61 protein-coding genes (2 of these 61 running past the window's edge) are annotated in these 57,671 nt (G+C 32.5%); 30 read left to right on the forward strand and 31 right to left on the reverse strand.

Annotated elements, in window-relative coordinates; translation table 11 throughout:
- Together H0I26_RS19030 and H0I26_RS19035 are read left to right on the forward strand one after the other, a co-directional pair.
- Positions 1–380: the final stretch of a hypothetical protein gene (locus H0I26_RS19030; protein WP_218700411.1), read on the forward strand. 1,996 nt of this gene lie to the left of the window's left edge; 380 of the gene's 2,376 nt are visible here — the last part of the coding sequence; its start codon lies beyond the left edge, outside the window; the stop codon is at positions 378–380.
- Between the two features lie 34 nt (positions 381–414).
- Positions 415–1,185, forward strand: a complete 771-nt coding sequence (locus H0I26_RS19035) for a hypothetical protein (RefSeq protein ID WP_218700412.1) — start codon at positions 415–417, stop codon at positions 1,183–1,185.
- Positions 1,186–1,264: 79 nt separating this feature from the next.
- Here H0I26_RS19035 and H0I26_RS19040 read toward each other — a convergent pair whose 3' ends face one another.
- From H0I26_RS19040 to H0I26_RS19110, 15 genes are all read right to left on the reverse strand, one after another.
- On the reverse strand, positions 1,265–1,696 hold the full coding sequence (locus H0I26_RS19040; RefSeq protein WP_218700413.1) for a hypothetical protein: 432 nt from the start codon (positions 1,694–1,696) through the stop codon (positions 1,265–1,267).
- 20 nt (positions 1,697–1,716) lie between these two features.
- The gene (locus tag H0I26_RS19045; RefSeq protein WP_317618235.1) at positions 1,717–2,271 is read right to left on the reverse strand and encodes an endonuclease V; all 555 of its coding nucleotides are present in this window, start codon (positions 2,269–2,271) and stop codon (positions 1,717–1,719) included.
- Entirely contained in the window at positions 2,262–3,050 is a 789-nt protein-coding gene (locus tag H0I26_RS19050) for an alpha-ketoglutarate-dependent dioxygenase AlkB (protein WP_218700415.1), read from the reverse strand. The genes H0I26_RS19045 and H0I26_RS19050 overlap by 10 nt, the downstream gene beginning before the upstream one ends.
- Before the next feature lie 17 nt (positions 3,051–3,067).
- Positions 3,068–4,285, reverse strand: a complete 1,218-nt coding sequence (locus H0I26_RS19055) for a hypothetical protein (RefSeq protein WP_256935211.1) — start codon at positions 4,283–4,285, stop codon at positions 3,068–3,070.
- A gap of 2 nt (positions 4,286–4,287) precedes the next feature.
- Entirely contained in the window at positions 4,288–4,746 is a 459-nt protein-coding gene (locus H0I26_RS19060; RefSeq protein WP_101020557.1) for a hypothetical protein, read from the reverse strand.
- A gap of 85 nt (positions 4,747–4,831) precedes the next feature.
- Positions 4,832–5,260, reverse strand: coding sequence for a hypothetical protein (locus tag H0I26_RS19065; RefSeq protein ID WP_218700416.1), 429 nt, complete (start codon positions 5,258–5,260; stop codon positions 4,832–4,834).
- Between the two features lie 107 nt (positions 5,261–5,367).
- Positions 5,368–6,024 (reverse strand): suppressor of fused domain protein, encoded by a 657-nt coding sequence (locus H0I26_RS19070; protein WP_218700417.1) that lies wholly within the window; start codon positions 6,022–6,024, stop codon positions 5,368–5,370.
- Between the two features lie 41 nt (positions 6,025–6,065).
- A complete protein-coding gene (locus tag H0I26_RS19075) occupies positions 6,066–6,671 on the reverse strand; it encodes an SMI1/KNR4 family protein (protein WP_218700418.1) in 606 nt (201 codons plus the stop codon).
- Positions 6,672–6,683: 12 nt separating this feature from the next.
- The gene (locus H0I26_RS19080) at positions 6,684–7,103 is read right to left on the reverse strand and encodes a hypothetical protein (RefSeq protein ID WP_218700419.1); all 420 of its coding nucleotides are present in this window, start codon (positions 7,101–7,103) and stop codon (positions 6,684–6,686) included.
- Between the two features lie 20 nt (positions 7,104–7,123).
- Entirely contained in the window at positions 7,124–7,882 is a 759-nt protein-coding gene (locus H0I26_RS19085; RefSeq protein WP_101020567.1) for a DUF2314 domain-containing protein, read from the reverse strand.
- Between the two features lie 20 nt (positions 7,883–7,902).
- Positions 7,903–8,424 carry a hypothetical protein gene (locus tag H0I26_RS19090; protein WP_218700420.1) on the reverse strand — a complete coding sequence of 174 codons (522 nt, stop codon included), beginning with the start codon at positions 8,422–8,424 and terminating at the stop codon, positions 7,903–7,905.
- A gap of 16 nt (positions 8,425–8,440) precedes the next feature.
- The gene (locus H0I26_RS19095) at positions 8,441–9,148 is read right to left on the reverse strand and encodes a DUF1963 domain-containing protein (protein WP_101021047.1); all 708 of its coding nucleotides are present in this window, start codon (positions 9,146–9,148) and stop codon (positions 8,441–8,443) included.
- Between the two features lie 453 nt (positions 9,149–9,601).
- Positions 9,602–10,759 (reverse strand): DUF4831 family protein, encoded by a 1,158-nt coding sequence (locus H0I26_RS19100; RefSeq protein ID WP_218700421.1) that lies wholly within the window; start codon positions 10,757–10,759, stop codon positions 9,602–9,604.
- A 73-nt stretch (positions 10,760–10,832) separates the two neighbouring features.
- Entirely contained in the window at positions 10,833–11,474 is a 642-nt protein-coding gene (locus H0I26_RS19105; RefSeq protein ID WP_218700422.1) for a hypothetical protein, read from the reverse strand.
- Positions 11,475–11,677: 203 nt separating this feature from the next.
- The gene (locus tag H0I26_RS19110; protein WP_218700423.1) at positions 11,678–12,583 is read right to left on the reverse strand and encodes a DUF6892 domain-containing protein; all 906 of its coding nucleotides are present in this window, start codon (positions 12,581–12,583) and stop codon (positions 11,678–11,680) included.
- Positions 12,584–12,766: 183 nt separating this feature from the next.
- Here H0I26_RS19110 and H0I26_RS19115 point away from each other — a divergent pair, with 183 nt between their 5' ends.
- From H0I26_RS19115 to H0I26_RS19145, 7 genes are all read left to right on the forward strand, one after another.
- On the forward strand, positions 12,767–13,117 hold the full coding sequence (locus tag H0I26_RS19115; protein WP_101021048.1) for a hypothetical protein: 351 nt from the start codon (positions 12,767–12,769) through the stop codon (positions 13,115–13,117).
- 2 nt (positions 13,118–13,119) lie between these two features.
- Positions 13,120–13,983 carry a hypothetical protein gene (locus H0I26_RS19120; protein WP_218700424.1) on the forward strand — a complete coding sequence of 288 codons (864 nt, stop codon included), beginning with the start codon at positions 13,120–13,122 and terminating at the stop codon, positions 13,981–13,983.
- Positions 13,984–15,120 carry an adenylosuccinate synthetase gene (locus tag H0I26_RS19125; protein WP_218700425.1) on the forward strand — a complete coding sequence of 379 codons (1,137 nt, stop codon included), beginning with the start codon at positions 13,984–13,986 and terminating at the stop codon, positions 15,118–15,120.
- Positions 15,121–15,240: 120 nt separating this feature from the next.
- Complete coding sequence (locus H0I26_RS19130) at positions 15,241–16,305, forward strand: SMI1/KNR4 family protein (RefSeq protein ID WP_218700426.1); 1,065 nt, start codon at positions 15,241–15,243, stop codon at positions 16,303–16,305.
- 52 nt (positions 16,306–16,357) lie between these two features.
- The gene (locus tag H0I26_RS19135) at positions 16,358–18,847 is read left to right on the forward strand and encodes a hypothetical protein (RefSeq protein WP_218700427.1); all 2,490 of its coding nucleotides are present in this window, start codon (positions 16,358–16,360) and stop codon (positions 18,845–18,847) included.
- 3 nt (positions 18,848–18,850) lie between these two features.
- The gene (locus tag H0I26_RS19140) at positions 18,851–19,510 is read left to right on the forward strand and encodes a DUF1266 domain-containing protein (RefSeq protein WP_101020587.1); all 660 of its coding nucleotides are present in this window, start codon (positions 18,851–18,853) and stop codon (positions 19,508–19,510) included.
- Positions 19,507–21,753, forward strand: coding sequence for a hypothetical protein (locus H0I26_RS19145; protein ID WP_218700428.1), 2,247 nt, complete (start codon positions 19,507–19,509; stop codon positions 21,751–21,753). The genes H0I26_RS19140 and H0I26_RS19145 overlap by 4 nt, the downstream gene beginning before the upstream one ends.
- 120 nt (positions 21,754–21,873) lie before the next feature.
- Here H0I26_RS19145 and H0I26_RS19150 read toward each other — a convergent pair whose 3' ends face one another.
- From H0I26_RS19150 to H0I26_RS19165, 4 genes are all read right to left on the reverse strand, one after another.
- Positions 21,874–22,566, reverse strand: a complete 693-nt coding sequence (locus tag H0I26_RS19150; RefSeq protein WP_218700429.1) for a uracil-DNA glycosylase family protein — start codon at positions 22,564–22,566, stop codon at positions 21,874–21,876.
- A gap of 179 nt (positions 22,567–22,745) precedes the next feature.
- Positions 22,746–23,153 (reverse strand): type VI secretion system tube protein TssD, encoded by a 408-nt coding sequence (gene tssD, locus H0I26_RS19155; protein ID WP_218700430.1) that lies wholly within the window; start codon positions 23,151–23,153, stop codon positions 22,746–22,748.
- Positions 23,154–23,178: 25 nt separating this feature from the next.
- Positions 23,179–23,868, reverse strand: a complete 690-nt coding sequence (locus H0I26_RS19160) for a hypothetical protein (protein WP_218700431.1) — start codon at positions 23,866–23,868, stop codon at positions 23,179–23,181.
- A gap of 135 nt (positions 23,869–24,003) precedes the next feature.
- Positions 24,004–24,882, reverse strand: a complete 879-nt coding sequence (locus H0I26_RS19165) for a phosphodiester glycosidase family protein (protein ID WP_218700432.1) — start codon at positions 24,880–24,882, stop codon at positions 24,004–24,006.
- A 246-nt stretch (positions 24,883–25,128) separates the two neighbouring features.
- Here H0I26_RS19165 and H0I26_RS19170 point away from each other — a divergent pair, with 246 nt between their 5' ends.
- Positions 25,129–25,266 carry a 30S ribosomal protein THX gene (locus H0I26_RS19170; RefSeq protein ID WP_101020602.1) on the forward strand — a complete coding sequence of 46 codons (138 nt, stop codon included), beginning with the start codon at positions 25,129–25,131 and terminating at the stop codon, positions 25,264–25,266.
- Here the strand turns inward: H0I26_RS19170 and H0I26_RS19175 are convergent.
- The 4 genes from H0I26_RS19175 to H0I26_RS19190 form a co-directional block, all read right to left on the reverse strand.
- Complete coding sequence (locus tag H0I26_RS19175) at positions 25,256–25,594, reverse strand: hypothetical protein (RefSeq protein ID WP_101020604.1); 339 nt, start codon at positions 25,592–25,594, stop codon at positions 25,256–25,258. The two genes, H0I26_RS19170 and H0I26_RS19175, sit on opposite strands and share 11 nt — an antisense overlap.
- Positions 25,551–26,309 (reverse strand): peroxide stress protein YaaA, encoded by a 759-nt coding sequence (gene yaaA, locus H0I26_RS19180; RefSeq protein WP_101020606.1) that lies wholly within the window; start codon positions 26,307–26,309, stop codon positions 25,551–25,553. Before yaaA ends, H0I26_RS19175 begins: the two co-directional genes overlap by 44 nt.
- Positions 26,310–26,749: 440 nt before the next feature.
- Positions 26,750–27,784 carry an RluA family pseudouridine synthase gene (locus H0I26_RS19185; RefSeq protein WP_218700433.1) on the reverse strand — a complete coding sequence of 345 codons (1,035 nt, stop codon included), beginning with the start codon at positions 27,782–27,784 and terminating at the stop codon, positions 26,750–26,752.
- A gap of 2 nt (positions 27,785–27,786) precedes the next feature.
- Positions 27,787–28,350 (reverse strand): PASTA domain-containing protein, encoded by a 564-nt coding sequence (locus H0I26_RS19190; protein WP_101020610.1) that lies wholly within the window; start codon positions 28,348–28,350, stop codon positions 27,787–27,789.
- Positions 28,351–28,477: 127 nt separating this feature from the next.
- On the opposite strand from H0I26_RS19190, the gene H0I26_RS19195 reads away from it, so the two are divergent.
- The 3 genes from H0I26_RS19195 to coaD are packed head-to-tail and all read left to right on the forward strand — an operon-like array spanning position 28,478 to position 30,573.
- Positions 28,478–29,452 carry a D-alanine--D-alanine ligase gene (locus H0I26_RS19195; RefSeq protein ID WP_218700434.1) on the forward strand — a complete coding sequence of 325 codons (975 nt, stop codon included), beginning with the start codon at positions 28,478–28,480 and terminating at the stop codon, positions 29,450–29,452.
- 43 nt (positions 29,453–29,495) lie between these two features.
- On the forward strand, positions 29,496–30,104 hold the full coding sequence (locus H0I26_RS19200; RefSeq protein ID WP_218700435.1) for a hypothetical protein: 609 nt from the start codon (positions 29,496–29,498) through the stop codon (positions 30,102–30,104).
- Between the two features lie 10 nt (positions 30,105–30,114).
- Positions 30,115–30,573, forward strand: coding sequence for a pantetheine-phosphate adenylyltransferase (coaD, locus tag H0I26_RS19205; RefSeq protein WP_218700436.1), 459 nt, complete (start codon positions 30,115–30,117; stop codon positions 30,571–30,573).
- A gap of 171 nt (positions 30,574–30,744) precedes the next feature.
- On the opposite strand, the gene H0I26_RS19210 is transcribed toward coaD, so the two are convergent.
- Complete coding sequence (locus H0I26_RS19210) at positions 30,745–32,406, reverse strand: SulP family inorganic anion transporter (protein WP_218700437.1); 1,662 nt, start codon at positions 32,404–32,406, stop codon at positions 30,745–30,747.
- A 96-nt stretch (positions 32,407–32,502) separates the two neighbouring features.
- On the opposite strand from H0I26_RS19210, the gene H0I26_RS19215 reads away from it, so the two are divergent.
- The 5 genes from H0I26_RS19215 (at position 32,503) to H0I26_RS19235 (ending at position 39,309) form a co-directional block, all read left to right on the forward strand.
- Positions 32,503–34,236 (forward strand): M14 family metallopeptidase, encoded by a 1,734-nt coding sequence (locus tag H0I26_RS19215; protein WP_218700438.1) that lies wholly within the window; start codon positions 32,503–32,505, stop codon positions 34,234–34,236.
- Positions 34,237–34,312: 76 nt separating this feature from the next.
- Positions 34,313–35,839 carry a carbon-nitrogen hydrolase family protein gene (locus tag H0I26_RS19220; RefSeq protein WP_218700439.1) on the forward strand — a complete coding sequence of 509 codons (1,527 nt, stop codon included), beginning with the start codon at positions 34,313–34,315 and terminating at the stop codon, positions 35,837–35,839.
- 107 nt (positions 35,840–35,946) lie between these two features.
- The gene (locus H0I26_RS19225) at positions 35,947–37,392 is read left to right on the forward strand and encodes a RimK family protein (RefSeq protein ID WP_218700440.1); all 1,446 of its coding nucleotides are present in this window, start codon (positions 35,947–35,949) and stop codon (positions 37,390–37,392) included.
- Between the two features lie 2 nt (positions 37,393–37,394).
- Entirely contained in the window at positions 37,395–38,627 is a 1,233-nt protein-coding gene (locus H0I26_RS19230; protein WP_218700441.1) for a glutamate-cysteine ligase family protein, read from the forward strand.
- A 1-nt stretch (position 38,628) separates the two neighbouring features.
- Positions 38,629–39,309, forward strand: coding sequence for an N-formylglutamate amidohydrolase (locus H0I26_RS19235; RefSeq protein WP_218700442.1), 681 nt, complete (start codon positions 38,629–38,631; stop codon positions 39,307–39,309).
- A 48-nt stretch (positions 39,310–39,357) separates the two neighbouring features.
- Here the strand turns inward: H0I26_RS19235 and H0I26_RS19240 are convergent, their stop codons facing one another.
- Both H0I26_RS19240 and H0I26_RS19245 read right to left on the reverse strand, forming a co-directional pair.
- Positions 39,358–42,189 (reverse strand): T9SS type A sorting domain-containing protein, encoded by a 2,832-nt coding sequence (locus H0I26_RS19240; protein WP_218700443.1) that lies wholly within the window; start codon positions 42,187–42,189, stop codon positions 39,358–39,360.
- Between the two features lie 167 nt (positions 42,190–42,356).
- Positions 42,357–42,938, reverse strand: coding sequence for an NUDIX hydrolase (locus H0I26_RS19245; RefSeq protein ID WP_101020633.1), 582 nt, complete (start codon positions 42,936–42,938; stop codon positions 42,357–42,359).
- 120 nt (positions 42,939–43,058) lie between these two features.
- On the opposite strand from H0I26_RS19245, the gene pyrE reads away from it, so the two are divergent.
- Both pyrE and H0I26_RS19255 read left to right on the forward strand, forming a co-directional pair.
- Positions 43,059–43,703 (forward strand): orotate phosphoribosyltransferase, encoded by a 645-nt coding sequence (pyrE, locus tag H0I26_RS19250; protein ID WP_101020636.1) that lies wholly within the window; start codon positions 43,059–43,061, stop codon positions 43,701–43,703.
- A 67-nt stretch (positions 43,704–43,770) separates the two neighbouring features.
- Positions 43,771–44,178: an SRPBCC family protein gene (locus H0I26_RS19255; RefSeq protein ID WP_101020639.1), complete on the forward strand. Its 408-nt coding sequence runs from the start codon at positions 43,771–43,773 to the stop codon at positions 44,176–44,178.
- Here H0I26_RS19255 and H0I26_RS19260 read toward each other — a convergent pair.
- Positions 44,162–44,887, reverse strand: coding sequence for a biotin--[acetyl-CoA-carboxylase] ligase (locus H0I26_RS19260; RefSeq protein WP_218700444.1), 726 nt, complete (start codon positions 44,885–44,887; stop codon positions 44,162–44,164). The two genes, H0I26_RS19255 and H0I26_RS19260, sit on opposite strands and share 17 nt — an antisense overlap.
- A gap of 95 nt (positions 44,888–44,982) precedes the next feature.
- Between H0I26_RS19260 and rsfS the strand changes: the two genes are divergently transcribed.
- The 6 genes from rsfS to H0I26_RS19290 all read left to right on the forward strand — a co-directional run bounded on the left by rsfS (position 44,983) and on the right by H0I26_RS19290 (position 49,791).
- Positions 44,983–45,354 carry a ribosome silencing factor gene (gene rsfS, locus H0I26_RS19265; RefSeq protein WP_101020646.1) on the forward strand — a complete coding sequence of 124 codons (372 nt, stop codon included), beginning with the start codon at positions 44,983–44,985 and terminating at the stop codon, positions 45,352–45,354.
- A gap of 9 nt (positions 45,355–45,363) precedes the next feature.
- On the forward strand, positions 45,364–47,331 hold the full coding sequence (ftsH, locus tag H0I26_RS19270) for an ATP-dependent zinc metalloprotease FtsH (protein WP_101020648.1): 1,968 nt from the start codon (positions 45,364–45,366) through the stop codon (positions 47,329–47,331).
- A gap of 111 nt (positions 47,332–47,442) precedes the next feature.
- Positions 47,443–48,051: an LUD domain-containing protein gene (locus H0I26_RS19275; protein WP_101020652.1), complete on the forward strand. Its 609-nt coding sequence runs from the start codon at positions 47,443–47,445 to the stop codon at positions 48,049–48,051.
- Positions 48,052–48,055: 4 nt separating this feature from the next.
- Positions 48,056–48,880, forward strand: coding sequence for a phosphatidate cytidylyltransferase (locus H0I26_RS19280; protein WP_101020654.1), 825 nt, complete (start codon positions 48,056–48,058; stop codon positions 48,878–48,880).
- A complete protein-coding gene (locus tag H0I26_RS19285) occupies positions 48,870–49,520 on the forward strand; it encodes a phosphatidylserine decarboxylase family protein (protein ID WP_101020656.1) in 651 nt (216 codons plus the stop codon). Before H0I26_RS19280 ends, H0I26_RS19285 begins: the two co-directional genes overlap by 11 nt.
- Positions 49,521–49,524: 4 nt before the next feature.
- Entirely contained in the window at positions 49,525–49,791 is a 267-nt protein-coding gene (locus H0I26_RS19290; protein WP_218700445.1) for an acyl-CoA-binding protein, read from the forward strand.
- Between the two features lie 265 nt (positions 49,792–50,056).
- Here H0I26_RS19290 and pafA read toward each other — a convergent pair whose 3' ends face one another.
- Positions 50,057–51,712, reverse strand: coding sequence for an alkaline phosphatase PafA (gene pafA, locus H0I26_RS19295; RefSeq protein WP_218700446.1), 1,656 nt, complete (start codon positions 51,710–51,712; stop codon positions 50,057–50,059).
- 110 nt (positions 51,713–51,822) lie between these two features.
- On the opposite strand from pafA, the gene H0I26_RS19300 reads away from it, so the two are divergent.
- The gene (locus H0I26_RS19300) at positions 51,823–52,563 is read left to right on the forward strand and encodes an MlaE family ABC transporter permease (RefSeq protein ID WP_218700447.1); all 741 of its coding nucleotides are present in this window, start codon (positions 51,823–51,825) and stop codon (positions 52,561–52,563) included.
- Positions 52,560–53,327 (forward strand): ABC transporter ATP-binding protein, encoded by a 768-nt coding sequence (locus H0I26_RS19305; protein WP_101020662.1) that lies wholly within the window; start codon positions 52,560–52,562, stop codon positions 53,325–53,327. Before H0I26_RS19300 ends, H0I26_RS19305 begins: the two co-directional genes overlap by 4 nt.
- Before the next feature lie 325 nt (positions 53,328–53,652).
- On the opposite strand, the gene H0I26_RS19310 is transcribed toward H0I26_RS19305, so the two are convergent.
- From H0I26_RS19310 to H0I26_RS19320, 3 genes are read right to left on the reverse strand one after another with little or no spacing between them, the layout of a single operon-like run.
- On the reverse strand, positions 53,653–55,131 hold the full coding sequence (locus H0I26_RS19310; protein ID WP_101020664.1) for a DUF389 domain-containing protein: 1,479 nt from the start codon (positions 55,129–55,131) through the stop codon (positions 53,653–53,655).
- A gap of 9 nt (positions 55,132–55,140) precedes the next feature.
- Positions 55,141–56,223 (reverse strand): mannose-1-phosphate guanylyltransferase, encoded by a 1,083-nt coding sequence (locus H0I26_RS19315; RefSeq protein ID WP_218700448.1) that lies wholly within the window; start codon positions 56,221–56,223, stop codon positions 55,141–55,143.
- A 16-nt stretch (positions 56,224–56,239) separates the two neighbouring features.
- Complete coding sequence (locus H0I26_RS19320) at positions 56,240–56,851, reverse strand: SprT-like domain-containing protein (protein WP_218700449.1); 612 nt, start codon at positions 56,849–56,851, stop codon at positions 56,240–56,242.
- A gap of 118 nt (positions 56,852–56,969) precedes the next feature.
- Here H0I26_RS19320 and H0I26_RS19325 point away from each other — a divergent pair, with 118 nt between their 5' ends.
- On the forward strand, positions 56,970–57,536 hold the full coding sequence (locus H0I26_RS19325; protein WP_218700450.1) for a DUF3592 domain-containing protein: 567 nt from the start codon (positions 56,970–56,972) through the stop codon (positions 57,534–57,536).
- Positions 57,536–57,671, forward strand: partial view of a DUF3592 domain-containing protein gene (locus H0I26_RS19330; RefSeq protein WP_218700451.1) — the beginning only. 377 nt of this gene lie beyond the right edge of the window; the window shows 136 of its 513 coding nt (coding positions 1–136); the start codon lies at positions 57,536–57,538; its stop codon lies off the right edge, out of view. Before H0I26_RS19325 ends, H0I26_RS19330 begins: the two co-directional genes overlap by 1 nt.

Consider the following 57,671-nt stretch of genomic DNA (forward strand, 5'->3'; position numbering starts at 1 on the left):
TTGGTGATGATGTAAACAGCATTCCTGAAAGTATTACGGAATTAAAGCTTACCGAATTTTTAATAGGTCACAAATATGACGCTTTACCAGAATACATTCAGCAGATTAAAACTTTAAAAACCTTATCCTTAGGCGGAAATGACTTTGTAGACTTACCAACTTGGATAGCCGATTTACCTCAATTAGAACGCTTAGATATTGATGGTTGCTCATTTGAAAATGCAGTACCAGAATACTTTACAAAACTAAAACTGAAAGAACTAAAATATTACCTTTCTGGTTTTGGTGGTTATAATATGAATCAAAAAAAATACAACAATTTAATAACGCTAGGTTACACCGAATTGAAAAAAGAGTTTAGTAAAGAAGCTATTGCATAACTTCTGATATTACCCGCTATTTAAAACAAAACAGATGAAAATAGAAAAATCAACTAATAATCGTTCGCCTTACCACGAAATGTTGTTTGACAGTTTCTTAATCGAAAATATAAAGTCGTACGAGGAACTTATAGACGTTTACCAGACCTACAAACAAAATCATCCTGACAAGACTATAATCTTAACCCTTGATGATTTAGGTCAAGCCGAATATACTAGTGGGCACGCTTGTGATTACAATTCTCTGCTGGATACAGAAGGCTATGATTTATCTGGACTTGATGAAGCTTGTTATGATGAAGACAACGAACATTTGGGGCATCTTTCTACACCATCTGAATATTTCATTATAAAGGAAAACTTTTTAAAACACACAAAAGGCATTGACTTTAAAACGGTTTATGAAAGGAATTTAACCATTTCTGAAGACGAAGTTTTAGATTTAGAAAACATTAATGAATCCCCGTTAGCCTTTTTAGACCAACAGATTATCCTGAAAATTCTTCCAGTTGAAAAACCATACGAAGGACTTACAGGATTTCCGAATGGATATTTTGATGCCGACTTAAGTCCTTTTGATAATTACGCGTTATCGAAGTACTTATTTGAAACCTATAATTTTGAACTTTTTGGAATAGGTGCTTCCTTTTTAGGATTTGTTAAAAATGAAAAATTAGAAGACCATAAAGTAAAAGCATTGATAGCTGACTTGGCAAAAATGTATAACACAACAGCATCAGAATTTGAAAAGTTAGCAGACATCATAAAAAATAAAAACCATTTATTTTTAAGATACACCGAATAATTTCAGTCATAAAAAAACTAAAAAGCCCAATTACACATTTATAATTGGGCTTTTTTTATTTACGATGAATACCTGAAATCTACTCAGAAAATTGTTTAATAATTTCAAACAAGGTTAATTTAGTTCTCTTTATACTGCCATCATCGTGACGAAATAGATGTACTTTAGTATTATCATAGCAACCAAAAAACAATAAATCACCTTCAGAATTAGCACCAATAGCTTTACCTAAAGCTAATTTTTCTAAACTCCACTTGTACCCATCTAAATCTTTAAATGTCGGATTCATAAATTCACTTAACATTTTAACATACGGATTTAATGCGTAAATATGGCTAACTTCCATTCCATCTATGTTGGTAAGCTCCATCATCTTTTCAAAATTATACAAGGTAAATTCTTCTTCCTCAAAAACAACAGTCCTTGGTTTTTCTGCAATAAATTCTCTGTAATTTTTTCTAAACATCGGTTTTAGTTCATCTACAGATGTTATAATTAAATGGTCATTCATATTTTTAACTTTTTAAAGTATTAGTTCTTAGTATTTTCTTTGGTCTTAGTATCTACAATTTGTAGTAATGTTGGCATTCGGTATTTACCATGCATTCGTTTTATGGCGTTACAAACCTCATCTCTATCAGTACCAATAGAGGTTACATACAATGGTTTTTTACTTTCACCACGAAACACTTCTTTAAATACAGATGTTTTAGACACAAACTCAGATTTAGCGATGCCAACAACCGGAATTTTGGCTTCTAAAGCTTGGTACAAATAACCACCTAAGCCCAAATGTTTTTCTTCTAGAATCACGTAACCATCTACAATAATGACATCTATTTCGTCTAAATTCACTTGTTTCAACAAGCTTAAAATACATGGCAATTCTCTTTTGTAAAAAGAACCAGGTTCGTATTCGGCAACACCTTTTATAATATCTGTATAAATTTGTATTGGTTCGTCATCTTCCCAATCATTAAAGCTTACCGCAATTGTTTTGGCTTTTCCGTCGTAATAATAAGTGTCAAAAGCAAGTATCATAATTGTTGTGTTTTTTTGTTTTTGTATGTATCGTTCTAATCTAATTTAGGAACAATAAGATCTGCTTTACTAAGCGTATATTTTAAATCTGGATAGGTATAATCTAGACTTCTATTCTCTTCTCCTCTCAATTTATAAAATTCCTTTTCTTGTACTTCATTTGCTAGTTCCATTAATGTACCATCTTCAAAAGATGGGATATCATTATTGAATTTCACGAAGGTTTTAGACGTTCTAAAAGTGATCCCCAACCATTTATTGTCTGCTAATTTTAACGCGTCACGATTTGGGTTCTCTAGTATTATTTTATGGGAATATTTAGTATTCGTTTCAACAGAAAATAAAACGAAAGAATTATGAGTTAGAGTGATATTAAATTCTTCTTCGGTAGATTTATCTTTAATTCTAAGAATACGAGTGGTTGTATCTGTTAAATTTTCAGGATGTTTATAACACGAAAACAAACCGATATAAGAGTCCGATTCTAGATCTAAATTTTGATCTGAATGATAGCCCATTTTTGTGTAATTCTCGTCATACATTTCAATAAGACCACAGTTAAAATTTGTTTTTGGTTGATTTTCCGCTGCTAAAGTATTATTAATATGATTTAAAATATCAAGATGATTTACAGTAAAATAATGCGCAGGACTAGTAAACTGTGTTGTTGTTCTTACAATCGGAATACCATCATTAATAGACTTCGCAATAGTATTACCAGTACGACCTTTTCCTAAAGCTTCAAAAGTAATTTCTTCGGATAAATCTTTAAAAAGCGTACTTTCTAAAGGAAGTGTTGTTTTATAAAATGCCTGATTACTCATAAGATTATACTTTCAAATTAATAGATTGGTTTTTTATAATCTCCAGTATTCATACTAAAGTGAACCTTACCATAATCTACACGTTTTACGGTCTTGTTTTCTTCGTAATAAGACGTTCTTAAATCTTCTAGGTTTTCGGTAACCATTGGTTCTAATTTAATCAGTTCACCTTCATTTTCAATATAGGTTTGATCGTTTGTGTAAACAGCTTCTAGATTAGAACAACGAATGACATACCCCATTCTAATCGGAATTAAATCGATATCTAAAACAGATGGTCTTATCTCGTGCGTGTACAATCTGTTGATAGACAACGGAATTAAAAACACAGAATTTGGGTACAAAGTCACAGAGAATTCTTTGACTAAAGTAGCATCGTTTACAGACGATTTTAATTTAAAAAGCAATCTGCTTAATCCGCTAGATTTGCCATAAACACTGTCAAATTTATTGGTTTTAGAAGGACTTAATTTATCCAAATTAGTATTATCATAAAAAGTACAGAAAGCAATTAAACCTTCTTTAGGCATATCTTTCGTTTTGTCGGAATGCGCTTTTATCTTCGCTTTTACATCTTTTGGATGGTCTTTATCTTTCTTTTTATTCTCGTAAATTTGAGCTAAAACATGGTTTAATTCGGTTTTTTTTTCAAAATCAAATTTTACGGCTTCGTTAATTTTGTTGACGATATGCGTATCTGTTGTTCTAAAATTATCTGTTGGCCCAGTTAGGTTAGTAGAACATCGTAATAGTTTAAAATGAAATTGTTCTTCGTTTTTAGATGATTCTTTTTTGGTAATTCTACTTAAATAAATCCCTTTTCTTAAGGCTACCGATTGCTTAGTAGATTCTGTTAAATGCTGAAACTGATGCTCTGCTTCTATTTTAGAAAAGTAATTCTCGTCTTCAAAAAATTGACGATAAAACACACCGGCATTATGTAAATGTATTGGCACTTGACCTTCACCTATAATTTTGAAATTATCAATATTGACATTGTCATAATTAAAAGAATATTCTTTAATTATTAAAACAGTTTTAGCCTTAGCATCTAGTAATTTAATATCACCAATCACATACATTCTAATCGCTTTCTCTGTGTTTTTAATATCAGAAAAACGTTTTACTACATTTCCGTGAAAATTGGTTTTCAAATAATTTAAGGCTTCCGAAGTATCTTCAGAATTAGTTAAATCAATTAAAACATTTTTAGTTTTAGAAAGTGTGTTTTCCATATTTATCCTTTTTCCATTTGATGTTCGTAATAACTCAATGCTTCAACTCTAACAAAGTCGGTATAATTCCTATTCTCAGATATCACTTTTAATAAATCGATATATTTTTTACGTTCCTTTTCTTTTAAACCATTGATAAACCTATTCAATAAAAGAGTAGCCGTAGTAGTTCCGTTTTCTGTATTGAATTTTAATAACTCAGCATCATAAATCTTGTAATCTGGCTTGTCTACATGTTCTATAAAATGGATGAAAGAAAAGTTTTCTTCTAACTCTGGATCTTGACGTTTTAGAAAATCAAAAAGCACCTGAATCAATTGTTGCTTTTGAGAACTTGTAAACGTTTTCACATCAGTTAATTCGTCTCCAATAGCATCAAAAAATTCACTAATTTCATAATCTTCCATACCATCATTGACATCGAAGTTTTGAATTTTTATGATAGCATTTTCTAAATCCATATTGTTATTATTCTATTAGAATTATTACTTTTTATTTATGAAAAACTCACCTAAGAGACCACTTAAACGTCTAATCTAAATACGTTTATTCTTTCTTTTCGTAAAAGTTAAAATTACTCAAATTAATTTCATAGTTTAAAGCTTTTTCATCATTTACAGCCGCTTGATTAATACTGACTGTATTGCTTCTCTCATGCCATTTAAAAGTTGTAATTCTAGCATAAAATTTTAAAGGAATATAGAATAATGCCTTCGGATTGTTTTTCTGCAATTTTGATGGAAATGTCCCTTGTTCCTTTAAATTTGGATACACTTTTGTTTCAAAAAGGAAAATTTTACAATAAGCATCATCATCCATTTTTCCTGATTCCATAAATAGCACTAAACGCCCATCTAAAGACTGAGAAATATGGCTTTCATATACTGTAAAATTTTCTCGATTGGTATAATGAATAATCGAATACGTTATTAAAGCAACAAGAAATATGGTAAGCGAGATTACTATTTTTTTCATATCCAATATGGATTACCCCCTTTTAAAAGTTTTCACTTTGTTCCAACGGTATTACTAAATCCATTTAATACGGTTTAAATAGGTTATACCTATTTTTTAACTTGAAACTATTCTCTATCTAAATCTGTTATTAATAACGGGTTTTCTTTTTTTAACTCATTAATTAACTTTTCAACTTCAGCTGTACTTGGGGCATCCTTTAATCTTTTTAGTTCATCTTCGGTAATACCTACCAATTGTAAAAACGTAACTTCCCCATGTGGTGTTTCTACTTTTCCTAATTCAGGATCAATTGCAAAAACAAAACCGACAAGTTTAGTATCAGTATTTAATTTAATTGGTCCGTTTGCTGGAATAAAATGATTCTCTTCAAACCAATTTCCACTTTTATACATATAACGCGCCAAATTATTCATAACCTGAATAATCCATGTCGGTTCGTCTTTATTGTCTTTACTTGTTTTAAGCCTGAAAGTAAATTCTAATCCCCATTTACTAAATTCGCCACCTGCTTTGTCTTCATTATAATACAACTCAGACATTCCATAACTAACCACATGTTTATGAGATTCTTGTGCATTAGAATTATAAATACTAGCACCATCTATTGGATCTTCTCCTCCAGCACTATAATGAATACCACATAAAGGGCCATAATGTTTAGGCTCAGAATCTCCATAAATTTTCTCTAAGGCTTCATCTATTGATTTCCATCCAACTGCATCATCTTCTGTAAATTTATTTTTGTAAGTCTCCTTATCCATATTAATTTTAATTAAATTTAGTTTACCATTTAAAGATAGTACTAATCTAAATTATCTTCACGGATAAAATGGAATTCGTAATCTATTAGCATTTGTAAATATGCGTCAAAACTATTCGCTATCACTTCAAACTCATTTGGATCATGAAGAAACCTCACTACTTGCCCTATTGTTCCTTTTTCTGAAGGACTATAATCTATGTAAAGTTGAGAAGTCCCACCATTATTTGTACAATCTGAAAAATGAAGCCAATTAAGGTCCTTTGCATTTTTTAAGATTTTTTCATCTATGTCTACACCATCATATTCGCCATCTAAATAATCTTGATAATTATATGGGGCATCATCTTGATTTTCTAGAATTTGTTGAGAGGATAATAAGTAATATCGACGTTTAGATAAATCAGACCCTAATAAGGTAAAAGCAATATCTTCGTCACCATAGGTTCTCCAATACGTGCCATCTACATACTGTAATAGATTAATTAATGCGTTAGAAATATTAGGACAAGCTGCTTTAAGTTTATCTAAATCTTCTTGAGATGCACCGTGTTTTATGTTTTCAAAATGGTCCCAAATGTCTTTGCCTTTAGCATTATAATAGGCTCTTTTTAGTCCTGAAATGTATTTATCTGCTATCGTATCCATTTCATCTTTTTTTTAATTTTTGACTTGTTTATTTTCAGTTATAAACTCTAAAGCATCAGAATTCATTACATGATTATATGTCCCATTTTTCAGTTCTTGCTTATTGATATCAAAATCTAACGATTTCATGCTATACACTTTAATATGGCCTCCGTTTCCTTCCTTTACCCAGTCTTGAAAACTTCTTTTCAGTGCATTTTGGTTATCCCAAACATAAAGTTTTCCTAATGACTTTTCGATAATTCCAAATTCATTATAATGTATTGCGTCGGAATCCCCTGTATTAACAGAGCGAAAAACAAGATCTCCATCATTAATTTTTTTATCAAAAATTAAATCCAGACTTGCATTTTCCTGATGATTAAAAAACGACCAAGAAAGTGCAAGAATGGATAAACCCCCTATAAAAATGGATATGAATTTTGTTTTCATTTTAAAAATGGCGCGTTACATTATTGTAAAACAGGTATAAGGTGTGACCAATTTAAAGTTGTAGCAAAATCTAAAGCTGTTTTTCCTGTTTTGGTTTTAGCCTTTTTATCGGCACCTAGTTCTAACAAAATCTTTACTGCTGTTTCATTTCCCGCAATAGTTTCGGTATGTAATCTGGTTACTCCATTTTCATCTGCAGCCTTTACAACATCTAAATTCCCGGTAAAGTAATCCCTAGCAGGTTGCTCCATAGCTTTACTCATTGGGTGCTCAATAAGATTCTCTTTTTCCTCTTCTTGTAAGTGTGCCACTAAAATAGTATTGTAGTCACCAAAATCTAATCCCCAAGCCTTATCGTGTTGTACTCTGGCCTCCTCTGTCATACCAGAGCGTAGTACTTGAATGGTATATCCGCCGTAAGTTTTACGGTCTATAGATAACATCCAATCTGAAATTTCTGATAGTTTTCTGGTAATAGTATCGCCTTCCGCAACATTAGTTAATTTATTTGGTGCGTTTTGTAAAACTCCAGTAATTAGTTCACCATCAAAATCAATGTCGCTAATCCACATATGCTCTACCAAAGGCGCTTCTCTACCTTCAATGACTTGTTGAAAAGGAATTTTCACTAAAGCTAAATCGTGTGCAGGAACAACTCTTTTACCTTCCCAGTACACTTCACGCCAGAAGTAATTAAATGTTGTCTGTGCTTTAACATAGGCGTCTTCCATCTTTTTGTTTTGCTTTGCGTAAAAAATAGCTTTATTATCTTCTTTCATAATTTGATTTAAATTTTATTTTATTTAAAAAAAGTACCAGACTCAGTCATTCCTATTGGGAATTTTGTGCGCTCTGTCCATTCTTCGTTATTTAAAATTGCATTGGGTTGCATTTTGATTTTAATCTCTAAATTTTTTCTACCTACCAATACTATTTTATCTTCTATATTGGATTTTGTCGTATTGAAAACGTCTAAATAGTTTTCATTAAAATGCATAAGCATAATTTGTGTTTTATTACCAATTTTATAAATATCTAACACCTTAAAATAAGCACCAGAAGTAATTATATGAAATCCATATTTTGCAACATCAAGATTTATTTCGCCTAAATTTGATGCTGCATTTGAAGCAATGGCAAACCTAACATTTTTACTTAAACCTTCTGCATGGTTAGACACGTCTGCAAACCCTCTTTCTTGTATAATTTGGTCTATTTTATAGGCAGAAATTAAATGTTCTGTAAGTTCGCAATCTCTATAATACATTGTTAATCCTGAAAATGTACTTTGATAAGCTTGTTCTATTTTTTCGTTTTTCATTTCATAATTTATGTTACTAATAAAAATCGTAATAAACGCTCCATTGATTAGTGTCACTATTTTTAGCAAACATTAAACTACCATTATCTATCACGTTAAAATTGGCCTTCTCATCTGATGAAATCTGAAAAACAAACTGAAACCCTTCTCCAAACCCATCAGAATCACCAATTCCAGATTGACAAAAAGAGGGATAACCACCTATCTTATGGTCGTATATATGTTCGGTGATATCAAAATAATCTTCAATAATGCCTTCATTTTCGAGCTTTAAAACTTCTGCTTCATCTTCCATAGATAAACCACCACCATCCCATAAGGGAAAATCATTTTCGTCTAATTCTGCCTGTAGCGGAAATGCTTTTAAAAATGAATTAGGGTTTTCTAATTTTTTAATTTTGATCGTGTCTAAATTTTCATATTCTCTTATAACCCAATTCTCTCCCATTGGTTCAAAACATTCTGGCAATTCTCCAGTAATAAAAACAGTTATTAGTTTTGTCTTACTGATACGTGGGTGAACATAAGGCAAATTAGGAAGATAAAATTGCGCCAAAGGAACCATTAAGTCTCCGTTTTTATCTTTCGGAATTTCTTCGTCTTCATGATAAGCAAACACTTTGCCTATCCAACTTTCTTCAATAGTATTTTTAGGTCTAAAGCCTCCAGTAGTAAGTTTAGTTACAGGTTTAGCAATTTTATTTTTCAGGTCTTCTACTGTCATTTTTTTTTGTTTTTGACCAAATATTGTGGTGTCATCAAAAGTTTTGCTATCATGAAAATGCGTTACTAAATAATGGTTTCCAAACATGCCGTCTTCAGTCCAAAAAACATCTATTACGTTTTTTGAATAAAAATTAATCTGTAATGTAAAACGATAATCATCAAACTCATGTTTAGCTACTTAAAAGGATTCAGGAATAACTGAATGCCCCTGCTTACATAAGCCTATAAATTCTTTTGAATAATTCTCATGTTCTATTGTTATGGAGGGTAACATCATAGATTTTAAATAGGCTTCTTTTTTATGTAAATCGTATTTCCCTCCTTTAATAATTTTATCTAAACTTACAATATTTATTGTCCTTTAAGTATTTCTAGAACTTTAACAAAGGTGAAATTTTACTTATGTTTTTAAATACCGATTTTTAGTAATTTGATAATTTACAAAAACAACTTACAGTTCTTTTTCTAGTTCTTGAAGCTTTAATATTAGTAAATCAATATTCTTTAGTTTATTTTCATATTCACGCCTAATCACTTTTTGTGATGCTTCTACAGTTTCATTTGCGTCAAAATGTTCTGTTGTATTATGAAGTTTAAAAAGTTTATCATTTTTAACTTGTAAATTATTTTCTCCTTTTGATTTGAATAACATAACAGATGAATTTGCTTGGTTTTTTAAATCGTTTACAGCAATTATTTTAACGGTTCCTAATTGAGCTATTGTTAACGAACCTTTTACAAGTGCCTGTTTATTTAATGAAACTGTTACCTTTCCTAAAGCAGGGCTTCGGTAAACAATACCTTCTAAAGACTTTTGATTAATTAATTCTGAGAATGAAGCTGTTTCTGGTTTTTGAACTTCTATAGTTATAACATCATTCAAAACCGCTTTATCTTTAAAAAGATGTTTAGGAGCAATAGTATGGCTGATTTTATCCCCCTTAAGTTTAGACCAATTTCCAGGATTAGAATAAAGTTGAGATGGGTCAATAATAACCGTATATCTTATTTTAGATTTTTTAATATATGGTTTAAAATCTTTACTGGCTCGAGTGGATTGATCTTTGTACAACTGCAGTAAGTTTAATGTGAATTCAGCCTCATCTTTAGTCTTAATTTTTGAAATATTATTCTTTATTTCTAACACAGAATTATAAGCCCCTACCTCTATATTAGAGTCCGTTAAAAAGGCTAGTTGCAACTTATTAACAGCTTCTATATTTTCAGAAGAAATAGTGACACTATCTTTAATAATAACATCCTTTGCTTTATCTCCAATATTAACAAAAGAAGCATCAGACAACTGCTTTCCTTTAATAAAGAATGTTTGAGACTTATCTGCTACTAAAAGTTTGGTTATTTTAATGGGGTCTTCTATCGTTACCTGGCTCCCATTTAATCCCAATGGTTGATCTAAACCATTTTTTTGTACTCTTGGCTCATTTAGAGTGTAAACAATCTCTAATTTTAAAAGATTTTTTGATAAATGATACTTGACTTCATCTCCTAATAAAATAGAATTTTCATTATAAAGTGCTGTGTAGCTTTTTTGACTGCAAGATGAAAGCATCACGAGTAATAAGATAAAATAAGGCTGAAGTGTTTTCAATGTGAATACGTTTTATTAAAAATTATAATTGGTTAATTGCTTATTGTAAAATTTGCAATTAGGTGATTTTTGTCTAATTAAAAATAATAGCTGTTTTATTTGTAATACTATATTTAGCAGCTTCTAAAAGCGTAACACAAACTAATATTTCAATCCAAAAAGGCCCCTCATTCTCAATAATTACATTTAATTCTGATAAATTTGTAATGGTGTCATTTTCGCCTAATTTTATACCTAAAGACGTTGTTACATCTTTCAATTCTTTTAAAAGATTATAAGATGATCCTATCATTGCTCCAGGAACAGGTGCTTCATCAGTACTAAAAAGGACTTCTGGCAATTCTACAGGAAGATAGAAACCTTCAGAGTCTGAATGCGTTAATAAGTGGCTAGACATATAAGAATAGTGGTCCTCTAAAATAGGATCTTCTGTTGGATCCTCTTCTGCGGAAAAAGGCAAAGGTGACCAAGCATCATTATCTTCGTTTGCCCAAGTATGAGCTAAAAAACGTCTTAAATGATGTAAAAAACTATAAGAAAAACCACCGACATGTAAAGGTGTATTTTCTAGAACATCAGGCTCTTGATGAGGCTCTAAATTATTAGAAGCCAATATCACATTTATATTTTCAAAAATATTTTTATAAGCTTCATATCCTTCTGGCTCTTTCTCTATAAAGTCTACTAAAATTCCACTTGAAATTGTTAATCCCATAATATTATTGTTATTGTTTACATGGCAAAATTAGGATTAATGTGGGCCCTACTTATCACTGAAATCAGTGATATCAATAAATACTGAAATAGCTTTCTAAGTTTTAAGCACAAAAAAAAGCACGCAGTAATTAGCGTGCTTTTTATAATTTTAAATTTTATTTTTAAGTATAAATAACTATTTACAGATATAAGCTTAAGTGATTATAACCATTCCGTATTTATACCCATTGCTGCAAACTCGTTATAAACATGCTCTTTTGCATAACATAGTGTTACTTTTTTTAAATTAGGAAACTGTTTAGCATCAGTACTAAGTTCAATATCCCAATCGGATTCACTGCCACCAGAAAAAGGTGCCAAATTCATATAAATATCGTTTCCTCCATCTTGATAGATTTCTGTGATTTCCGAAGCTAATTTTTTAGGTATTGGTAAATCTTTAAAATATTGTACAACCTCAGCAATAGGTTCATATCCTTCTTCATCAATATCTATTTTACGGTCTTTGTACCACTTTGCAAATTCATAGATATCAAATTTAGGTTGCAATAATTCCTTCACATACATTAACTCTTCAATAATAGACAGTTTAAATCCTAAATCTGTAAACGTGATTTGTTCTTCAGCAAGTTGTTTTATAGTGTACTTATCTTCCGCAATACCTGTCGAACGTTGATATGGTTCGTAATTACTTATTTCAATAGCACTAATATTAGTATCATTAACATCAAACCAAGCACTAATATTATGTTGTACCAACGCACCACAATCATCACCTTCAAACAGTTCTACCCGTTCTGATTTATGGTCTTTATAATAACTCGTAATCTCTTCATCATTAAAATAAAACGCTCCAGAGAATTTTTGTTTTGGACTAAAATCGTAAGCATCTGGTTCGAATTCTAAAGTTAGGGAATCTATAAATTCTCCGTTTTCAGAATATCCTAAAATCCCTAAATCATCCCATGTAAAAACAGTGTTGTTTTTCGCTTTAAATGTTCTAAAATCATTATCCAAACTACTTATTAATTTTGTTACAGAAACGGGGAATGTAATAGAAATTGAATTAATTAGAAATTCAGTTGAAGATAAGTGTATTGTTGTCATAAGTGCATTTTAATAACACCAAAGATAATCACTTAACAAGTAAATTAAGACTCCTTTTTCAGAGATATTAGGACATCTAAAAACGTATATTAAATTAATATTGTCTATAAAAACTAAAATCACCCTTTTCAGTGATTAAAAAAGCAAGTTGTAATGGTTAACTTTGTTGTAAACTTTTTTTTTATGGAAGATAATGTTAAAAGTGCTGCTTTTTTAGATTCATTAAAGCGTAATAACGAAAAAATAAGAGACGATCGTGCCAATGCTATTGCAGAAGATGCACAATTAATGTACAAACGCGAAACAGAAGATTTAGCGTTATCATTAAGACGTTTAAAACGCGAGCAAGAAAACATGTTAGACATGAGTCCGACAGACGCAAACAGTTTAGTTTTAGCCTCAGATTTTGATGCGAAAAACTATGTAACCAAAGACTTAGAAATGTCTGTTAAGATTAGAAACTTAGAAATTAAATTAGAATTAGCTAAAAAGCGCTACACGCACTTATTTGGTGGAATCATAAACGAATTATAATTATGGGAGGAGGAAGATTTAGTAACGATGCTTATAAACGTTTACGAAAAACGAAAGATTACAGTAACAAGTCTAGAGAAGAGATATTTACATCTCGACAAATAGACCCAGAAATGGATCCTGTAAAAGCAGTTGTAAGAGAATCTAGAGATTCTGAAGAACATCCTGAAACCGTATCTATTATTGTAGCGTTAGATGTTACTGGAAGTATGGGTTTTGTGCCAGAACATATTGTAAAAGAAGCCTTACCAGACCTTATTGGTTCTTTAATGGAAGCTGGGATTGAAGATCCACAAGTCTTATTTTTAGGTATTGGAGATTTTATTTATGACAGCGCGCCTTTACAAGTTGGACAATTTGAGTCTTCTGCAGAATTATTAGACCGTTGGTTAACACGCGTCTATTTAGAAAGTGGCGGTGGCGGAAACAATCAAGAAGGTTACAACTTGGCACATTTGTTTGCGGCACGTCATACCGTTATTGATTGTTGGGAAAAAAGACAACAAAAAGGTTTTTTATTCACCATTGGTGATGAGCCTGTCTTTCCTACGATTCCAGCAGAAATCATTAAACGATACACCTGTGCTGATGAAGCAGAAACCATTACTACAGAAGCTATCATAAAAGAAGCTCAAGAAAAATATAATGTGTTTCATTTGCATTTAGAGCATAATGATTATGCCAAGCAACACCGAAGAAAAGGAAATTGGAAAGCACTTTTAGGTGACCATTTTATAGAAATTCCTGATTTTAAAACGGTAGCAAAACGTATTGCGGATGTGGTTATTCAAAATCACAAACCATATAACGCGACAACAAACACCAATACAGCTTCTGATAATACAGAAGTAGAAAACATGTTATAAATGCCAAAGTGCAGTATAGTTATAGATTTAGGATTTGGAGATGCTGGAAAAGGGTTAACTACCGATTTTCTGGCATCTCAACATCCTGAAAAAAGTGTCGTGATTCGGTTTTCTGGTGGTCATCAAATTGGGCACACAGTAAGCACAGATAAGCTCACGCATACCTTTAGTAATTTTGGTTCCGGAACATTATTGGGAGTTCCAACGTATTACTCGGAACATACGACCCTATTTCCACCTGCTATTTTAGACGAAGGTGATTTCTTAAAAACCTATCAGCCTAAATTATATTTTCATCCCTTAGCGATGATTACTACCTTTTATGATATTGCCTATAACAGAGCGCTAGAAAAACTACAAAACCATGGGTCTTGTGGCTTAGGTTTTGGAACAACCATTGCTAGAAATAAAGATGAAGTTTATTTGTATGCTAACGATTTACAGTTTAAATGGGTTTTAAAACAACGCTTACAAAGTATAAAGACCTATTACGAAACAAAGCTAAAAAGTCAGCCAAAATCGGTACAGGAGTATTATAAAAATGAACTAAAGGAGTATAACGAAAACTATTTTACAGACAGTTGTTTAGATATTAAAAAGTTTTATAGTGTAACGTCGCTTTCAGAATTAGCGACAACATTTGAGCATTTTATTTTTGAGGGCAGCCAGGGAATTTTACTAGATACCCAACATGGATTTTATCCACACACTACCTGGAGCTACACCTCTTCTAAAAATGCCATTAAACTTATAAAAACACATTTAAGTAATACAACACAAATTGATATATTTTACGTTACGCGTTGTTATCAAACTAGACATGGAAACGGACCAATGTCTGATACATTTGCTGTAACATTACAAAACAATGAGAATGAAGCCAATATAACTAATGAATTTCAAGGTGAATTTAGAGCCAAATCTTTAGAACCAGAATTACTTAATTATGCTTTAAGTTGTGATGCTATTCATCATCAGGATTTAAAAATATCTAAAAACTTAATTATTACTTGTCTTGATCAACTCCCTTATTTTTCTCTCTCAGACTTACTTAAAAGCATAACGACTAACTTCAAATCCACTTATGCTAGTTATGGTCCCATGCGTCAATTTATAAAAAAAACTTGTTGTAAGTAAAAGCAAACTATTACTATTTACTTGCTAAAAAATATCTTGTAATAAATAAAATCATCGTTTTCGGGGATAGTCCGACCCATATAGCCAAGTACCTTAGCAGTCTAATAATAAAAATCGGAAATGAGAAATATTACTGCATATACAGCTAATTTAAAGGAGATGAAATGGAATGATTTTAATTTTGATCCAATCGCCATAGACACACTTGTTAAACTAGAAAACCCCGAGCACTACAAGAATAGTTTTTCTTTTAGAGATGCCCTGCTAAAAGCTGTGCAAGAATTTTCAAACAAAGAAGTTTACAAACTATTAGTCATTACTCCTGACAACATATCTACTACCAATTTTTATGGTATTGCCTTTTTGGAAGGTAAAAATATCTTAACCTTACAAATTGAAAACACTCCAATTTTTAAAGAATGGTTTGATGACATAGACCTTGATAAAGACGATGCGGGTAAAACGACGCCTAAAATCTATTCTTTTGCAGAAAATTTGTATAGTAGTCAATCAACTTCAAATATTACAGAAGGGTTAATTTATAAAGACACAGGTGCCTTTATTACTCAATTTATTCCGAATCAATTTATTGCTGAAAAATTAGCCAAAGAAAAAGCAGATTTTCTAGAGCCATTCATTCAATTAAATGCCAACAGTAATTTTGAAGACATCTCCCAAAACTTTAAAAAACTTATAGACATTAAAGCACTAAACGTTTTTCCTCCAAAAAATAATGAGGCTATTTATCATGCATTTGAAAAAGAAGCCAACTTCCCGTTTCCTTCGTTAATAAAAGATTATTTATCGTTACACAATGGTGTTGAAAACTTTCCAATTATGAGTGCCGAAAAAATAGTAAAAGAATGGAAAAGTTGGAAAAATGTTTATGACAACTGGACACAGGACGAGTTATTAGATACATACAGTACAAACAAAGGCAAAACCTTACTTATGTACACAACCCCTTATTGGATCCCCTTCTTTGACTTAGAAAACGGTAATTTTTTAGCATTAGATTTTGCTCCAAATACTATGGGTGTTTCTGGTCAAGTTATTCGTTTTGGTGCCGACCAAGACATTGGTTATATTGAAGCAGACAGTTTAAACACCTTTATCAAAAGCTTATTAGGAGAACAAGTTGAAATGGAAGATGAGAATGGTTTAGTAATAACTAATAGGCCTTAAAGCAAATGTTTTTTCAAAAACAAGAATATTAAATTTGAATCCCCCCTTGCACATGTCTGCGATATTTAAAGAAAAAATAGTACCCAAATTAAAGTTAGCCTCTTTAGTTCCTTCCGAGGTAAAAGCCATACTTCACATTTTAGAATTAATGGATGCTACAGATACTGATGCTTATAAAAAGGCTAAAAAGAATAGTGATTCAGAAAATACCATTGTTAGTTTTACAGAAAACGTAGCACAAAATATTTATTTTCATCCGAAGGTATATGGCGATGAAAAAGAAGGCTTAGAGCTTATCGCTTCGTGGTTACCACTATTAAAAAAAGGATTTTTTCCTGACGAAAAAAGCGCCAATAAGCTCGTCGAGTTTTTAACTTTTAGTCTGAGTTATTTACAAACCGACGCTGTTTCTGAAGATTTAAAAACACAAATCTTTCAAGTTTTAAAAATGCTAGTACAAAGTGAATCGGAAGCTTCCCTTCCTATCGCTAGTTTTTTAATAGACCGTATTTTTGATATTCGAGACGTGTTGAGTGCCGACTTTTTAATTCAGTTTTGTATTAGATATCAAATTTTAAACGAAACGTATTCGGTTGTCCATTCAGATAAAACGATAACTAAATTTCCGTTTAAAATAGATAATGCTTTCATTCAACATTTTTTTGATAATGATTGGCGTAAATTCATTACAAAATTTCATCACATATTACCTGTCGGTCGTATATATGTTACTAGTGCTTACGATTTAATGTTGCCTTGGTTTACTACAGATTTAGCAGCTTATTATTACAATAATTTAGAAGTTATTTTTGAAGCGCATAAAGCGATAAAAGAACGCTTAATTTTTGGAGACACTAAAAGTTTAGAATTACTTAATTTAAAAACGTCTGAAGGTTTTTACCCGTTAATTGCCGCATTAGGGCCTAAATTGTTATGGGATGCAGGCGATACATTGTTGTTTAATAATCGAGATAAAAATATACCGCAAGAACAATTAGATGTTTGCTATTTAAGATTTATAGATTGGTTAATTGCCGATGGGGGAAGTAATTTTCACTCAGAAGCTTTTAAAGATTATGGTAAATTAATTTTTACAGAAAATACAGCAGAAGCACTTCCTTTACAATGCATTCCGTTTTGGTTTGATAAATGCCATCCACAATCAGGTATTAAAAACCAAACAGAAACATACAACATCATTTTTTCAGATCTATTGATTGAAGAGCGACAAGGAAAACTTCCTGTGATGCGTTTTGATCACAAGGATTTTCAAATGACAGGTGAATTTTTAATTAAAAACGTTTTTCAAACTAAAGATAACTTAAAGGGGTTTCTTCATGGTTTTACTAAAGAAAGTATTAAAAATCCATTAAATCAGTTTTTAGTTCGCACGTTTTATGATGCTCGCGAGCAACTATTTAATTTATACAACGCAGAACAGCAAGAAATTTTACAATTGTATTTGTTAGAAATGGCGTATTCTACAAGAGATGTTAGAGACGATATTAGAAAACAAAACCTACCGTTAATCACAAAAACACTCATTACTTTATGTGTTGAACCAGGAAATTATTCTCGTGTAAACGAGATTGGAGCGCTTAAAAGTATTGATGCTTGTGTTGCCAAAATTTGTAACACGTTTACTGGCGGACATTACATCAATGAAGCGCGCCCTTTAGAACTAAATATTATTCAAGCCTGGTTTAATTATTTAGGTGATTTTTATTACAGTTCTAGACAAGAAGCTGTTTGGGTTTCCGATCTTTTAACTACGCAAGGCGTAAGAACCGCAACCTATTTTAATAATCGCGAAGATGATACTAGTTATTTTTTAGATAAGGCTATCAATCGTATCATCACTTTTCATAGAAAATGTAAAATTAAAACTTCTGAAAATGTCACTTTCGCCGAAATTTCTAAAGAAATTGAAGTGTATTTAACTGATTTTCTAAGTGAATTAAAAAAAGATAAACTAATCGTAAACACCACTAAGTTTCTTTCTGATTATAGTCAAAGTACGATCGCAGACTTCAATAATCAAACAGAATTAGTAACTGCTATTGAAGCCTTTTATAATATTCACTTTAAAGGAGAAACAATAACAGAAACACCCACAGCTGTTGATAATTCTCAAACCATTACATTTAAAATGGAAGTTACAGAAATTAACCAAAAATATGTTGATGCTGTACTTCATAATTTAGAACATTATAGTGAAAACGGAAGTTGCGACACCGAACTTCTACAACCTTTAGATGAAAAAATAGAAGAATTTAAAGTTTGGTTACTTGATGATGAAACAGGAATGCAAGTACGAATGGGTCAGGCACTTTATATGACTTTACTCGACACCAATTTAGCACCAGGAACAGCACAAGAAACCTACGGAAATCTTTGCCGAAGTTTATTTATACACTTAGTAAAAGACACTCAAATGGCACCTTCATACGGCATGGGATTACAAGCAATGGCAAAATCTGGAGCCTATTCAGATCATTTAACAACCGCTTTATTACAAGTTGTTGACGACTTAAACGCTTAGAAAATGACACAAGAGATCACACCCAAAATACAAGACCAATTAAATTTATCGGCCTTGATTTTAAAGAAAAATTATAAAAACGCAGATTTAACAAGTTGGTCTGGTTTTGACTTAGAAAACCAAATGCATGTAAAGCAAGCTAAACGCCTTTTAAGTTTATTTGGCATAAAATCTGGTTTGCATTTACGTAATAGTTTACAACGTTATGAAAACGGACAAATGGTATCTCATAATTTTGAAAAACTTGCTTCAGAGTTTCGTATGAGTACCACAACCGACTTTGATGCCAAATACAATGCTGAAGAAAATCAAATAACAAAAGGCATCTATAAAATGGTGTGGAAATACCGTTTTAGCTTAAGAAAAGAGAAACTTATTGGATACGAAATGGCCTACTATATTTTTCAAATGCGTTTAGGTCACGTATTAGGTTTTATGGATACAGATGAAATAATTTTACGTTTAGAAGAAGCTAATGACACTATAAAATCGACCTTTTCAAGTTGGAGCGATTTTCACCGTAACGTATGTTTAGGCGATGAATACGTTTTGGGAGCAACAGAACAAGATGTTAGCAAATTTCCAGGAACAGCAACGCTTTGGGAATGCTACCAACGTTTACATATAGAACATGCCGATTGGTTTAAAACATGGAAAAAATGAGTTTAACAAGAAAAGAAGTTATAAAACAAATTGAGCATGCAGAAGCACTTTATAAAGCCAATCTTTATGCGCCTTTACAATCTGTAATAAGTAATATTCAAGAAAATTTTGACGTATTAGGAGATAACAATCTTGCCGATAATGCTAGATATTATCGTATTTACATGCTTTATCTTGGTGCTTTTGAAGAGATAAATATGGACGTTATGGAGTCTTATTTACAAGCTTTAATCGATATAAATGAAGTATTACCTTCCGATTACGAATATGTGTGTAGCTACTATAAACAATGTAAAGAATGGGTTTATGAAACGGCGTTAATGACGTACTCATATAATGAAACCTTACACCTCCATTACGCATTAAAATTACAAGAAGACAGACGATTTGAAGAAGCTATTATTACGCTTAAATATATTTTAGAATGTTATCCTGCATTAACAGAAGCGCGATTATTACTTTGGGATATTCAATCGGCTCAATTAGAACAATTATGTGCGTCTTCCGAAGAAGCAGATTGTTTTGAATTACTAGATTTAGCATCGGCAACACATAATAAAACGGTTTTAAAAGGTTTACAATTAGATGACCGCTTAGATCAAGCTGGTAAAAACTTAGCCATGATACAAGTCGAGATTTGGACAAAATGGTCGGCAGAAATAAAAAAATTATGGGACAAAGAATGGAAACATTTTGATTTAACGGATCATACACGTTTATTATTAGCCGATTTTGCTAAGAATTTTATGAAATACGATTTTGTATCTCAAATAGTAGCAACACCACCTGAACCGGAATTCCCTGAAGAAAACTACACTAATTTTGAGGAGTATCAAATCTATATGAAAGCCTTAGCTAACTCAGGTTGGCAATCAGCACAGCATCAATATGTACTGATAGGAAATTCGGGATATTATCATACAAAAAACAAACAAACTATTGAGGTTTGTGTTGAACGTGGTTTAGCTTTAAACCCTAAAAACCCGTTACTTCATGTTCTAAAAGCGAAGTCCTTTTTCCTTGACGAAGACTATAACCAAACAGGAAATGCTTACCACGACGCTTTTAGAAACGGACTCAGAATGAGTGAGTATTTGCAATATTTACTAGAGGTTAATGGCCGAATAGAAAGCTGGCAAGGCATTTTAGATATCGTGGTACAGTTTCATCGCAGAGAAACACCAACACTTAAAACCTTGTTTTTTCAAGCACGTGCATTATTTAGATTACATAGATTTGACGAAGCGCTTGAAGTGATTAATGAAGCGCTTGCAGATTTTCCGCTACCAAAACATTCTTTTGCCCCTTGGTTGTATAATTTACGAATGATTATTTATAGAAGAAACCATAATTACACGGCCTTTTTTGAAGATATGCATGCAGAAATTGACTTTTATGAAGTTGGAGATAATGATTACTGCGGTACAATGAATATGTGTGTGGAAGCACTTGTAGAAATGGGAGATTATGAAGAATGTCATAAATACGCTATCTATAATTTTGAACACGGTAAATTATCATCTGAACTGCGTCCTGTATTTCAATGGATTTGTTATTATACTTTTCTAGAAACCCCGGAAGCATTAGGTAAAGTTACAGTAGCTGATTTAATAGATAACCCAACGACATTCAGTGAATACAGAAACAATGGATTCATTCAATGGATGTTGAGAGATAACACTGCTGGTGCAGAATCTTTAAAAATGGCAGCAGAGCTATCAACTAACAAAGCTTGTTATTTAAAATTAGCATTACATTGTTTAACAGCAGGTTTTGATAATAAGGCAACTATTTCGCTTTGCGAAACCATAAAAAAAGAAGTTCCAGAAGCTCGAAGCTGGCAACTAGATTTTGATTATGCCAATACATTACAACAAGATAAAAGATATAAAGACACTATAACTGCGTATCAAAATCTACTGCAAAGTTATCCTAAAAAAACATTTATTAATTTCCCTAAAGACCAATATCATATGATGTTGAAAGCGTTTAAAGATGCTTCAAAAGGATTGGACAACGTAGAAGACTACACCAAATACAACGCTATGTTTTTAAGTAAAGATAATCCGTCAGACACGGCATTATTGGATCATTTAGAAATTGCAAAAACGCATTCTAAAGATGATCTATTTCTTCAACATAATTTATTAGAAAGCATCTCTAAATTAAATATTGAATTTAAAAACGGAGAGCTAGAAATGTTAAAAGAAATAAAATCGACAATAAGAGCTGACTATTTTTAAAATTTACAATACATTTCCCTCAGAATACACTGTCGGGAATGCGACAAAATAATCAGATAGTTTTAAATTGGCAAAAAAAATGAATACAGCATAAAAGAATGTTACCTAGACACTAATCCTTTATTGGAAGAACTCACGATACTGTAGTACTCTAAAGTCAAACGTATTAAATTTTGGGTTGCTAGCTTTTAGTTGTTTATATAGTGGATTGCTGCCTATTGCTATATTTGCGGCTCCAGAACCAGAGGTTAAGGATACCGTTTTAATGACTCTTTTTTGATTAGGAGATTCTTCCTTTTTTGCCATAAGATTAGGCATCACAAATTGATGAATCTTAGGAGTTACTTTACTAACCAATTCTAACTTGATATTATAATCCTTTATATGTTTTCTAAAAAAATACTCTGGCCCATTTTTACTATTTCCTCCTGTAAAAAGCAGCGTATCTATGCTTGGATATTTTTTCAAATACCCAATAACATCTCTTAGTTTAATATTGGTCATTCCTAAATCTGATGCATCAATTTTTTTGCGTTCGGCACTATCCACAATATCACAGACTCCTATTTTATGTGTTATTAAAAATGCTTTCCGCTCTTCAATAGCTTCTTGAGAATTATCAAAACGTAGACCTAAATCATGAATTTTATCGATAAACAGCCACAAACTATTGTAGTAACTCCCATAACAAAAATCAACATCCTTTTCCAATAAGTCGCCTGTTGTAAAGCGTGGAGGAGGTAATGTCCCGACAATTAACTTTTGGGTATCCTTTTGTATAAAAGGTTGGTATGGATGCGTATGTTTAAACATGATATGTATTACGTAAAAATAGAGCTATTTCTGTTAATCTCTTTATAGTGCCAAGATTTCAATATTGGTTAAAATAATGGATTAACAGCTTACAAATACAATTTTCAGTAAAAATATGCACTAAAAAAACGCCTTTAGAAAAAATCTAAAGACGTTTTGTTACTTTATTTGAGTATACCTTAATTAATTTTCACATCATTTAAAACAACACCTTTAAGAATAGCATTGAAGTAAGAATAAGATCGCGCGTACTCATCTTCAGCCACAAAAGATTGATTAAGATTAGTTACTATCGCTTTTTCAAAATTAAAGAAGGCAGTAGGTTCCTCTTGGTTTTGATGATAAATTTTTAACGATCCAGACCAATCACCGGGGTGATTAGAAATCCATTCTAAAAAGAAAGTATCGACATCCTCATTGATAGCGCCAGAAAGATTAACATCTAAAGTCCGATCTTGTTCATCTTGCTCTGAGTAATAATTAGATGAAAAATTATAATCACATTGATTCAACGTAAATAACTTTTCAGTATTAGCTTCTTTTTTTATTAATAATTCTATTCGCTCTATTGGTTTTACTTCTTTCATAAGTATGTTTTATTATATAATTATTTTATAGACATTGCTCTATTTTATTTTGCAACTCTGTTTTAGAAGCTACACTTTTTAAATTTTTAGATATATCTAAAGTTATCAGGAGTCCTTTATTTTTTAATACCACTTTATTCTCTGTTCCTAATTTAAAATCGACAGTCGTAATCATTTCTGTAAATGTCGTTTTTACTAATTTATCTTCAGAGAGACTAGTTATTGTTTCTTTTAACAACGCTATACCTTTAGCGGCATAATACTTCTCGATATCACTAGGGGTATCATCGTAGTTAAAACTTATAGCGATTTCTATATTTAAAGCAGCCTTCACCTCTACTTCTACATTTTTCAGATCTTTTTTTAGTTGGAGTATGGTCGGTATTTCATTCGCTGGCGGCATAAAAGCAATCTTTCCATCAGAAAAAAGATAAGTATAATTATTGATATTAGTCAAGGAAATAGAAGCTATAGCATGTGACTGAATGTATTGCAATTCGGCATTACGATCATATAAATCACATAGTAAAATTGTACGCTTTTCACTGTTGTAATTCACAAAATACCCAGAAACATGACCAGCCTGCGTACTAATAGAAACCTTTGGCATACTCGGTTTTTCCTTACTGCGCTCTTTATCTGCGATCTCCTGAAGTAAACTTATAACCTGGTTAATATCTAGTACAGGTAATTGTAATAATGTTTTAAAATCCATAGTCGTATTTTTTTAAGTAATACCACAAAGTTGGCGAATTCTATAGGATACATGTTCACTGTATTCAGTGATATTAAATAATACCCCAATTAAAACATTCAGAGCAAAATGGAAATAAGGCTCTTTTACGGCTATCTATTTTTTAGAGATTCCGATCACATTTGGAATTTTCCAAAAATCGTTATTCTTATCGTTTTCATTAAAACCAGTTTCGTAACTCCCCATTCGCTCTACCTTAGTTCCATTATGGTTAAGATAAAAAGAGGCTTCTGGCCCACCTTCTAAATACATTAAGTTATATAAATCAAGAGAGGAATTTGAAAGCATATCTATAAAATTATGAACTGAATAAGGCGACCGCACAAAAATAAATAACACATTACCTTTTTTATCTTTTCCAATAACAACCATACTCCACTTTTTGTTTTGTTGGCTCCATTTATTGTTTTGATTACAATCCATCATTCTTATCGATTGTGTAAATGAATTGTATTGCGTTTTTAGCTGTTCCCAATTTTGACATTTTAGATCAATAATCTGAAATTCGGGAACACTATCATTTTTTCTATTAAATGCTGCGATGGTATTATCACGACTGACCCTTCCATTATTAATAACATCAAAATTTTTCATGTATCCCACATTTGTAGAATGGTCCGTCATATACATTCCGGCATTAATTACAGCTATTTGTTTTTTTTGATTAGACCAGTCTTTAGCAGTTCTAGTTTGCGCTTCATTTTCTTGAGCTGTTAATAAATTTAAGTTATATAACGATGGAGCAATTTTCAAGATATTAATTTTACTATCTCCAAAATTAGATTGTATCGGAGCGTTATATTCTGCATAATACAAACCGTCATCAATTTTATCCCAAACAATAGTGTCTTCAGAAAATTTGAAAGAGGATAGAAAAATGATTGTACTTGCCGCAAGTATTAGGTACAAAAAGATTTTTATGATATTCCGATTATTATATCCTAAAAGATTTATTTTTCCTGTTAAGTTATTCATATTACTTTTTATTTATTGTTTAAATTACAGTAAAACTATACATTTTTCTGATGTCATCACACTAAATCGCTATTTAAAGCTAACAGCATACTTTACACTTATAGACACTGAAAATTATATATTAAAAAGATTTATAACAATTTTAGGATTTTAATCTTGTTTAAAAACAGTGTTTTAGTTAACTTATAAAAAAGTAATTTTAACTGCTATTTTTCACTGACGTGGAAATTAAAACAATCAAAAACTATGGGTAAAGGAGATAAAAAATCGAGACGTGGAAAAATTAATAGAGGAACTTTTGGAGTGAGACGTCCACGAATTAAAAAGCAAGTAAGACCAGAAACTAAAATCGATATTGATAAAAAAGGGGCGGTTAGACCTTAAACCTATCCCCAATTTTTTTTCCCATTACGTAAGCACCATAGATCGCTAAAATCAAGATCACAATAGTGCAAAAGATATATAATGGATATAAAATCACATCGTGCTGCGAGTTAAGGCAAAACGTATCTGTAATACAAACAGATACGACCTCATCGTATAACATTGGCAATAAAAAGCTAACTGCTAACAACACACCTATTACTGAGAACAAATACATGACGTTTTTGTTCTTTTTTGTTTTTCCTGTGGCTTTAAATTGATTTCGTTGATCTTCTGTACGCTTATTATCTTGTAAAGACCAAGTCTTTTTCGGTTGAGAGGTTTCCATCAAATTGATAGTTATTATAATTAAATTGTTTTAAATCGTCTATTGTTTTTGCGTTGGTATCAATGACATATTTAGCCATTAAACCACGAGCTTCCTTAGCATAGAAAGATATTATTTTTAGCTTACCATTTTTAAACTCTTTAAAATTAGCCGTCACTACTGGTACTTTAAGTGCTTTGGTATCTACAGCTTTAAAATACTCGTTAGAGGCTAAATTTAAAAATAACTCGTCCTCTTCAAGCGCTTCATTTAAAGCTTTTACAATATCTTTTTTCCAAAACTCATATAAATTTTTATTGCTTCCTACAGTTAGCTTTGTTCCCATTTCTAATCGGTAAGGCTGTATTAAATCCAATGGTTTTAATACCCCATAAAGCCCTGATAAAATCCTTACTGTGTTTTGAGTCAACTCTAACTTATCATCCGGAATATTGTAAGCATCTAATCCTTTATAAACATCTCCGTTAAACGAGTAGATGGCCGGTCTTGCATTGTCTTTTGTAAATGGTAATGTCCAGTCTTGATTACGCTGGTAATTTAACTGTGCTAATTTATCACTAATACTCATCAATTTAGATAAGTCTTGCGGTGTTTGCTTTTTTAATACCGTATTTAACTTTTTAGATTGTTCTAAAAATAAAGATTCTGTCGCTTTTGTTGTTGGCAATTTAGATTCAAAATCTAATGATTTTGCTGGAGATATGACTAGTTTCATAATAGTTTCTATTTAATTCAATTTACGTATTTGTTTATTTGATACAAACGCCACCATTATTATTAGTGGTGTCATCAATTAAAAAAAATAAAAACACCAAAATTAGTAAGCTTTTGCTTCAAATATGACTTGAGATGTATAATCCGAAATTTAGTTCTTTATAAATTTTGATTTTTCTTCATCTCTCAGCATTTCAAATACGTTATTAATGACTTTTACAGTCGTTTAACTTATCACGAAATTACGAATTGTATGGTGGTTATTAACGCTGAAACTATAGTAATTTTAGATATCTAAATTTGATTTTACTATGGACAACAGACTTGCGTTAGGGATTGAACGGTCTGTCTGAGCTCCTCGCAGAGAGCGAGTAGTGAAAGCGCGACCTTTGTCCTGAACTATATTCAGGATAAAGGTAACGCCCAAATTACTTATGTGTATTATTCCATGTGTTTTGAATACCCTCTCCATTTTTCGATACAGTTTGCTATATCTTCTGGAATTGGAGACTCAAAGCTCATAAATTTATTTGTTGTTGGATGCACAAACCCTAAGGTTTTTGCATGTAAGGCTTGACGTGGTAATACTTTAAAACAGTTATCTACAAATTGTTTGTATTTTGTAAATGTGGTTCCTTTTAAAATTAGATTTCCGCCATAACGTTCGTCATTAAACAAAGTATGTCCAATGTATTTCATGTGCACACGGATCTGATGCGTACGTCCAGTTTCTAACTTACAACTGACTAAGGTCACATAACCTAAACGCTCTATCACTTTATAGTGTGTTACGGCCGGTTTACCTTTATCTGCATCATCGTCAAAAAACACGGTGTTTTGTAGTCTATTTTTTGGGTGACGACCAATATTCCCTTCTATTGTCCCTTCTTCCTCATCCATATTCCCCCAAACTATGGCTACGTATTCACGTTCGCTAGTTTTGGCTTTAAATTGTGCTGACAGATGTGCCATAGCACCTTCTGTTTTGGCAACAACTAACAATCCTGAGGTATCTTTATCTATCCTGTGGACTAATCCTGGACGATCACTAGAGTTATTTGGTAAGTTATCAAAATGAAATATTAATGCATTTATCAATGTCCCAGAATAATTACCGTGTCCTGGATGCACAACCATACCTGCTGGTTTGTTAACGACTAATAATTGGTCGTCTTCATACACAACGTCCAAAGGTAGGTCCTCGCCTATTAAAAGATTTTCGTGTGGTGGATACGCTAGACGGACTGCAATAGCATCGTCTGGCTTAACTTTGTAATTAGATTTTACTGGAGTCTCGTTTACAAATATGCTTCCATTTTTGGCAGCATCTTGGATTTTGTTACGTGTCGCATTTTCGATTTTGTTCATCAACCATTTATCTATTCGTAATGGTTTTTGACCTTTGTCGGCTACAAACGAGTGATGCTCGTATAACGTTCCTTCTTCTTCGGGTAATTCTGGTGTATAGTCGTTCATAATTAATTACCTCCTGGACGATTACCGTTACCCAAAACTACATCAATTACTGATGTTTTTGGTAGTTTTGTATTGGGGTCTAAAACATTGCCTTTATAACGGAGGCTTAAGACCATGTCTTTTCCTATATTATCGATGTAAGTTGTTTTTCCAACTTTAAAGCCTAAAGCTTCTATCATTGGTTTTGCTTGTCTAAAACTTTTTTGACGCAAATCAGGCACTGCTATCTTACGGTATCCAGAGGGATTTAAGGTGATATATATTTTACGGTTTTCTTTTACTTGTGCATTTACTTTTGGGTCCTGCTCTATAACAGAAAACTTTGGGTAATTAGGGTTAAAATTAGCCGAGTCTTGTATTTGCATTACCAAATTGTTTTGTTTTAGCTCAATCTCTGCTACTTTAATAGATTTTCCTGTCAAATCTGGAACGGTTTCAAACTTGCCATTATTAGTCGTTATATCCAACCACTTAAGCATCAAAAACACGATAACAACCATTGCGACTACCGCTATTGCTAATTGTTTAAAAAACGCTTTACTTTTAAGAAAACTGATTACACTCATTTAACTATTTTTTTGTAGGCAAATATATAAAAACTAAAAGGTTTTATCTTCGGAATAAAATAAATGATATTTTTACAAAACGAATATTTTAATGGTTTATTGAATATCTGAAATAATTTTGATTTAAATGAAAAAAAACATTGCCATAATAATGGGAGGTTATTCTAGCGAATATAAGATCTCTCTTAACAGCGGAAACGTTGTTTATCAAAATTTGGACAACACAAAATATAATGCTTTTCGTGTTCATATTTTTAAAGATAAATGGGTGTATATTGATGATAACGACACCGAATTTACTATAGATAAAAATGATTTCTCCGTTGTTATAAATGACACAAAAACAACGTTTGATTGCGTCTTTAACGCCATACATGGTAGTCCTGGAGAAGATGGTTTTATGCAAGGTTACTTTGCCTTAATAAATATGCCACAAACTAGCTGTGACATGTATCAAGCGGGTTTAACCTTTAATAAAAGAGACTGTTTAAGTGTTTTAAAACCTTACGGAATTTTAACCGCTGAGAGTTATTATCTTAATCTTGGAGATGTTATTAATGAAACTGAAATTGTTGCCAAAGTAGGCCTGCCTTGTTTTGTAAAAGCAAATAAAGCCGGTAGTAGTTTTGGGATTAGTAAAGTGCATAAAAAAGAAGATTTACAACAGGCTATTGACGTTGCGTTTAAAGAAGATGATGAGATTATAATCGAATCGTTTTTAGATGGTGTAGAAGTATCCGTAGGTGTGATTACTTATAAAGGTGAAACTAAGGTGTTACCCATTACAGAAATTGTAAGCGAGAACGATTTTTTTGACTACGAAGCCAAATATTTAGGTAAATCTCAAGAAATTACGCCTGCTAGATTAACAAAAACACAAGAAGAACAGGTCAATACCGTTGCAAAAAAGGTATATGAGGTTTTAAAAATGAAAGGATTTTCTAGAAGTGAGTTTATATTTAAAGATGGCGAGCCACATTTATTAGAAATGAATACCATTCCTGGATTAACAACCGCTAGTATTTTACCGCAACAAGCTAAAGCTGATGGCATAACTATGGAAGACCTATTTAGTAGCGCTATTGAAGAAGCTTTAAAATAAAAAGCCTACATTTAAATACTAACCAAAACAAACCAAAACTAACATGATTTTTTACGGCAGCAAAGCAACCAAGCTAAAAGACGGTACGCTTAATAATATTAAATGTCCCAATTGTGAAGATGGACGCACCATGCATTATGCTATTTTTGGAAAATATGCTTATTTATATTGGATCCCGATGTTTCCAATAGGAAAAGAAAATATATTAGAGTGTGCTAGTTGCAAAAAAACTTATAAATTAAAAACGCTTCCTAATCAGGTTAGGGAAAAGTTTAATCTCGAAAAAGCGGATGTTAAATATCCTATTTGGTATTTTAGTGGCTTAGCTGTTTTAGCTGTTATTATTGCTTTTTTAATGTATTCTGGTAAGCAGAATGCCGAAAACGAAAAACGCTACATAGAAGATCCTGCGGTGGGAGATGTCTACGCTTTAGAAACACCTCAAAAAGGATATTACAGCACAATGAAGATTAACAAAGTTACTGCCGACAGTATTTTTGTGATTTACAATGACGTGTCTATTGACAAAAAATCAAAGACCTACAAATTAGACAAACCTGAAAATTATACTACAGAATTTGATGGTTATTCAAAAGCAGAAATAAAATCTCTTTTTGCAAAAAAAACCATTTACGATGTTGACAGAGACTAAAAAACAAACTATGAGACGCGCACTTTTTCCAGGATCTTTTGATCCGATTACATTAGGTCATTACGATATCATTAAACGAGGCATCAAACTTTTTGACGAAGTTATTGTTGCTATTGGTGTCAATTCTGAAAAAAAATATATGTTTTCTTTAGAAGAAAGAAAGCGTTTTTTAGAAGATACTTTTAAGGACGAACCAAAAGTAAAAATTGTAACCTATAAAGGCTTAACTATCGATTTTTGTAAAGTTGTAGATGCCCAATTTATTTTACGTGGTTTGCGTAATCCTGCTGATTTCGAATTCGAAAAAGCAATTGCACATACCAACCGTAAGCTTTCTAAAATTGAAACCGTGTTTTTGCTAACTGCTGCCAGAACAAGTTATATCTCTTCTTCTATTGTTAGAGAAGTTATTAGAAACAATGGAGACTACACGGTTTTAGTACCCGATAGTGTTAGGACAAAACAATAGGCATTAGGCATTAGGCATTAGGCATTAGGCATTAGGCATTAGGCAAAACTAAAAAAAGCATCACGATTTAAATCATGATGCTTTTTTTTGGTTAAAGACTATCTCTTTTGCCTTTTTACTTCTGCCTTATCCCTTTTAACTTTTGCCTTTTGCCTTTTGCCTATTCAAAGCCTAAAACTTATATTCTGACAAAGGTTTAGGAAACTCCTCTGGATTAGCGGCTAAATGGTATCTAGGATCATCGATATCCTCCACAACCACTTCTCTAAACTTCGGACTAGATTTATATAGTAGTACTTTACAATCTTCGCTTAAATGCTTTAAACGGATTTGCTTTCCTTCTTTTTCATACTTTTCTACTAGATTAAAAATAGCTTCTAAAGCAGAATGGTCGCTAATTCTAGATTCGACAAAATCTATCTCCACTTTTTCAGGATCGTTTTTAGCATCAAACTTCTCATTAAATGCTTGAATACTCCCAAAAAATAATGGTCCCCAGATTTCGTAAATCTTAGTTCCGTCTGCTTTTATACGTTTTCTTGCTCTAATTTTTGTTGCGTTTTCCCATGCAAATACTAATGCTGAAATTATGACTCCAATAAATACAGCAACTGCTAAATCTACAAACACTGTTACTAAAGACACTGTAATAAGCACCACTGCATCAGACTTAGGTATTTTCTTTAATATTCTAAAACTTGACCAAGCAAATGTTTCAATAACCATCATAAACATAACACCAACTAATGCTGCAATTGGCACCATTTCTATCAACTGATCAGCAAATAATATAAACGACAATAATGTTACCGCCATCATAATACCAGATAGTCTTCCACGTCCACCAGCATTAATATTAATAACCGTTTGACCAATCATACCACAACCACCAGTACCACCAAATAGTCCCGAAACAATATTTCCGGCACCTTGTGCGACACATTCTCTGTTTCCGTTACCTCTAGTCTCTGTTAACTCGTCCACTAAATTCATAGTCATTAAAGACTCTATTAATCCAACTGATGCTGCTAAAAACGCAGGTAATGCGATAAACTTTAAAGTATCTAAATTAAAAGGTAACTTCTCCCAAAGCTCCATGTTTGGTGTTGGAAATTCTCCTTTTAAACCTGTACCACCACCTTCAACAATATAAGATCCAACGGTAGACACATCCATATTAAAACCAATAACTATTAAACTAGTCACCAATATAGCCGTTAATGCTGCTGGTAATTTTTTAGTTAGTTTAGGTAACCCCCAAATAATACCCATAGTTAGTAACACTAAACCAATCATGATATATAACTCTGACCCTTGCATGTACGTACTAATATATTCTTTAACGCCTGCATCCGAAACCTGTAATGATTTATGAGAGAACATTTTAACTTGTGCCATAAAAATCACAATGGACAACCCGTTTACAAACCCCATCATTACTGGATGCGGAATCAAACGCACAAAACGTCCTAGTTTAAAAACACCTGCTAAAATTTGTATTATCCCCATTAACACAACACAACCCATCAGATAGAAAAACCCCATATTTTCAATAGGTGTATCCATCAACATTCCTTTGGTATGTCCATCGGCAATCATCGTTACAAAAATAACGGCTACCGCTCCTGCTGCTCCAGATATTAAACCTGGTCTTCCACCAAATATAGCGGTAATTAATCCAATTATAAACGCACCAGATAATGCCATTAATGGATCAATTTGTGCCACAAAAGCAAATGCCACCACTTCTGGAATCATAGCTAGAGACACTGTTATTCCTGCTAATACATCATCCTTTGCATTCGGTATTATTTTTCTAATAAACTCAGTCATATCTTCAATTTTTCAAGCTGCAAAAGTACGTTTAATTACAACAATCACAAGTCTATAGTATTATATTTGTGTAACCCCTTTTTAAAAACAGTAGTAATGAAAAAAATAATAGTCCTATTTATTCTAATCGTTTCATGTCAAACAGCAACTAAAACCGACTTCGATTTTGAAACAGTATTTGAGAAGTCTAATGGATTAGAAACGGCTACTTATTATCAAACTATTCAATTTTATAAAAACTTAGCGACTGCCTACCCTTCCATTACTATAGATTCTATTGGCACAACAGACTCAGGCAAACCATTACACTTAGTAACCTTAAACCCTGATGGTAACTTTAATTATAATAACATTAGAAATGAAAAACGCATTTTACTAATTAATAACGGAATTCACCCTGGAGAATCCGATGGTATTGATGCTACAATGCTATTGTTTAGAGATATTGCCAATGGTACAATCACTGCTCCAAAACATACCGTATTAACAACCATTCCTATTTACAATGTTGGTGGAAGCTTAAACCGTAACACAGGGACAAGAACCAATCAAAACGGACCAAAAGCGTATGGATTTAGAGGTAATGCTAGAAACTATGACCTGAACAGAGATTTTATAAAAAGTGACACTAAAAATGCAAAGACGTTTGCACAGATTTTTCATTTAGTGCAACCTGACGTTTTTATTGATAATCACGTTAGTAATGGTGCTGATTACCAATACACCTTAACTCATTTATTTACACAACATAACAAACTAGGCGGATCATTAGGAAGCTATCTTCACAACACAATGCAACCTAATTTAGAACATAAGTTAGCTGACAAAAAATGGGACATCACACCTTATGTCAATGTTTTTAATACGGTTCCCAAAGCTGGCTTTAGTCAATTTATGGACAGCCCGCGCTACTCTACTGGATACACAACATTATTTAACACATTAGGCATGATGGTAGAAACACACATGCTTAAACCTTATAAACAACGTGTAGAAGGGACTTATGAGTTAATGAAATCTATGATAGAAATTATAGAAGAAGACCATGAACAAATAAAAACACTGCGCCTAGAGACGAATCAAAAACAGTTAGCTAAAACAACTTATCCTTTACAATGGGAAATTGATACTACAAAAACCACAACATTACAATTTAAAGGTTTTGAAGGTCACAGAATACCGAGTAATATTACCCAAACCGATCGTTTAAAATACAACATAAACAAACCGTTTACAAAACCTATTGCCTACCAAAACTACTTCAAGCCTAGTGTTGAGGTTAGTATTCCAAAAGCGTACATCATACCTCAAGGTTGGTGGCCTGTTATTGAACTTTTAAAATTGAATACTGTAGAACTGAAAACGTTAACCAAGGACACAACCATAACGGTACAATCTTATAAAATTGATACGTTTGAAACTAGAACAAAAGCTTACGAGGGACATTACCAACATTATAATACTTCCATAAAATCTTCAGAAGAAGCTATTCTTTTTAGAAAAGGAGATTATCTAATTGAAACCAATCAAGCCGCGTTTAGGTATCTCATGGAAACTTTAGAACCACAAGCTCCAGATTCATTTTTCAACTGGAATTTCTTTGATACAATTCTGCAACAAAAAGAAGGATTTTCGCCCTACGTTTGGGAAGATAAAGCGGAATTATTATTGGCAAAAAACCCTGAACTAGAAACAGAATTTAATCTTAAAAAATCGCACGATAAAAATTTCGCAACTAATTGGTACTCACAATTAGACTGGCTTCATAAGCACAGTAATAATTATGAAAAATCACACTTACAATATCCTGTTTTTAGAGTGAAGAAATAAATGTAAAAAATATTTTTTTGAGTTGTTTTTTCAATTTGTTTTTATACTACATTTACTTAAAATATCAAGTATAAAAATGAAACCACAAGACATTGAAAATATTGAATTAGCATACCTTACTTTGGATGATTATCAAGAGTTAAAAGAGGCTATGCAAGAAGCATATAAGTCTATGCCTAATTTATATTGGAGAGAACATCAAATTAAAACCTTAATAGACAAGTTTCCGGAAGGACAAGTTGTTATTAAAATCAACAACCAAATTGCCGGTTGTGCATTATCTATAATAGTAGATTACGATAGGATCGAAGAAGAACACACCTACGAGGATATTACAGGCAACTACTCTTTCAACACACATACCAAATCTGGAGATGTCCTTTATGGTATTGATGTTTTTATAAAACCTAAATTTAGAGGGTTACGTTTAGGGAGACGTTTATATGATTATAGAAAAGAATTAAGTGAACAACTTAACCTAAGAGGTATTGTTTTTGGCGGTCGTATTCCAAACTACCACAATCACCAAGACAAAATGACGCCTAAGGAATACATGGATAAAGTGAAGCGTAAGGAAATCCATGATTCCGTACTAAACTTTCAAATATCAAATGACTTTCACCCACTACGTGTTTTAAAAGGCTACTTAGAAGGGGATAAAGATTCTGGAGAATTTGCGGTGCTTTTAGAATGGGATAATATTTATTACAAAAAACCATCTAAAAAAGCAGCTACCAAGAAAAAAGTAGTCCGTTTAGGCCTTATACAGTGGCAAATGCGTTTGTATAAGGATCTGGAAGAATTAATGCAGCAAGCCGAATATTTTGTCGATGCCGTATCTGGATACCGTTCTGACTTTGCGTTATTTCCTGAGTTTTTTAACGCACCTTTAATGGCAACCAACAACCATTTACCGGTGTCTGAAGCTATTAGAGAATTAGCAAAACATACGGATGAGATTGTACAAAAATTTTCAGAATTAGCGATTTCATACAACATCAATATTATTACAGGAAGTTTTCCAGAGATGAAAGACGACCTATTATATAACGTAGGTTACTTATGTAGACGAGATGGAACATTAGAACGTTATGAAAAATTACACGTCACACCTGATGAAGCTAAAGTTTGGGGGATGCAAGGTGGTAATAAACTACAGGCATTTGATACCGATTGCGGAAAAATAGGAATTTTAATTTGCTACGATTCTGAGTTCCCTGAATTAAGCAGATTATTAGCTGATGAAGGTATGGACATATTATTTGTTCCGTTTTTAACGGATACACAAAACGGGTATTCTAGAGTCCGTCATTGTGCACAAGCACGTGCTATAGAAAACGAATGTTATGTTGCTATTGCGGGTAGCGTTGGTAACTTACCAAAAGTACATAACATGGACATCCAATATGCGCAATCCATGGTGTTTACGCCTTGCGATTTTGCGTTCCCTGCAAATGGTATAAAAGCAGAAGCTACAGCAAACACAGAAATGATTTTAATTGCAGATGTGGACATAGATTTACTACGCGAATTAAACCAATTTGGTAGCGTTAGAAACCTAAAAGACAGACGTAAAGACATTTTCAGCTTGACTAAAAAATAGGCTTTACTATTTATTAAAAATTTAACTAAACTGGTTTTACTTTTTGCAAAACCAGTTTAAAAATAATATAACTTTACTTATAATTTATATCGCGATCATCGCATAAAATGAACAAATACATTGTTGTCAATCAACCTGAAAAATGGCATTTTTCGATTGAGAATATTACGGTAATTTCTTCTCAAGACTATCTTACCAATCCTAAGTTTTCACTTTTAAAAAAAGCGAGAATATTTAACCTTTGCAAAGACTACAGCTACCAATCTAAAGGATATTACGTGTCTTTATTAGCAGAAGCCAGAGGCCATTTAGCCATTCCTACGGTTAGAAACATTGTAGATTTAAAAACTTTAAAACTCGTTAAAATTGTATCGGACGAGTTTGATGATGTTATCCAACAAAGTTTAAAGAGCATTAAATCAAGAGAATTTACATTAAGCATCTATTTTGGACAAAATGTAGCTCAGAAATATAAAGAGCTAAGCAGCTTATTTTATAAACATTTTCAAGTGCCTTTTTTACGCATTAAGTTTCATCATAACAACAAATGGAACATACAAAGTATTAAAGCCATTTCAGAATCCGAAATCCCTCCGGATCATATCGAAAGTGTCAACGTATTCGCCAATCAATATTTTGCAAAAAAACGCTACGACACACCTAAATTAGCGACGTCAGATTTCGATTTAGCTATTTTAGTTAACCCAAACGACCCCGCGCCTCCAAGCAACGCCAAAGCCTTAAAAAAGTTTATTGATATTGCTGAAAAAATGAATATTTATGCCGAAATCATAGAACCTAAAGACTTAAGTCGCCTATCGTCTTTTGATGCTTTATTTATTAGACAAAGTACAGAAGTTAATAATGAAGCCTATGCTTTTGCTAGAAAAGCACAACAAGAAGGACTCGCTATTATTGATTACCCCGAAGCCATTTTAAAATGTTGCAACAAAGTGTATATGGCAGAGGCTTTGAACAATGCACATATTGCAACGCCCAAAACGGTTATTGTACACAAAGAGAATAGAGCGTTAGTTTTAGAACAAGTTGGGTTACCATGTGTTTTAAAAGCACCAGATAGCACGTTTTCGTTTGGTGTAAAAAAAGCAAAAACAGCAGCAGAATATAATACGTTAGTCTCTGAAATGCTTAAAGAATCAGACTTAATTATTGCGCAAGAATTTTGCCCATCTGATTACGATTGGCGCATTGGAATTATAGACGATGTGCCTTTTTATGCCTGTAAATACTACATGGCAAAAGGACATTGGCAAATCTATAATTGGAATGCCGATAAAAAAAACGATCAAGATGGTGACGCAGATTCCCTACCAATAGAAGACGTCCCAAAAACGGTTATTACTATGGCTATAAAATCGGCTAAACTGATGGGGAAAGGTTTATATGGTATTGACATCAAAGTGGTAAACAATACACCAATGGTTATTGAAATTAATGACAACCCTAACATTGACTTTGGAGTAGAAGACGCCTTTTATGGTGATCTAGTCTACACAAAAATATTGAATGCTTTAAAAACAAGATTGGAATAATTATGGGTAAAAAGTATCACTTATTTGAGGTCTATGGAATAGAGCTTGAATACATGTTGGTTAACACTAATAGCTTTAAAGTGGCACCGATTGTTGATGTATTACTAACTAAAAAGAATGGCGAATTAACTTCCGATATTGAAAACGGAGCCATTGCCTGGAGTAATGAGTTGGTTGCCCATGTGGTTGAACTAAAAACCAATGGACCGACTAACGATTTAAATTCGTTAGCGGAAGTATTTCATAAAAACGTATTAGAAATTAATGCGTTATTAAAACCGTTGCAAGCTAACTTACTTCCTACAGCATGTCATCCAACAATGAATCCTTTAAAGGATACGCAATTATGGAAACATAGTTATAGCGAAGTGTATGAATTGTACAATAGGATTTTTGACTGTAAAGGTCATGGCTGGAGTAATGTACAGAGCACACACATTAACCTTCCTTTTTATGATGATAAAGAGTTTGAAAAACTACATGCAGCCGTTAGAGTTATTTTGCCTCTAATACCTGGATTATGTGCCAGCTCTCCAATATTAGATGGAAAAATTACAGGTTCTAAAGACACGAGGTTAGAATATTATAAAACCAACCAAAAAGAAATTCCAGAAATGACTGGATTAGTTATTCCTGAGCGCGTCTTTACTAAAGCAGATTACCACGTTACTATTTTTGACCCTATAAAAAAGGCGATTAAAAAATACGACACAAACAATATTCTCGATCATCATTTTTTAAATAGTCGTGGTGCTATTGCTAGATTTGACAGAAACGCTATTGAGATAAGATTAGTAGATATACAAGAGTGTCCAAAAGCTGATATTGCAATTTGCACTCTGATTATTGAAGTTTTAAAACTTTTAGTAAATGGAAAAACGGTTCATCTAAAAAAGCAAAAGAAATGGTTAAAACAAGATCTTTTTGCCATTTTGAATAACACTATTAAAGATGGCGAATTTTATAATATCTCAGACCTAGAGTATTTGTCTTTATTTGACTTAAACGAAACCACTTCTGTTAAAAACATATGGCAGCATTTATACGATTTGGTCAAACCAACCATCAATAAAGAGTACCAACAAGCATTAGAAGTCATTTTTAAGCATGGCACACTTTCTACAAGGATTCTGCAAGCGATAAGCAACGATGACTCTGCAAAACCTATAGAAACCGTTTATATACAACTAGCAAATTGTCTACAAGAGAACAAGTTATTCATACCTCATTTATAAAATGAAACTAGTGATAACTTGCGAACATGGCGGAAATACTATTCCGCCAGAATACCAATCGTTCTTTACAGATACTGATCTATTGCATTCTCATAGAGGTTATGATTTAGGCGCTTTAGATGTCTTCCAATATCTAAAGCCAATAGCAGACTATACTAATTACAGCACAACAAGTAGGTTACTAATCGAATTAAACAGATCATTAGGTCACAAAAATTTATATTCAGAATTCACAAAAGACTTACCCAATATCGAAAAGCACAAAATAGTTGCAAACTATTATGCAAATTACAGAACAGAAGTTATAGACTATATTGACACTAACATAAAAAATAATGAAAGTATAATACATGTATCCATTCATTCATTTACACCGCAATTACACTCTGTTGTTCGACATTGTGACATCGGCTTACTCTTTGATTCTAGAAAGTCTAATGAAAAGCAATTTGTTATCGCTTTAAAAGACAACATTAAAAATATAGACCCAAATTATCGTGTCCGATTTAATTATCCTTATTTAGGTAAAGCTGATGGATTTACAACAGCATTAAGAACACAATTCCCTAATAACTATATTGGGATTGAAATTGAAATAAACCAATCTTTTTGTGTCGACAATAAAATGCCCGATACTATTAAGACTGTTCTAAAAGAAAGCATACTTAAATTTAAGGCATAAAAAAACCGTTACATTACTGTAACGGTTTTTTATATAAATAATTAGTGATTATTTTCTCACTACTACCTTTTTAGTAAAGCTTCTTGTTTCAGAAGTCATTCTTAAAATGTAAAGTCCTCCAGTTAATTGATTTGTTTGAATCCTATTAGTATTGTTAGATAAACGACCAGCTAAGACTTGCTTACCATTTACGTCCATCATAGCGTAAGTTAAAACTTCACCTTGTAGTAAAGTAATGTTTACGTTTAATTGATCTACTACAGGATTTGGGTATAGCTTAATATCAGACTCTAAAATAGCCGATGTTTTAGTATCAGCTTTTACTGCAACTCTATCTGTAGACCCTGTCATTATAACCGTTAACGGTACTCCTGCCTCATTTATATCTGCACAAATTTCATTGTTCGCAATTAAATCTAAAATATTAAAAACCGTAGTATTACCTAAAGAGATATCGCTTAAATTAAAAGTTGCTGGGTCGTAGGCTATTGTATGAACTTTATAAAACCCACCTACCTCAGGCATACTGATAGTTGTTGAACTACTCACTTTTTCAATGATTAAATCATTCCCTTTAGTCAATACTGTTCCTAATTGATAACCTAGTGGTAAAATAGCATCATTATTTGTAATTACATTTACAGATACAGTCACACCTGGAGAAACAATTATAAGACCTGTAGACAATACCCCTGTACCTGCATAAACAGCTTCACATTCTAAAACATCAACTAAAGTGAAGTTAACTGTTTGTACATCACATAAAGTTCCGGTACTAGTATCTCCAGAAAACAATTCAGCTTGAATTTGGAAGTTTCCTAATCCTAAACTCCAAGCAGCCCCTTCTAAAGGATACACATTTTCAACAAAAACAAGGGACGCATTAGTATCTAAATTTGTAGCAGTTAATCTAACACTTTCAGAACCACCTTCCGTAATTGCACTTACATAAAAATCTGTTGGTAAATCTGAAACATTGTATTCGCCTCCGTCAGCAACAGTTAAGTTATCTGTTCCATTAGAGAAAGCAAACTCATTAATAGCGCCACAAGGAACTTCACAGTTAATAGTAAATGTTACACAAAGGTTACCACATTCGATTCCATTTGTATTGTTCTCTAAATAAATATTAGAACAGATATTAAATGTACCACAACCATGAGGCCATACGGCATTAGTAGCCCCTGGGTATGTAAAAGGCACAACGTTTTCTGTTTTAGTAAACACCTCTCCTGTTTCTGTATTAGTTAAAGTGAAAAATGCACTTTCTAAAGGTCCTGATGTTATTAAGTTAATATTAAAATCAGTTGGAAGATTATTAAGCTCATAACTTCCTCCATCTACAATTGACACAGCAGCATCAGAAAAGTTAGAAAATTCAAATCCTTCTATTTCTCCACATACAGTATCATTAATTGTAAAATAGATAACATCCTCATCACAAGCATCACCTTGACAATAGTTAGTCGCAAATATTTTACCTGTAATTTCAAAATCACCAACACCATAATTCCAAGCAGCGTTTCCTCCTGGCGCAGTATAAGGCAAGTAGTTTTCACCCACATTAAAAGTCTGACCTGTTGTTAAATTCTTAACTTTTAAACTCGCACTTTCTGATTCACCATTAACTAATAAATCAACATAAAAATCATTTGGCAAACTGTCTAACTCATAAACAGCATTGTTAGTGATAGCAACAGCATCCGTTCCATTTGAAAACTCATACCCTGAAATGTCTCCACAAGGAGCCTCACAGTTAATAGTAAATGTTATACAAGCACTATCACATGCTTCTCCATTTGCATTGTTCTCTAAATAAACATTAGAACGGATTTTAAATGTACCACACCCATGTGCCCACACAACGTTAGTAGCCCCTGGATAAGTATAAGGTACTACATTTTCTGTTCTGTTAAAGACTTCTCCTGTTTCTGTATTGGTTAAAGTAAAATGTGCACTTTCAACGGGACCTGATGTTAACAAATTAATATTGAAATTAGATGGAAGCGTATTTAGATCGTAACTTGCTCCATCTACAATTGAAACCGCAGTATCAGAAAAATTAGAAAACTCAAATCCTTCAATTTCTCCACACACCGTATCATTAATTGTAAAATAGACCACTTCTTGATCACAAGCATCTCCTTGGCTGTAGTTAGTAGCAAATATTTTGCTTATAATTTTAAAATTACCTGTTCCATAACTCCATGCAGCATTTCCTCCTGGGGCAGTATAAGGCAAGTAGTTTTCACGTATAGTAAAAGTTTGACCTGTCGTTAAGTTCTTTACTTTTAAACTAGCACTTTCTGACTGTCCGTTTACTAATAAATCTAGATAAAAATTATTTGGCAAACTATTTAATTCATAAACAGCATTGTTTGTGATAGCAACAGTTTCAGACCCATTAGAAAATTCGTACCCTGCAATATCTCCACAAGGATCATCACATGTAATAGTAAAACGAATAGTTTCGCTATCACAGTATGAACCACATCCTCTATATTTATATATTTTAGATTTTATTTCAAAATTACCGCATCCGAAATTCCATGCACCGTTTCCTCCTGGAAAAGTATAAGGTAATTGGTTTTCGTTAATACTATAACGCTGTCCCGTATCCAAGTTTCTTACATAAAACTTTGCACTTCTAGAATAACCGTTAACCTGTAAATCAACGTAAAAATCACTAGGAAGGTCTCCTATATAATACGATTGATTATTAGTGATTGTTGTTGTTGAATTTCCATTAGAAAATTCAAAACCTGAAATAGAACCACATCTAGTATCTTCTAAAGCAAAGGTTTGAACTGAAAAAGCAAAGGCGATTACAGTAAATAGCGCTCTAAAATTCAGAGTCTTAATAAGTAGTTTTTTACACATAATGTAGGGTTTAGAATTAATTACATTTACACATGCAAATCTAAATAACAAAGTTTTCCTACAATAATATAATGGCCAAACAGCTCGAATAGTCTTTTAAAAGTTAAAAGGTTTGATAGTTCGGATAAAAAGCATTATCAGATTTTTTAACAAAAAAAAACGTAGATTTAAAATAATAGTTTAATGTTAGCGTAAGATCTATCTAAAGCCTCGCTAACCTCTTGCTCAGCAAGCCATTTAACCTCCGTTATCCCTTCATTTAATTGCGGATACAACTTCCCCTCAAAAGAAGAATGCATCTTAAACCAATGGGTTATTTTAAGTTTAGCCTTACCATTTCTTTTAAAAACATGGTATGTTATTGGCAACGGATTAATGATTTTAAGCTTAGACACCCCGGTTTCTTCCGAAACTTCACGAATTGCCGTTTCTTCTATAGTCTCCTTTTTTTCAGCCTTCCCTTTTGGTAGGTCCCACTTATCATTTCTATAAATAAATAAGATCTCTCCTTTATCATTATATACTTTCCCTCCACCAGCAATAACGTTGGGTAGCTTTTTCTTAAATGATTTTAGTAATTTATCTTCATTATGTCCAATTAATCGAACAGACTTAATCGATTTTTTAGATAACGTTTGAAGTACGAATTCTATATCGGCATCTTTAAGCAAGAAGTTTTTAAAATCTGTTTCCTTTTCAACCTTTGTAGTAAGGTATATTGGTTTATCGTTAACAAAAATACGTTGCATAGAATATCAAGACTAGTTTTAGTTACGTAAAAATATTAAAATTAATGACATTGTCACTTTCTCTTTATTTATTTTAAATTTAATTTTAAGTAAAATTAAATAAAACTGTATTTTTGCGCTATGATTTTCAACAAACAAACCGCAAGGCAGACCGCCAAAGTTTTATTACAAATTAACGCTATTAAGCTTCAACCTAATGATCCGTTTACTTGGGCATCGGGATGGAAATCGCCAATTTATTGCGATAACCGCGTCATATTATCATATCCTCCAGTAAGAAATTACATCAGAGAAGAGATGAGTAAATTTATAGAAAAGCATTATGGAAAACCTGATGTTATTGCAGGTGTCGCTACCGGAGCCATTGGTATAGGTATGCTAGTTGCAGAATATTTAGGCCTACCATTTATATATGTACGCCCTGAAGCAAAAGGTCATGGTAGAAAAAACCAAATTGAAGGCCATATCGAAAGTGGACAAAATGTAGTGGTTGTTGAAGACCTAATTAGCACAGGAAAAAGTAGTCTAAATGCTGTAAAAGCTTTAAAAGAAGCTAATGTTAATGTCAAAGGGATGATTGCCATTTTTTCTTATGGTTTTGAAGTCGCTAAAAACAACTTCGAAAACGAAGACATAACATTACATACGCTGAGTAACTATGAAAACCTACTTACCGAAGCCGCATCAAGCAACTATATTTCTGAAAAAGAAATAACAACCTTAAGTCTTTGGAACGCTAATCCAAGTGTTTGGAACGCTAATTGATATTAAAATATGTGTTGTGCCTTTTTAACACAATTCAATATTAACCAAATTTAAAGTATACAAAATAATGAAATTACAAAGCCCAAAAGCAATCCTAGATAAATCTGCCGAAACTACATTTAACTTTTTAAGTGATGTTAAAAATTTTGAAAGCTTAATGCCTGAAAACATCAGTAAATTTGAAGTATTAGGTGAAGACAAGTTTTTATTTGCACTAAAAGGAATGCCAGAAATAGTTTTAAAAAAGAAAGAATTAACACCAAACAATAAAATAGTTTTAGGTGCTGCTGGCGGAAAACTTGATTTTTCTTTAACTGCGGATATTACAGAAATTGAAGCAAGCAAAACGGAAGTACAATTAACTTTTGAAGGCCAGTTTAATGCTATGATGGCTATGATGATCAAAGGTCCTATCAATAAGTTTATCGAAACTTTAGCGACAAACATGCCTAAAGCGATTAGTACAATAGCTTAATTGTTTTTAAGTCAAAGGTTTCTAAAATTTGGTCCTCAACCATTACTTTTAACAAACCTTCGTTAGAAACACCTTTTATAATACCAGAAAACAAACCTTCAGCTTTTTCAAATGTTGAAGGTTTTTCTTTTCTAAACAAATATGATTCATAAATTTCCTTAATAGCGGAAGACTCCTTTTCAACAAAAGCTAACTCCGTCTTTATTTGATCTAGTATAATTTGTAGTACTTCTTCTAAATTATAATGTACACCAGTTATACTTTTTAAAGCGCTTGCTTGTGGTAAATTATCAAACTTCACCTGATTAACATTCAATCCAATACCAATTATAGAAGATTCTATTCTGTTTTGTTTTATGACATTTTCAATCAAAACACCACAAACCTTCTTATTTGCTGACAAAATGTCGTTAGGCCATTTTATACTTAATTTAGGGATATTTAAGCGCTCTAAAGCTTTTACAATAGCTAAAGAAATTGCCATACTAATTTTAAATTGGTCCTCAAACCGTATAACACCAAACTGCTTATACACACTACAAGTAAGGTTTTGGGACGGTTGAGATTGCCAAGACGTCCCCATTTGACCACGTCCTTGCGTCTGATCACTAGTCACTACTGTAGTAAAATCTTTGACCGGAGTTTCTAAACTTAGATTGCGAAGAAACCTATTTGTAGAATCGGTGGCATTAAGTTTGATTATACGCATATTTAATATTTATCTTCGTATTATAAAATCTTATGATTTTTTTAGAGTATAAAGAACTTAAAAATAATAACTTTGCACAAATTTAAATATAATTAATGTCGAAAGAACAACCAAACATAGATGCCCTTATTTCAACAATTGTTGAAGGTATTGAGGATGTAAAAGGAAAAGAAATAAATATTCTTGATTTAAGAGAAATTGAAAATACTGTTTGTGACTACTTTGTAATTTGCGAAGGGACTTCAAACACACAAGTTAGCGCTATTGTAGGCGCAATCCAGAAAAAAGTTAGTAAAGCACTTAAGGACAAACCTTGGCATATTGAAGGAGAAGACAATGCGGAGTGGGTACTTATGGACTATGTTAACGTCGTTGTACACGTTTTCCAGAAGCAAATAAGAGAATATTACGACATCGAAAGTCTTTGGGGTGACGCAAAAGTGACCGTTATCGAAACAAACTATTAAACACATTACATGGCAGATAAAAACAAAAAAGTAGCCCCTAAAAAGCCTAAATTCAATATGTATTGGATTTATGGCGCTTTTATCGTTGTTATAATAGCACTTAATTTTTTTACTAGTAGTTCTGAAAGTGCAATTAAAACCTCACCCTCTCAATTTTTTGATTATTTAAGAGATGGCGATGTCGAAAAAGTTGATATTATTAATGAAACGACAGCTAAGGTTTATTTAACCGCAGAAGCAGAAGCTAAAGAGGTTCATAAAAAATCTAAACCAACGTCTATTTTTCCAACAACGACTAAACTTCCAAATTATTCATTTCAATTTGGTGATTTAGCTTTGTTTCAAGAATCAATAAAAGAGATTAATAACGACCTAGGTAAAGAAAAGGCTGCAAAGGTTACATTTACGATAGAGAGTAATACCTTTATGGAAATCCTTATCAGTTTCCTTCCTTTTATTCTGTTAATTGGTGTTTGGATTTTCATTATGCGTCGCATGTCCTCTGGAGGAGGTGGCGGAGCTGGTGGACAGATTTTTAATATCGGAAAATCAAAGGCTAAACTTTTTGACGAAAACTCTGAAGTAAAAACAACTTTTAAAGATGTTGCTGGATTAGAAGGGGCAAAAGAAGAAGTTCAAGAAATTGTAGACTTCCTAAAAAACCCAGAAAAATACACCAATTTAGGAGGTAAAATCCCAAAAGGAGCCCTTTTAGTAGGACCTCCAGGAACAGGTAAAACATTATTAGCCAAAGCAGTTGCAGGGGAAGCAAAAGTTCCTTTCTTCTCGCTATCAGGTTCTGATTTTGTAGAAATGTTTGTCGGTGTAGGAGCCTCTCGTGTAAGAGATCTATTTAAACAGGCTAAAGAAAAATCTCCGGCCATTATTTTTATTGATGAGATTGACGCCATTGGTAGAGCTAGAGGAAAAAACGCCATGTCAGGAAGTAATGATGAGCGTGAAAATACATTAAACCAATTACTAACAGAAATGGATGGTTTTGGTACAAACACTAATGTTATTGTTTTAGCGGCAACCAATAGAGCCGATATTTTGGATGGTGCACTAATGCGTGCTGGTCGTTTTGACAGACAGATACATGTTGACTTACCAAATTTAACAGAACGTAAAGATATTTTTGAAGTACACCTTAAGCCCTTGAAAAAAGCGGAAGGTTTAGATGTAGAATTTCTATCTAAACAAACGCCAGGTTTTTCTGGTGCAGATATCGCCAATTTATGTAATGAAGCTGCTTTAATAGCTGCACGACATGATAAAAAAGCAGTTGAAAAACAAGACTTTTTAGATGCTGTAGACCGTATTGTTGGAGGATTAGAAAAACGTAGTAACTTATTTTCTGTTGAAGAGAAAAAGACTATTGCCTATCACGAAGCTGGACACGCTACTGTTAGTTGGTTCTTAGAACATGCTGATCCATTAGTAAAAGTAACGATTGTACCAAGAGGACGTAGCTTAGGAGCTGCATGGTACTTACCTCAAGAAGCGTTTATTACTAGAACAAGTAAGTTTTTAGACGAAATCTGTGTAACAATGGGTGGACGTGCAGCAGAAAAGATAATCTTTAACGAGATTTCTACAGGTGCATTAAGTGATTTAGAAAATGTAACCAAAAAAGCAAAAGCTATGGTTATGATTTATGGTCTAAACGAAAAAGTAGGTAACATTACTTATTATGACCCTGCTGGGGAAAGTGGTTTTGTTAAACCATATAGTGAAAAAACATCGGAACTTATTGACAACGAAATAAAGAATATCGTTGAAACAGAATTCCAACGTGCTCTAGATTTATTAGAATCTAAGAAAGATGTTTTAAAGAAGTTAGCAGAACGATTAATCGAAAGAGAAGTTATTTTTAAAGATGATTTAGAAGAAATCTTAGGTAAACGCCCGTTTGCTGAAGTTGACAGAAAGCCATCTGAAAAGATACAAATCGAAAACAAAAAAGAGGACGAGTAAATCTTCTTTTATTATTATATTCTTAAAAATCTTAGATTATCGCACTAGATAGTCTAAGATTTTTTATATTTGATTATCCCAAATTAGAAATTTGATTTTAGCGATATATAAATGAGTCTATTTAGAAAATTTTTCAGTTCTAAATCTCAAAAAGAAAAAGAGGTATTAAAGTCTGACGAAAGAGGCAGGTACATGCCTACCCAAGAAATACCTATCGATGAAAGTTTTACCATAAATTTCAAAAAAAATGGTGGTAAATTCTTGTATTGTGATTCATTGGACGAAGTGTATGACAACCTGAATAATATCATCCTTGAAAACAACTGGGAAGAGACATCTGCATTTTTCTATGATACTAATTTAAAAGAGAAATTCAAATCCTCTCAACTTAAGGTAAGCACGACTTTATCAGAATGCACCTATTTTATAACAACTTGTGAAAATTTAATTGCTAACGATGGCTCGTTATTAGTATGTTCCAATCAATTAGCGGAGAAGAAGCTTAACGAATTCCCTAATAATGTAATCGTTTTTGCCACTACAAGTCAAATTGTATCTAATATAGGCGAAGGACTAAGAGAAATCAAACACAAAAACACCAGTAGGATCCCTACAAACATCACCACAATCAAACATTTTAAATTACAAGAGGAAAAAGATTTTTTATCTTACGGAAGCAGTGCAAAAAACCTATATTTGTTGCTTTTAGAAGACCTTTAGTTTTATGAACGAAACCCTTACCAGAGCACTTTCAGGATTCTTATACGTAAGTTTACTAATAGCCTCACTATTAAATCAACACGCTTTTATTGTGTTATTTTTCGTGTTCGGGTTTATCTGTTTAATGGAGTTTTGTAAACTAATCCAACTTAAAAGTATTGTGCCCTATATTATTTTTATAGCCCTTTATTTTATTTTTGGATACTGGCAACTAGTATTAAAGTCCGACAAAGGATTAGATGAGGCCACACAAATACTGCAAGTCATCACCCTTTTTGTTCAACTACTACTAATAAAAGATTTATTTTCCGAAAAAACAATTCCTTTATTTAGCTCTAAACGCTACATAATAACCACCTTTTATTTATCAAGTGGCTTTGTCTTTTTAGTGTTAATAGCGAATCACAATGAAACTTTTACACCAGTATATGTTCTAGGATCATTTATATTAGTTTGGGTAAATGACACTTTTGCCTACTTAGTTGGTAAAAATTTTGGTAAACAAAAATTATTCCCAAGTATATCTCCTAAAAAAACAGTGGAAGGCTTTTTAGGTGGTTTATTTTTTGCGTGTATTGCCAGCTATTTTATTTATATCTTTACAGACCAAACACTAACTTTTACGCATTGGTTAATTTTAAGCGTTATAATAAGTGTTTTTGGCACACTTGGAGATTTAATCGAGTCTAAGTTTAAACGCCAAGCAAAAGTTAAAGATAGTGGTGTAATTATGCCAGGTCATGGTGGTTTAATGGATCGCTTTGACAGCATGATTTTTGCTGCTCCTTTTATTTATTTATTTCTAAGAATGTTAAATTATGTTTCATAAAGAAGGTTTTAAAATAATTGCAATCACCTTTTTATTGGTGGGTATTCTAGCAGTAGTCGTAGATAAATTTGTATCCCTTCAATGGTTACAGTATTTATTATTTTTCACACTATTTGTTTTTCTATTTCTTATACTTCAATTTTTCAGAAACCCAAAAAGAATAACGTCTCTAAATGACAACACAGTGGTCTCCCCTGTCGATGGTAAAGTTGTTGTTATTGAAGAAGTTTTTGAACCTGAATATTTTAAAGAAAAGCGCCTACAAGTCAGCGTATTTATGTCTCCTATTAATGTTCACGTCACCCGTTATCCAATTGGAGGGCAAGTGGCTTACAGCAAATATCATCCAGGAAAATATTTAGTTGCTTGGCATCCAAAAGCGAGTACAGAAAATGAACGTACCACAGTTGTTGTAGACAACCCCTCTTACGGTAAAGTATTATACAGACAAATTGCCGGAGCTTTAGCTAAACGTATTGTCAATTATGCCAAAGAAGGAGACGCTGCAATACAAGGTACAGACTCGGGTTTTATTAAGTTTGGGTCAAGAGTAGATTTATTTTTACCTTTGGATACTAATATCAAGGTCACTTTAAATCAAAAAGTTAAAGGAGGCGAAAGTATTATCGCCGAAATATAAACTTATGACTACCGACGAGTTAAATACAATTTTTGAAGATGCTGTAGAGCGTATAAACGCACATACCGAACCTTTTCCTGCAGACTTCCTGCTTCGGTTATATGCATACTACAAAAAAGCAACAAACAACTACGAAAGCCCAAGCAGTAAAAAGCGTATTATAAATGCTTTTAAAGCGAATGCCTTGTTTCAAATTAAAGACATTACAACAGACCAAGCTAAAGAAACTTACATAGAATTGGTCGACAATTACTTTTTATATAGAAAATAGATAGCTTAACTTTTTAAGCTAACAATCACTTCAAATGTATTAATTGGTCTTTTCCATAACAAAGTATATTCACTATTTCAAATACTCCTAACATTTTAAGATGACATTACAAATATGAGCCTATTCTGGCCATGCAGACCTATAGTAAATAGTCGTAAGATTATCTCTAAATAAATAATGCCCCACCTAAACTTAGTTTAAGTGGGGCATTATTATTTTAACGTCACGTCGTTAAAATTCAAGCAACTATACTTGTCTATTATAATTAGTGTTCTAAAACAAACTCTAAAGGAGACCCTGTTGCTCCATTTGGAAAACTTATTCCTAATAATGCAGACATTGTTGGTGCTATATCCGGAATAGTAGTGTGTTGCAATGTACTTCCTGTTTTGATACCTTTTCCAAAAAACAATAATGGCACATGCGTGTCATAATTTAAAGCTGATCCATGCGTAGATCCTGTTTTGCTGTAACTAATCACTGCTGGATCTAATACAAATAAAACATCCCCAGAGCGCTTTTGATTAAAGCCCATTTGAAGTAAGCTTTCCACGCCATTTGAAAACTCGGCACTAGTCATACTTGTTGCTGTATAAGCTTTATATACTTTTGGGTATTCAATAATAATATTAACAAGTTCTTGTTGTACATCTATTAAGTTTAAACCATAACTTTTAATCGCTTCACGATCCAAAAACACTTGATTATTACTTATGTTCTTAATTAGATTTTCGCCACTATAATTAAATACAACAGACTCGTTTAACATTGTTTTAAACGCATCCGTATCAAAATATCCTGCTGGTACTTTTACAGACTCCAAATAAGAGGGCACTTCAACAGCTCCATGATCTGAAGATAAAAATAGTGTATAGTTTCCTTTCCCTACTTTTGTATCCAAAGCATTTAATAAACGTTCAATATCTTTATCTAATCTGATGTATGTGTCTTCAACTTCTTTACTATTCACCCCAAAATTATGTCCTACATAATCTGTACTAGAAAAACTAACCGTTAAAACATCGGTAATATTATCTTGACCTAACTGTTCACCGTCTAATGCTGCGATTGCAAAGTCTGCAACAAGACTATTTCCATAAGGTGTTGCTTTTATAATATCATACCCTCTATTAGTTTGACTTAACGCTTTTAGATCATAAGGAAACGTTGCTGTCTTTTTTCCTTTAAAACCACCTTCAAAAGCATTTAAATCACTCCCGCTTTCAGTGTACGTACTAATGTTATATAATGTATTCCATTCCTTTAAATAACTTTCCGCTTTAGCCGTGTTATTAAATGCTTGCACCCAACTAGGTAATGTTTCTAAATAATAAGTACTAGAAATAAAATGTCCTTCATCTGCCCCATGAAACCAATACGCAGCATTTGCCGTGTGTCCCGCTGGCAAAATAGCCCCTCTATCTTTTACAGAAATCCCAATCGTCTTTCCTCGCATTTGCGTGAATAATCTATTCTCATCAGCAAAAGAAGTCGTTTTTAATCTATGTGGAGACATTTGACCTGCTTTATTAGTTGTCCCTACGGACTGTACTGTCGTATCCCCTGCACAATACACATAACTATCAGAAACTTTATCGTACCAGTTATTAGATATTATACCATGCATTTTAGGTGTTGTTCCTGAAAATATAGAAGCATGGCCAGGACCTGTATACGTCGGCACATAATTAAAGTGATTGTTTTTACAATTAAAACCTTGATTCATTAATCGCTTAAAACCACCGTCTCCATATTTACTATAAAATCGTGTCAAATAATCGTACCTCATCTGGTCTACAACAATACCAATGACTAATTTTGGCTGTTCATTAATTGCGTTAACATTAGATTTAATGATGTTTTTTTGTGACTGGCAACTTAGCAAGAAACAAATAACAAATACTGATACTATGGCTCTCATTTTGGATATTTTAATTTTGAACCACAAAAATACAGATTTTAAAACATCTAATTTGAAATTAAGGTCAAATACCTACTAGAATTTTATATTTTAGCAGTAACAAATAAAGCATGAATTACCTACACAATATTGGGACTTACTTTTTAATGGTTATCGAGATGTTTCGGAAGCCCACAAAGTGGTCTGTAATGAAAAAATTAATACTAAAAGATGTTGACGATTTAATTATCGGCTCCATCGGTATTGTCGCTTTTATCTCCTTTTTTGTTGGAGGTGTGGTTACCATTCAAACCGCACTAAATATTGACAGCCCTTGGATACCAAAAAACCTTGTTGGATTTGCAACTAGGCAATCCATTATTCTAGAATTCGCCCCCACTTTTATGTCGATAATTATGGCAGGAAAAGTAGGTTCTTTTATCACTTCTAGTATTGGAACCATGCGTGTTACAGAACAAATTGACGCCTTAGAAGTTATGGGGATTAACAGTTTAAACTACTTAGTGTTTCCTAAATTTATAGCGCTAACGCTATACCCATTTGTTATCTCAATCTCTATGTTTTTAGGGATTATGGGTGGATTAGCAGCCTGTGTTTATGGTGGTTATGCAACGATGCCAGATTACATTGAAGGAATACAATTAGATTTTAAGCCGTTTCATATGGCCTATGCTTTTATTAAAACGCTCCTTTTTGCTTTTATTCTAGCAACTGTACCATCCTATCATGGCTATTACATGAAAGGTGGCGCATTAGAAGTTGGTAAAGCTAGTACGACGTCCTTTGTTTGGACCAGTGTCATGATTATCCTTTTAAACTATATATTAACTCAACTCCTACTAAGTCAATGATTGAAGTAAAAAATTTACACAAATCTTTTGGAGACGCTCACATTTTAAAAGGAGTTACAACCACTTTTGAAAAAGGAAAAACCAATCTAATCATTGGACAAAGTGGCTCTGGTAAAACGGTCTTTATAAAATGCCTACTCGGTTTATTTGATTACGAAGAAGGTAGTATCGCTTATGATGGTAAAATATTTTCACAATTAAGCGAAGACCAAAAAAGAGAACTTCGAGCAGACATTGGAATGGTTTTTCAAGGTAGTGCGTTGTTTGATTCGATGACTATTGCCGAAAACGTAATGTTTCCATTGCAAATGTTTACGAAACAGAGTAAAAGCGAAATGGAAGATCGTGTTAACTTTGTTTTAAATAGAGTTAATCTTGGAGATGCACATCATAAAAAACCAAGTGAAGCGTCTGGAGGGATGCAAAAACGTGTTGCAATTGCACGCGCCATTGTAAACAAACCTAAATACTTGTTTTGTGACGAACCCAATTCTGGTTTAGATCCAAAAACCTCAATTGTTATAGATAATTTAATTAAAGAGATTACTGAGGAGTATCAGATTACAACCGTTATCAATTCGCATGACATGAACTCTGTAATGCAAATTGGAGAGAAAATTGTTTTTCTTAAAAATGGTTTAAAAGAATGGGAAGGTTCTCGTTATGATATTTTTAAAACAGATAACGAAGCAGTCACTGATTTTGTATACTCTTCTGAACTATTCAAAAAAGTACGTCAAATGTACTTAGAAGAACGCGGTTAACAGACCGTATTAAATCTTAACCTTAACGACATTATTATATTACTCAGCGAAATCAACGACTGACTAATCTATTGTATAATAATTTGAGATGCTTCGTTTTGCTTCTGAATGATTCTACAATTAGCTTTAATGCCTGTATCTCTTCATTTGAACAAAACAAACGGGGAGTTATTCACCTAAATACTCTAAAATTAAACAGTATTGTAATTCGGAAGGTCTATTGAAGCATCTACAATTTAAGACTTAAAGATGCTTCGCTTTACTCTGAATGTCATAAACATCAGATACTATAACACATATAGCACTTCTTACAAAAACTTAAGAGTTACTTTATCTGCCTAACGACTAAGGTATCTAATTTTAGTTTTAATTTTAACCAACGGTATAGTTTATCTTTTTCTTTAGACACTTGTTTTGCATCCACTAAACTATCATTCCATTTTACCTGAAATACGGCAAGAGTATCAATGCTTTTAAAGTTAGAATTTACCACACTAGCATAAGATAATGATTTGATATTTTCGTAATTGATATTCACCTCTTTCGTTAATTCTTCAAAAGGAACATACCCACGTTCTAGTTTGGACAATGCTCTTACTTTATCTTCTAAAAACGTGATTTTTTGTTGCTGGCTCATTAAGTCTAACGAGTCTCTTGTACGCAACTCTTCCATATATTCTAGATTATTAATCTGTCTGTTTTTACTCTGATTAATTAATAATTTAGACTCTTTTAAATACGTATATTCTTGTAACCTGTTTTCTAAGAAGTGTTTCATATCATCCGAAATCACATCTGTACCAAAAGTAGTCAGCTCTATATTAGACTCACCAGTAGGCGAGTAATTAGGTGTCGCATATTTTTGAATATAACTGGCGTTTGGCAATGACTTAAGCTCAATACTAATAAAATCTTTAGCATCCACTTTAAATTGACTTTCTCTAAGGACACTTAAAAATGTAAACATTGCAGGCACCATTACGATAATAGCTATTAAAGAGGCTATTCTTGCTGTACGTTTACGTTTTGCAGAATTAGCATATTTAAGCATTGGAAAACGCAATATTTTTAGGACTACAAACGTCGCTAATGCAATAAATATCGTATTAATGGTAAACAAATACATGGCCTGACCAAAATAAGTCCAATTACCCTTTGCTAACCCGTAACCTGCCGTACATAGTGGTGGCATTAATGCTGTCGCAATAGCAACTCCAAAAATAACAGATGCTATCGTTCCTTTTTTTGTACGCGCAATAATTAAAGCTAATCCCCCAAAAAAAGCAATTAGCACATCACGTATATCTGGTTGCACACGACCTAAAAGCTCTGACGTATCCTCACTTAAAGGAAAAAATCTAAAGAACAGAAAGGCTGTTAATAAACTAAGTACAATCATTATTGCTAAGTTGATTAACGAGCGTTTAAGTGTGTCAATATCATTAATAGCAATAGATAATCCAACACCAAGAATTGGCCCCATTAATGGAGATATTAACATGGCTCCAATCACAACCGCAGTACTATTCGCATTTAGACCAATAGAGGCCACAAATATTGAACATATTAAAATCCATGCTGTCGCTCCTTTAAAAGGAATATCTGCTTTTATGGCTTCAATAGTCGCATCTCTATCTGTATCTTCTCTAAAATCAAGCAGCTCTTGCATAAAGGTTTTGATACTTTTAAATAACCCTTTCGCATCTTTTTTAACTGCTTCTTTTTTTTGATCTACTGCTTCTTTTTGCTTCTCTTCATCAGAGAAATCAAATTTATTTTCTTTAGGCACCTTATTCTCTTCCATAGTTAAATACTATCCGTAATGCTCTCCATACTTGTCTTTTACTTCCTGGAGTACTTTTTTAATATCTTGTTCTTTTGACTTCGGAAAGATAAGTAAAACTTCATCTTTATCCACAATAATATAATCATTCAATCCATCGACTACCACTACCTTGTCGGCTTTGGTACGGATCATATTTCCTGATGCATCTTCCGTTAATGTTTTAGCATTAACCACTGCATTATTATTTTCGTCTTTATCTAATTTATCATATAAACTTCCCCACGTCCCCAAATCATTCCAATCAAAAGTTGCTGGTATTACATGGACATTGGTCGAAGATTCCATAATCGCGTAATCTACAGAGATGTTTTCCGCTTTAGCGTAATTCTCTTTAATAAAATCGTCTTCAAACTCTGTATTGTATGTTGGTATTCCCGCTTTGAATAATTCGAATAATTCCGGTTGCTTATTTTGAAAGGCTTTTATCACACTAGTTGCACTCCACATAAAAATCCCCGCATTCCACAAAAAATTACCTTTAGCAATAAATTGCTTTGCTGTATTATAATCAGGTTTTTCTCTAAACTGAATAACATCACTGATATTATCTTCTGAAGCCACTCCACACTCGATATAACCATATCCCGTATTTGGGAAGGTTGGTGTCACGCCTAAAGTCATTAAGGCATCATTACGCTCACAATATTTAAAGGCTTGTGTTACATTTTTAGTAAAGGCCGCTTCATCTTCAATCCAATGATCACTTGGCGCAACAATCATGACCGCTTCAGGATTTTCTTTTTGGATTTTTAAACTTGCATACAAAATACAAGGTGCTGTATTGCGCATTGCTGGCTCTAAAACAACTTGACGTTGATTAACTTCCGGAAGTTGCTCTAGTACTAAATCGTTATATTTTTCGTTAGTAAGAATGAAAATATTTTCTTTAGGAATTAGATTACTTAATCTGCTAAATGTTTTTTGAATTAGCGTATCTCCAGTCCCCAACATATCGTGGAATTGTTTTGGGAACTCCTCTGTACTAACAGGCCAAAAGCGTGAACCTACTCCTCCTGCCATTAAAATAGCGTAATAATTTTTATTTTGCATATCCTTCGTATTTGTATTAAGCCTTTACTTCATCATTAATTATATCTACCTCAGCATTGGCGTTAAACAGGTAAATCCTACCGGTTTTCACCTCAACACATTCGTGACGTGTGCGTCGTTTTGCTCCCTTTTTAAACACACGGTTATTATGTGTTTTAAAAGTTTGATGTAAAGGTACTTCAAATATAAAGCTTTTATTATTTGGAGCGTCCAATAGCTTTAAAGCTAAGGCGAGTTGTACATCTGTATCGCTAGATGCTTTTGGGTTTATAAAATGCTTTGCTAAAGCAGGTAAAATGGTCTTTGGAAACACTTCTGGGTTTATAAATGGCAACATTAAGTGCTGAAAGGTACGCTTCCACTCTACGCCATGTGGTTTTATATTACGACCAAATTTAGAAAACGCTTCTAAATGTGCAATCTCATGTATTAATGTAATCAAAAAACGATATTTATTTAAACTTCCATTAACCGTTATTTGATGTTTACCATTGGGCAACCTGCGATAATCACCATGCCGTGTTTTACGTTCCTTTTTAATTAAAACAATTAAATTATCGTGTTCTAACAGTTGTAAAACCTGAGATACTGATGCTTCTGGAATATAATGAGAAATGGTGTATTGCATTGGCAACAAAAATAAGATTTTACAAAGATTATACATCCTTGTAAGAGTAGATTTTTTATATAAAAACAATTAAGTTTGTTTACAATCTGTTTTCCGTTAAAAAAAACCACAATATTTAATGAATAAACTTCCAAAACTTTTAATAGTATTACTGTCTATAATGCTATTTATATTTTTGCTCTTAACCTTTAAATTTTTAAATATAAATTTAAAAATACTAACAGAACATCAAAAATACAATTGGAAAAAAACAGAGGCTGTAATTAACAGTATAAAGCTTATCAAAACTCCAAATCCTGCACTTAAAGATGATCCTTATTTGTATACTGTTTTTCTAAACGATGTTTGTGAAATACAATACAGTTATAACTTTAACAAAAACCAATATACTAGTAATAATATTGGTTTTAACAAAAGACGAGATACAACAAAAAACACTACTAATGAAGGCACCAACGAACTGCATCGTCTTTTATTTCAGAAATTACAATACCATAAAAAAATATTTATTTATGTCAATCCCAAACATCCCGAACATGCGACATTAATACAATATGACTTTGATTACAAAAAATTAGGGTCAACTATAATAACATTCTCGTTTTCATTATTACTTATTGTGTTACTCTATTTAAATTACAAGTACCCCTCTAATTATACTTCAAATCAAATTAAGCTCAAATAATGATTATTTATATTTTAACAATTAGCGGCGCATTATTACTCTTACTAGCAGTAATACAAATATTTCTATCCATGCAATCGGTATTCTGGAATGAAACAGAAGGCATTATTATTGATTCACAATTTTTAACAAAGA

Source organism: Olleya sp. HaHaR_3_96 (genome assembly GCF_019278545.1).
GTDB lineage: Bacteria > Bacteroidota > Bacteroidia > Flavobacteriales > Flavobacteriaceae > Olleya.

Bases quoted from the DNA above. Each gene is read 5' to 3' on its own strand.
- H0I26_RS19170 (WP_101020602.1), top strand. From the start codon at position 25,129: ATGGGTAAAGGAGATAAAAAATCGAGACGTGGAAAAATTAATAGAGGA.
- H0I26_RS19035 (WP_218700412.1), top strand. From the start codon at position 415: ATGAAAATAGAAAAATCAACTAATAATCGTTCGCCTTACCACGAAATG.
- H0I26_RS19085 (WP_101020567.1), bottom strand. From the start codon at position 7,882: ATGAAAGAAGATAATAAAGCTATTTTTTACGCAAAGCAAAACAAAAAG.
- H0I26_RS19165 (WP_218700432.1), bottom strand. From the start codon at position 24,882: ATGAATAACTTAACAGGAAAAATAAATCTTTTAGGATATAATAATCGG.
- H0I26_RS19185 (WP_218700433.1), bottom strand. From the start codon at position 27,784: ATGAACGACTATACACCAGAATTACCCGAAGAAGAAGGAACGTTATAC.
- H0I26_RS19275 (WP_101020652.1), top strand. From the start codon at position 47,443: ATGAGTCTATTTAGAAAATTTTTCAGTTCTAAATCTCAAAAAGAAAAA.
- H0I26_RS19230 (WP_218700441.1), top strand. From the start codon at position 37,395: ATGGGTAAAAAGTATCACTTATTTGAGGTCTATGGAATAGAGCTTGAA.
- H0I26_RS19175 (WP_101020604.1), bottom strand. From the start codon at position 25,594: ATGGAAACCTCTCAACCGAAAAAGACTTGGTCTTTACAAGATAATAAG.
- H0I26_RS19290 (WP_218700445.1), top strand. From the start codon at position 49,525: ATGACTACCGACGAGTTAAATACAATTTTTGAAGATGCTGTAGAGCGT.
- H0I26_RS19135 (WP_218700427.1), top strand. From the start codon at position 16,358: ATGTCTGCGATATTTAAAGAAAAAATAGTACCCAAATTAAAGTTAGCC.
- H0I26_RS19280 (WP_101020654.1), top strand. From the start codon at position 48,056: ATGAACGAAACCCTTACCAGAGCACTTTCAGGATTCTTATACGTAAGT.
- H0I26_RS19120 (WP_218700424.1), top strand. From the start codon at position 13,120: ATGGGAGGAGGAAGATTTAGTAACGATGCTTATAAACGTTTACGAAAA.
- H0I26_RS19140 (WP_101020587.1), top strand. From the start codon at position 18,851: ATGACACAAGAGATCACACCCAAAATACAAGACCAATTAAATTTATCG.
- H0I26_RS19210 (WP_218700437.1), bottom strand. From the start codon at position 32,406: ATGACTGAGTTTATTAGAAAAATAATACCGAATGCAAAGGATGATGTA.
- pyrE (WP_101020636.1), top strand. From the start codon at position 43,059: ATGATTTTCAACAAACAAACCGCAAGGCAGACCGCCAAAGTTTTATTA.
- H0I26_RS19325 (WP_218700450.1), top strand. From the start codon at position 56,970: ATGAATAAACTTCCAAAACTTTTAATAGTATTACTGTCTATAATGCTA.
- H0I26_RS19050 (WP_218700415.1), bottom strand. From the start codon at position 3,050: ATGAGTAATCAGGCATTTTATAAAACAACACTTCCTTTAGAAAGTACG.
- H0I26_RS19315 (WP_218700448.1), bottom strand. From the start codon at position 56,223: ATGCAAAATAAAAATTATTACGCTATTTTAATGGCAGGAGGAGTAGGT.
- H0I26_RS19040 (WP_218700413.1), bottom strand. From the start codon at position 1,696: ATGAATGACCATTTAATTATAACATCTGTAGATGAACTAAAACCGATG.
- H0I26_RS19065 (WP_218700416.1), bottom strand. From the start codon at position 5,260: ATGAAAAAAATAGTAATCTCGCTTACCATATTTCTTGTTGCTTTAATA.
- coaD (WP_218700436.1), top strand. From the start codon at position 30,115: ATGAGACGCGCACTTTTTCCAGGATCTTTTGATCCGATTACATTAGGT.
- H0I26_RS19285 (WP_101020656.1), top strand. From the start codon at position 48,870: ATGTTTCATAAAGAAGGTTTTAAAATAATTGCAATCACCTTTTTATTG.
- H0I26_RS19310 (WP_101020664.1), bottom strand. From the start codon at position 55,131: ATGGAAGAGAATAAGGTGCCTAAAGAAAATAAATTTGATTTCTCTGAT.
- H0I26_RS19070 (WP_218700417.1), bottom strand. From the start codon at position 6,024: ATGGATAAGGAGACTTACAAAAATAAATTTACAGAAGATGATGCAGTT.
- H0I26_RS19090 (WP_218700420.1), bottom strand. From the start codon at position 8,424: ATGAAAAACGAAAAAATAGAACAAGCTTATCAAAGTACATTTTCAGGA.
- H0I26_RS19320 (WP_218700449.1), bottom strand. From the start codon at position 56,851: ATGCAATACACCATTTCTCATTATATTCCAGAAGCATCAGTATCTCAG.
- H0I26_RS19055 (WP_256935211.1), bottom strand. From the start codon at position 4,285: ATGGAAAACACACTTTCTAAAACTAAAAATGTTTTAATTGATTTAACT.
- H0I26_RS19215 (WP_218700438.1), top strand. From the start codon at position 32,503: ATGAAAAAAATAATAGTCCTATTTATTCTAATCGTTTCATGTCAAACA.
- H0I26_RS19150 (WP_218700429.1), bottom strand. From the start codon at position 22,566: ATGTTTAAACATACGCATCCATACCAACCTTTTATACAAAAGGATACC.
- H0I26_RS19095 (WP_101021047.1), bottom strand. From the start codon at position 9,148: ATGACAGTAGAAGACCTGAAAAATAAAATTGCTAAACCTGTAACTAAA.
- H0I26_RS19130 (WP_218700426.1), top strand. From the start codon at position 15,241: ATGAGAAATATTACTGCATATACAGCTAATTTAAAGGAGATGAAATGG.
- H0I26_RS19160 (WP_218700431.1), bottom strand. From the start codon at position 23,868: ATGGATTTTAAAACATTATTACAATTACCTGTACTAGATATTAACCAG.
- H0I26_RS19240 (WP_218700443.1), bottom strand. From the start codon at position 42,189: ATGTGTAAAAAACTACTTATTAAGACTCTGAATTTTAGAGCGCTATTT.
- H0I26_RS19125 (WP_218700425.1), top strand. From the start codon at position 13,984: ATGCCAAAGTGCAGTATAGTTATAGATTTAGGATTTGGAGATGCTGGA.
- H0I26_RS19260 (WP_218700444.1), bottom strand. From the start codon at position 44,887: ATGCGTATAATCAAACTTAATGCCACCGATTCTACAAATAGGTTTCTT.
- H0I26_RS19235 (WP_218700442.1), top strand. From the start codon at position 38,629: ATGAAACTAGTGATAACTTGCGAACATGGCGGAAATACTATTCCGCCA.
- H0I26_RS19145 (WP_218700428.1), top strand. From the start codon at position 19,507: ATGAGTTTAACAAGAAAAGAAGTTATAAAACAAATTGAGCATGCAGAA.
- tssD (WP_218700430.1), bottom strand. From the start codon at position 23,153: ATGAAAGAAGTAAAACCAATAGAGCGAATAGAATTATTAATAAAAAAA.
- H0I26_RS19110 (WP_218700423.1), bottom strand. From the start codon at position 12,583: ATGACAACAATACACTTATCTTCAACTGAATTTCTAATTAATTCAATT.
- ftsH (WP_101020648.1), top strand. From the start codon at position 45,364: ATGGCAGATAAAAACAAAAAAGTAGCCCCTAAAAAGCCTAAATTCAAT.
- H0I26_RS19190 (WP_101020610.1), bottom strand. From the start codon at position 28,350: ATGAGTGTAATCAGTTTTCTTAAAAGTAAAGCGTTTTTTAAACAATTA.
- H0I26_RS19075 (WP_218700418.1), bottom strand. From the start codon at position 6,671: ATGGATACGATAGCAGATAAATACATTTCAGGACTAAAAAGAGCCTAT.
- H0I26_RS19305 (WP_101020662.1), top strand. From the start codon at position 52,560: ATGATTGAAGTAAAAAATTTACACAAATCTTTTGGAGACGCTCACATT.
- H0I26_RS19225 (WP_218700440.1), top strand. From the start codon at position 35,947: ATGAACAAATACATTGTTGTCAATCAACCTGAAAAATGGCATTTTTCG.
- H0I26_RS19115 (WP_101021048.1), top strand. From the start codon at position 12,767: ATGGAAGATAATGTTAAAAGTGCTGCTTTTTTAGATTCATTAAAGCGT.
- H0I26_RS19060 (WP_101020557.1), bottom strand. From the start codon at position 4,746: ATGGATTTAGAAAATGCTATCATAAAAATTCAAAACTTCGATGTCAAT.
- H0I26_RS19245 (WP_101020633.1), bottom strand. From the start codon at position 42,938: ATGCAACGTATTTTTGTTAACGATAAACCAATATACCTTACTACAAAG.
- pafA (WP_218700446.1), bottom strand. From the start codon at position 51,712: ATGAGAGCCATAGTATCAGTATTTGTTATTTGTTTCTTGCTAAGTTGC.
- H0I26_RS19255 (WP_101020639.1), top strand. From the start codon at position 43,771: ATGAAATTACAAAGCCCAAAAGCAATCCTAGATAAATCTGCCGAAACT.
- H0I26_RS19300 (WP_218700447.1), top strand. From the start codon at position 51,823: ATGAATTACCTACACAATATTGGGACTTACTTTTTAATGGTTATCGAG.
- H0I26_RS19200 (WP_218700435.1), top strand. From the start codon at position 29,496: ATGATTTTTTACGGCAGCAAAGCAACCAAGCTAAAAGACGGTACGCTT.
- H0I26_RS19080 (WP_218700419.1), bottom strand. From the start codon at position 7,103: ATGAAAACAAAATTCATATCCATTTTTATAGGGGGTTTATCCATTCTT.
- H0I26_RS19195 (WP_218700434.1), top strand. From the start codon at position 28,478: ATGAAAAAAAACATTGCCATAATAATGGGAGGTTATTCTAGCGAATAT.
- H0I26_RS19105 (WP_218700422.1), bottom strand. From the start codon at position 11,474: ATGGGATTAACAATTTCAAGTGGAATTTTAGTAGACTTTATAGAGAAA.
- H0I26_RS19220 (WP_218700439.1), top strand. From the start codon at position 34,313: ATGAAACCACAAGACATTGAAAATATTGAATTAGCATACCTTACTTTG.
- rsfS (WP_101020646.1), top strand. From the start codon at position 44,983: ATGTCGAAAGAACAACCAAACATAGATGCCCTTATTTCAACAATTGTT.
- yaaA (WP_101020606.1), bottom strand. From the start codon at position 26,309: ATGAAACTAGTCATATCTCCAGCAAAATCATTAGATTTTGAATCTAAA.